The sequence below is a fragment of the Rhodanobacter sp. FW106-PBR-R2A-1-15 genome (assembly GCF_058789735.1).
In genome coordinates this window covers 1-56,663 of record NZ_JBYTEM010000030.1, presented here as the reverse complement: position 1 = coordinate 56,663, position 56,663 = coordinate 1, and the positions used below count along the sequence as shown (strand labels likewise).

The 56,663-nt window shown below is 66.3% G+C and carries 48 protein-coding genes, 1 tRNA gene and 2 pseudogenes (1 of these 51 running past the window's edge); 31 read left to right on the top strand and 20 right to left on the bottom strand.

Going from position 1 to position 56,663, the window contains the following annotated elements; all coding sequences use genetic code 11:
* On the top strand, positions 1–555 hold the 3' portion of the coding sequence (locus AC3WTD_RS14655; RefSeq protein WP_492614223.1) for a hypothetical protein. 36 nt of this gene lie to the left of the window's left edge; the window shows 555 of its 591 coding nt (coding positions 37–591); its start codon lies beyond the left edge, outside the window; it ends in the stop codon at positions 553–555.
* Between the two features lie 71 nt (positions 556–626).
* Here AC3WTD_RS14655 and fdxA read toward each other — a convergent pair whose 3' ends face one another.
* Together fdxA and AC3WTD_RS14645 are read right to left on the bottom strand one after the other, a co-directional pair.
* Positions 627–950, bottom strand: a complete 324-nt coding sequence (fdxA, locus tag AC3WTD_RS14650) for a ferredoxin FdxA (protein ID WP_027493918.1) — start codon at positions 948–950, stop codon at positions 627–629.
* 246 nt (positions 951–1,196) lie between these two features.
* A tRNA-Glu gene (locus tag AC3WTD_RS14645) sits at positions 1,197–1,272 on the bottom strand.
* Between the two features lie 192 nt (positions 1,273–1,464).
* Between AC3WTD_RS14645 and pcnB the strand changes: the two genes are divergently transcribed.
* From pcnB to panD, 5 genes are all read left to right on the top strand, one after another.
* Positions 1,465–2,811 (top strand): polynucleotide adenylyltransferase PcnB, encoded by a 1,347-nt coding sequence (gene pcnB, locus AC3WTD_RS14640; RefSeq protein ID WP_027493917.1) that lies wholly within the window; start codon positions 1,465–1,467, stop codon positions 2,809–2,811.
* On the top strand, positions 2,808–3,287 hold the full coding sequence (folK, locus tag AC3WTD_RS14635; protein WP_235642309.1) for a 2-amino-4-hydroxy-6-hydroxymethyldihydropteridine diphosphokinase: 480 nt from the start codon (positions 2,808–2,810) through the stop codon (positions 3,285–3,287). Before pcnB ends, folK begins: the two co-directional genes overlap by 4 nt.
* Positions 3,288–3,339: 52 nt before the next feature.
* Positions 3,340–4,170 carry a 3-methyl-2-oxobutanoate hydroxymethyltransferase gene (gene panB / locus AC3WTD_RS14630; RefSeq protein ID WP_492614222.1) on the top strand — a complete coding sequence of 277 codons (831 nt, stop codon included), beginning with the start codon at positions 3,340–3,342 and terminating at the stop codon, positions 4,168–4,170.
* 18 nt (positions 4,171–4,188) lie between these two features.
* Complete coding sequence (gene panC, locus AC3WTD_RS14625; RefSeq protein ID WP_492614221.1) at positions 4,189–5,034, top strand: pantoate--beta-alanine ligase; 846 nt, start codon at positions 4,189–4,191, stop codon at positions 5,032–5,034.
* A 99-nt stretch (positions 5,035–5,133) separates the two neighbouring features.
* Positions 5,134–5,526, top strand: a complete 393-nt coding sequence (gene panD, locus AC3WTD_RS14620) for an aspartate 1-decarboxylase (protein ID WP_027493914.1) — start codon at positions 5,134–5,136, stop codon at positions 5,524–5,526.
* 4 nt (positions 5,527–5,530) lie between these two features.
* On the opposite strand, the gene queG is transcribed toward panD, so the two are convergent.
* A complete protein-coding gene (gene queG / locus AC3WTD_RS14615; RefSeq protein ID WP_492614220.1) occupies positions 5,531–6,628 on the bottom strand; it encodes a tRNA epoxyqueuosine(34) reductase QueG in 1,098 nt (365 codons plus the stop codon).
* 15 nt (positions 6,629–6,643) lie between these two features.
* Between queG and AC3WTD_RS14610 the strand changes: the two genes are divergently transcribed.
* The 5 genes from AC3WTD_RS14610 (at position 6,644) to AC3WTD_RS14590 (ending at position 13,104) form a co-directional block, all read left to right on the top strand.
* Complete coding sequence (locus AC3WTD_RS14610; protein ID WP_492614219.1) at positions 6,644–8,143, top strand: NAD(P)H-hydrate dehydratase; 1,500 nt, start codon at positions 6,644–6,646, stop codon at positions 8,141–8,143.
* Complete coding sequence (gene tsaE, locus AC3WTD_RS14605; protein ID WP_235642305.1) at positions 8,136–8,615, top strand: tRNA (adenosine(37)-N6)-threonylcarbamoyltransferase complex ATPase subunit type 1 TsaE; 480 nt, start codon at positions 8,136–8,138, stop codon at positions 8,613–8,615. The genes AC3WTD_RS14610 and tsaE overlap by 8 nt, the downstream gene beginning before the upstream one ends.
* 164 nt (positions 8,616–8,779) lie before the next feature.
* Positions 8,780–10,291, top strand: a complete 1,512-nt coding sequence (locus AC3WTD_RS14600) for an N-acetylmuramoyl-L-alanine amidase (RefSeq protein WP_027493911.1) — start codon at positions 8,780–8,782, stop codon at positions 10,289–10,291.
* Positions 10,292–10,340: 49 nt separating this feature from the next.
* Entirely contained in the window at positions 10,341–12,167 is a 1,827-nt protein-coding gene (gene mutL, locus AC3WTD_RS14595; RefSeq protein WP_492614218.1) for a DNA mismatch repair endonuclease MutL, read from the top strand.
* A 31-nt stretch (positions 12,168–12,198) separates the two neighbouring features.
* Complete coding sequence (locus AC3WTD_RS14590; protein ID WP_027493909.1) at positions 12,199–13,104, top strand: DUF1684 domain-containing protein; 906 nt, start codon at positions 12,199–12,201, stop codon at positions 13,102–13,104.
* Positions 13,105–13,144: 40 nt separating this feature from the next.
* Here the strand turns inward: AC3WTD_RS14590 and AC3WTD_RS14585 are convergent, their stop codons facing one another.
* Complete coding sequence (locus tag AC3WTD_RS14585) at positions 13,145–13,927, bottom strand: enoyl-CoA hydratase/isomerase family protein (RefSeq protein ID WP_027493908.1); 783 nt, start codon at positions 13,925–13,927, stop codon at positions 13,145–13,147.
* A gap of 154 nt (positions 13,928–14,081) precedes the next feature.
* Here AC3WTD_RS14585 and bamJ point away from each other — a divergent pair, with 154 nt between their 5' ends.
* From bamJ to AC3WTD_RS14570, 3 genes and pseudogenes are all read left to right on the top strand, one after another.
* Entirely contained in the window at positions 14,082–14,816 is a 735-nt protein-coding gene (gene bamJ, locus AC3WTD_RS14580) for a BamJ family beta-barrel-assembly machinery protein (protein WP_492614217.1), read from the top strand.
* Positions 14,817–14,842: 26 nt separating this feature from the next.
* A pseudogene (locus AC3WTD_RS14575) lies at positions 14,843–15,624 on the top strand (NUDIX hydrolase).
* Complete coding sequence (locus tag AC3WTD_RS14570; protein WP_492614216.1) at positions 15,621–16,475, top strand: sulfurtransferase; 855 nt, start codon at positions 15,621–15,623, stop codon at positions 16,473–16,475. The pseudogene AC3WTD_RS14575 and the gene AC3WTD_RS14570 overlap by 4 nt, the downstream one beginning before the upstream one ends.
* A gap of 102 nt (positions 16,476–16,577) precedes the next feature.
* Here AC3WTD_RS14570 and AC3WTD_RS14565 read toward each other — a convergent pair whose 3' ends face one another.
* From AC3WTD_RS14565 to uvrA, 4 genes are all read right to left on the bottom strand, one after another.
* The gene (locus AC3WTD_RS14565) at positions 16,578–17,336 is read right to left on the bottom strand and encodes an enoyl-CoA hydratase/isomerase family protein (protein ID WP_492614215.1); all 759 of its coding nucleotides are present in this window, start codon (positions 17,334–17,336) and stop codon (positions 16,578–16,580) included.
* 18 nt (positions 17,337–17,354) lie between these two features.
* A complete protein-coding gene (locus AC3WTD_RS14560; RefSeq protein ID WP_492614214.1) occupies positions 17,355–18,818 on the bottom strand; it encodes a DUF4139 domain-containing protein in 1,464 nt (487 codons plus the stop codon).
* 167 nt (positions 18,819–18,985) lie between these two features.
* Positions 18,986–19,438, bottom strand: a complete 453-nt coding sequence (locus tag AC3WTD_RS14555) for an acyl-CoA thioesterase (RefSeq protein WP_492614213.1) — start codon at positions 19,436–19,438, stop codon at positions 18,986–18,988.
* Positions 19,435–22,368, bottom strand: a complete 2,934-nt coding sequence (uvrA, locus tag AC3WTD_RS14550) for an excinuclease ABC subunit UvrA (RefSeq protein ID WP_492614212.1) — start codon at positions 22,366–22,368, stop codon at positions 19,435–19,437. Before uvrA ends, AC3WTD_RS14555 begins: the two co-directional genes overlap by 4 nt.
* Positions 22,369–22,517: 149 nt before the next feature.
* On the opposite strand from uvrA, the gene AC3WTD_RS14545 reads away from it, so the two are divergent.
* From AC3WTD_RS14545 to AC3WTD_RS14520, 6 genes are all read left to right on the top strand, one after another.
* Positions 22,518–23,141 carry a DUF2059 domain-containing protein gene (locus AC3WTD_RS14545; RefSeq protein ID WP_492614211.1) on the top strand — a complete coding sequence of 208 codons (624 nt, stop codon included), beginning with the start codon at positions 22,518–22,520 and terminating at the stop codon, positions 23,139–23,141.
* A gap of 110 nt (positions 23,142–23,251) precedes the next feature.
* Positions 23,252–23,566 carry a 50S ribosomal protein L21 gene (rplU, locus tag AC3WTD_RS14540; RefSeq protein WP_068095677.1) on the top strand — a complete coding sequence of 105 codons (315 nt, stop codon included), beginning with the start codon at positions 23,252–23,254 and terminating at the stop codon, positions 23,564–23,566.
* A gap of 20 nt (positions 23,567–23,586) precedes the next feature.
* Positions 23,587–23,844 carry a 50S ribosomal protein L27 gene (gene rpmA, locus AC3WTD_RS14535; protein WP_492614210.1) on the top strand — a complete coding sequence of 86 codons (258 nt, stop codon included), beginning with the start codon at positions 23,587–23,589 and terminating at the stop codon, positions 23,842–23,844.
* A 176-nt stretch (positions 23,845–24,020) separates the two neighbouring features.
* Positions 24,021–25,100: an Obg family GTPase CgtA gene (gene cgtA / locus AC3WTD_RS14530; RefSeq protein WP_492614209.1), complete on the top strand. Its 1,080-nt coding sequence runs from the start codon at positions 24,021–24,023 to the stop codon at positions 25,098–25,100.
* A 177-nt stretch (positions 25,101–25,277) separates the two neighbouring features.
* Positions 25,278–25,604, top strand: a complete 327-nt coding sequence (locus tag AC3WTD_RS14525; RefSeq protein WP_027491315.1) for a cupredoxin domain-containing protein — start codon at positions 25,278–25,280, stop codon at positions 25,602–25,604.
* A gap of 4 nt (positions 25,605–25,608) precedes the next feature.
* Positions 25,609–26,451, top strand: coding sequence for an FTR1 family iron permease (locus AC3WTD_RS14520; RefSeq protein ID WP_492614208.1), 843 nt, complete (start codon positions 25,609–25,611; stop codon positions 26,449–26,451).
* Between the two features lie 108 nt (positions 26,452–26,559).
* On the opposite strand, the gene AC3WTD_RS14515 is transcribed toward AC3WTD_RS14520, so the two are convergent.
* The 3 genes from AC3WTD_RS14515 to AC3WTD_RS14505 all read right to left on the bottom strand — a co-directional run bounded on the left by AC3WTD_RS14515 (position 26,560) and on the right by AC3WTD_RS14505 (position 30,046).
* Positions 26,560–28,167: a carboxyl transferase domain-containing protein gene (locus AC3WTD_RS14515; protein WP_027491317.1), complete on the bottom strand. Its 1,608-nt coding sequence runs from the start codon at positions 28,165–28,167 to the stop codon at positions 26,560–26,562.
* Positions 28,168–28,320: 153 nt separating this feature from the next.
* Positions 28,321–28,698, bottom strand: a complete 378-nt coding sequence (locus AC3WTD_RS14510; RefSeq protein ID WP_492614207.1) for a hypothetical protein — start codon at positions 28,696–28,698, stop codon at positions 28,321–28,323.
* A 163-nt stretch (positions 28,699–28,861) separates the two neighbouring features.
* Positions 28,862–30,046 (bottom strand): acetyl-CoA C-acyltransferase, encoded by a 1,185-nt coding sequence (locus AC3WTD_RS14505; protein WP_027491319.1) that lies wholly within the window; start codon positions 30,044–30,046, stop codon positions 28,862–28,864.
* 227 nt (positions 30,047–30,273) lie between these two features.
* Here AC3WTD_RS14505 and AC3WTD_RS14500 point away from each other — a divergent pair, with 227 nt between their 5' ends.
* On the top strand, positions 30,274–33,132 hold the full coding sequence (locus AC3WTD_RS14500) for a S8 family serine peptidase (RefSeq protein ID WP_492614206.1): 2,859 nt from the start codon (positions 30,274–30,276) through the stop codon (positions 33,130–33,132).
* A 254-nt stretch (positions 33,133–33,386) separates the two neighbouring features.
* Here the strand turns inward: AC3WTD_RS14500 and AC3WTD_RS14495 are convergent, their stop codons facing one another.
* From AC3WTD_RS14495 to AC3WTD_RS14480, 4 genes are all read right to left on the bottom strand, one after another.
* Positions 33,387–34,544, bottom strand: coding sequence for an isovaleryl-CoA dehydrogenase (locus tag AC3WTD_RS14495; RefSeq protein ID WP_492614205.1), 1,158 nt, complete (start codon positions 34,542–34,544; stop codon positions 33,387–33,389).
* Positions 34,545–34,696: 152 nt separating this feature from the next.
* Positions 34,697–36,244 carry a phospholipase D family protein gene (locus AC3WTD_RS14490; protein WP_492614204.1) on the bottom strand — a complete coding sequence of 516 codons (1,548 nt, stop codon included), beginning with the start codon at positions 36,242–36,244 and terminating at the stop codon, positions 34,697–34,699.
* Positions 36,245–36,383: 139 nt separating this feature from the next.
* A complete protein-coding gene (locus AC3WTD_RS14485) occupies positions 36,384–37,487 on the bottom strand; it encodes a Glu/Leu/Phe/Val dehydrogenase dimerization domain-containing protein (protein WP_027491204.1) in 1,104 nt (367 codons plus the stop codon).
* A 218-nt stretch (positions 37,488–37,705) separates the two neighbouring features.
* Positions 37,706–38,503 carry a M48 family metallopeptidase gene (locus AC3WTD_RS14480; protein WP_492614203.1) on the bottom strand — a complete coding sequence of 266 codons (798 nt, stop codon included), beginning with the start codon at positions 38,501–38,503 and terminating at the stop codon, positions 37,706–37,708.
* 107 nt (positions 38,504–38,610) lie between these two features.
* Between AC3WTD_RS14480 and AC3WTD_RS14475 the strand changes: the two genes are divergently transcribed.
* The 4 genes from AC3WTD_RS14475 to AC3WTD_RS14460 all read left to right on the top strand — a co-directional run bounded on the left by AC3WTD_RS14475 (position 38,611) and on the right by AC3WTD_RS14460 (position 44,343).
* The gene (locus AC3WTD_RS14475) at positions 38,611–39,213 is read left to right on the top strand and encodes a TetR/AcrR family transcriptional regulator (protein WP_027491202.1); all 603 of its coding nucleotides are present in this window, start codon (positions 38,611–38,613) and stop codon (positions 39,211–39,213) included.
* A 10-nt stretch (positions 39,214–39,223) separates the two neighbouring features.
* The gene (locus tag AC3WTD_RS14470; RefSeq protein WP_492614202.1) at positions 39,224–40,126 is read left to right on the top strand and encodes an alpha/beta fold hydrolase; all 903 of its coding nucleotides are present in this window, start codon (positions 39,224–39,226) and stop codon (positions 40,124–40,126) included.
* Positions 40,127–40,357: 231 nt separating this feature from the next.
* Entirely contained in the window at positions 40,358–43,963 is a 3,606-nt protein-coding gene (locus tag AC3WTD_RS14465; RefSeq protein WP_492614201.1) for a methylmalonyl-CoA mutase family protein, read from the top strand.
* Positions 43,964–44,085: 122 nt separating this feature from the next.
* A complete protein-coding gene (locus AC3WTD_RS14460; RefSeq protein ID WP_492614200.1) occupies positions 44,086–44,343 on the top strand; it encodes a DUF2442 domain-containing protein in 258 nt (85 codons plus the stop codon).
* A 549-nt stretch (positions 44,344–44,892) separates the two neighbouring features.
* On the opposite strand, the gene AC3WTD_RS14455 is transcribed toward AC3WTD_RS14460, so the two are convergent.
* Positions 44,893–45,615, bottom strand: a complete 723-nt coding sequence (locus AC3WTD_RS14455; protein ID WP_492614199.1) for an FkbM family methyltransferase — start codon at positions 45,613–45,615, stop codon at positions 44,893–44,895.
* A gap of 283 nt (positions 45,616–45,898) precedes the next feature.
* Between AC3WTD_RS14455 and AC3WTD_RS14450 the strand changes: the two genes are divergently transcribed.
* The 3 genes and pseudogenes from AC3WTD_RS14450 to AC3WTD_RS14440 all read left to right on the top strand — a co-directional run.
* Positions 45,899–46,087, top strand: coding sequence for an acyltransferase family protein (locus tag AC3WTD_RS14450; protein WP_492614198.1), 189 nt, complete (start codon positions 45,899–45,901; stop codon positions 46,085–46,087).
* A gap of 106 nt (positions 46,088–46,193) precedes the next feature.
* Positions 46,194–46,892, top strand: coding sequence for a transposase (locus AC3WTD_RS14445; protein ID WP_492614197.1), 699 nt, complete (start codon positions 46,194–46,196; stop codon positions 46,890–46,892).
* Between the two features lie 24 nt (positions 46,893–46,916).
* Positions 46,917–47,483: pseudogene (locus tag AC3WTD_RS14440) on the top strand (IS3 family transposase); the annotation flags it as partial.
* A gap of 197 nt (positions 47,484–47,680) precedes the next feature.
* On the opposite strand, the gene AC3WTD_RS14435 reads toward AC3WTD_RS14440, so the two are convergent.
* The gene (locus AC3WTD_RS14435) at positions 47,681–47,956 is read right to left on the bottom strand and encodes a transposase (RefSeq protein ID WP_492614196.1); all 276 of its coding nucleotides are present in this window, start codon (positions 47,954–47,956) and stop codon (positions 47,681–47,683) included.
* Between the two features lie 458 nt (positions 47,957–48,414).
* Here AC3WTD_RS14435 and AC3WTD_RS14430 point away from each other — a divergent pair, with 458 nt between their 5' ends.
* Both AC3WTD_RS14430 and AC3WTD_RS14425 read left to right on the top strand, forming a co-directional pair.
* Positions 48,415–50,820 carry a TonB-dependent receptor plug domain-containing protein gene (locus AC3WTD_RS14430; protein WP_492614195.1) on the top strand — a complete coding sequence of 802 codons (2,406 nt, stop codon included), beginning with the start codon at positions 48,415–48,417 and terminating at the stop codon, positions 50,818–50,820.
* 100 nt (positions 50,821–50,920) lie between these two features.
* Positions 50,921–53,011, top strand: a complete 2,091-nt coding sequence (locus AC3WTD_RS14425; protein WP_492614194.1) for an Atxe2 family lasso peptide isopeptidase — start codon at positions 50,921–50,923, stop codon at positions 53,009–53,011.
* Here AC3WTD_RS14425 and AC3WTD_RS14420 read toward each other — a convergent pair.
* From AC3WTD_RS14420 to AC3WTD_RS14410, 3 genes are read right to left on the bottom strand one after another with little or no spacing between them, the layout of a single operon-like run.
* Positions 52,978–54,729: an asparagine synthase-related protein gene (locus AC3WTD_RS14420; protein ID WP_492614193.1), complete on the bottom strand. Its 1,752-nt coding sequence runs from the start codon at positions 54,727–54,729 to the stop codon at positions 52,978–52,980. The genes AC3WTD_RS14425 and AC3WTD_RS14420 overlap by 34 nt on opposite strands.
* Positions 54,729–55,409, bottom strand: coding sequence for a lasso peptide biosynthesis B2 protein (locus AC3WTD_RS14415; RefSeq protein WP_492614192.1), 681 nt, complete (start codon positions 55,407–55,409; stop codon positions 54,729–54,731). Before AC3WTD_RS14415 ends, AC3WTD_RS14420 begins: the two co-directional genes overlap by 1 nt.
* A gap of 54 nt (positions 55,410–55,463) precedes the next feature.
* A complete protein-coding gene (locus AC3WTD_RS14410; RefSeq protein ID WP_492614191.1) occupies positions 55,464–55,610 on the bottom strand; it encodes a benenodin family lasso peptide in 147 nt (48 codons plus the stop codon).
* A gap of 216 nt (positions 55,611–55,826) precedes the next feature.
* On the opposite strand from AC3WTD_RS14410, the gene AC3WTD_RS14405 reads away from it, so the two are divergent.
* The coding region (locus AC3WTD_RS14405) for a transposase family protein (RefSeq protein WP_492614190.1) at positions 55,827–56,663 on the top strand (837 nt) is incomplete at its 3' end.

Sequence of the window (56,663 nt, the reverse complement as noted above, 5' to 3'; positions counted from 1 at the left end):
GTCGCCCTCGCTGGCCTGCTGCTTTCCGGTTGCGGCGTGTTCCGCTCGCACAAGGCGTGGGACAAGGCCGTGCAGGAAGCTCCACTGGAGATCCCGCCGAGCCTCGACCGGCCGTCGACCAGCGAAGCGCTGGTGATCCCGTCGCCGGGCGCGAACCTGCCGACCGCCAACGGCGCCACTGCGCGGGTCAGTTCGGCCGGTGGCCAGATCAGTGACGGCTTCGTGCTGGCCGACAGCGTCGACAATGCCTACCGTCGGGTCGGCCAGGTGCTGGAGAGCGGCAGCCTGGGCGAGCTGGCCGGTCACGACGATGCCACGCACAGTTACACGCTGAATGTTTCCGACTCCATGGTACAGCCGAAGAAGAAGGGCTTCTTCGGTCGCCTGTTCGGGCGCGACAAGGGCGATTCCGCGGCCGCGCCGGGTGCCAACTCGCACCAGGTGCAGATCAGCATCAACGACGGCGGCACGGCGTCGAGCGAAGTACGTGCCGAAGGCAACGCCACGGCCGTGGGCAAGGTGATCGACGCGTTGAAATCGCGCCTGGGCGGCTGATCGCCAGGGCACAAGCCCCAAAAAGAACGCCGCCCCCGGGCGGCGTTCTTTTTGGGATGGACGGACGGGTTTCAGCGCTGCAGCAGCTTGAGCTTGTCCGGCCTGCCTTCCCAGTCCTTGGCGTCGGGCAGGGCATCCTTGCGTTCGGTGATCACCGGCCAGCTCTTGGCCAGCTCGGCATTCAGCGCCACGAATTCCTCCTGGCCGACCGGCACGTCGTCTTCCGGATAGATCGCATTGATCGGGCATTCCGGTTCGCACAGCGTGCAGTCGATGCACTCGTCGGGGTCGATTGCCAGGAAATTGGGGCCTTCATGGAAGGCATCGACCGGGCAGACCTCGACGCAGTCGGTGTACTTGCACTTGATGCAGTTGTCGATGACAACAAAAGTCATGAATTGGCCTGCTCTTCTCTCTCATGAGGACTGCGGCCATGGATGGCCGCTTCTGATCCGCGCCAGACGCAGGAGAGGTGTCGGCTGGTAGCCACCTCACCGACCACGGCGATCATGGATGATCGCACAGGCGATGAAGAGTGCGGCCAAGGATGGCCACTTTTGATCCGACCGATGACCTGATGTCTCGGGTCGTAGAGATCATCCTTCCCGATAAAGGCGATCATGGATGATCGCGCAAACAACTGGCGCTCCCTACGAGGTTCGAACTCGTGTTCCCGCCTTGAGAGGGCGGTGTCCTGGGCCACTAGACGAAGGGAGCGCTGACTTCCGAAGCGCGCTAGTATAGCGGAATTGTTTCGCCCGGCAATGCTTGGCAGCCATCGGCTTGCCCGGTCCGGGACAGGCCCGCCGGCGCAGATGTCCCGCGCCCTCAGCGGGACGGTTCGCGGTGTTGCACGCCGCGATATATTGCCACCCAAGGGCAGTTTCGCCCCGCAAGGATTCCGACCGCTTGAATCTCGAATCGAGGATCGACGCCACGCCGACGCTGCGGATCATTCCGCGCGACCAGCACATCATCTCGCGCAAGAACATCAGCAAGGCGGCGTTGCGCGTGCTGTACCGCCTCAACGAGGCCGGCTTTGCCGCCTACCTGGTCGGCGGCGCGGTGCGCGACCTGCTGCTGGGGCTGCGGCCGAAGGACTTCGACGTGGCCACCGACGCCACGCCGGACGAGGTGAAGAAGCTGTTCCGCAACTGCCGCCTGATCGGCCGCCGCTTCCGGCTGGCGCACGTGGTGTTTGGCCCGGAGATCATCGAGGTGGCCACCTTCCGCGGCACCGGCGAGGAAGGCGGCGAGGGCGACCGCCACATCGTCGACGGTCGCATCGTGCGCGACAACATCTGGGGCACGATCGAGGAGGACGCGCTGCGCCGCGACTTCCGCGTCAACGCGATGTACTACGACATCAGCGACTTCTCGGTGCGTGATTACGTCGGCGGCATGCAGGATCTCGAAGATCGCGTGCTGCGCCTGATCGGAGACCCCGACACCCGCTACCACGAGGACCCGGTGCGCATGCTGCGCGCGGCGCGGCTGGCGGCCAAGCTCGGCATGCGCATCGACGCCGCGGCGGCGGCACCGTTCGAGACGCTGGGACCGCTGCTGGCTGACGCCGCACCGGCGCGGCTGTTCGACGAGTCGCTGAAGATGTTCCTGACCGGGCACGGGCTGAAGAGCTTCCGCGTGCTGGAGCAGTGCGGCCTGCTGAAATTCCTGTTCCCGGCCACCGCGCGCGCGCTGCGGCGCGGCGACGAGGCGCTGCGTGCGCTGGTCGAGCACGGCCTGGCGAACACCGACGCGCGGATCGCCGAGGGCAAGTCGGTGACCCCGGCGTTCCTGTTCGCGGTGCTGCTGTGGGGCGAGGTGCGCGACGTGGCGCACCAGCTGATCGACCGCGGCGTCGAAGGCAATGAGGCCTGGTCGCGCGCCGCGGCGCAGGTGGTCGGCGAACAGTGCCAGCGGGTGGCGATCCCGCGCCGGTTCACCTTCACCATGGAGGAGATCTGGTCGCTGCAGCCGCGCTTCGAGCAGGTCCAGCGCAAGCGGGTGTTCCGCCTGCTGGCGCACCCGCGCTTTCGCGCCGCGTTCGATTTCCTGCTGCTGCGCGGCGATGAGTCGCCGGCGATGCGCGAGCTGGGCCAGTGGTGGGCGCATGCACAGCAGCTGCCGCCGGACGTGCTGGCCGCCGCGCTGCCGGCCGGCGGCGGCGATCTCGTGGTGGCACCGGTGGTCGGCCGGCCGCCGCGCCCGCGACGCCGGCGGCGCCGGTCGGCCGACAGGTCGGGTTCCGTGTGACCCTGGCCTACGTCGCGCTGGGCAGCAACCTCGGCAACCCGCGGCAACAGTTGCTCGACGCCATGGACGCGCTGGCGAAGCTGCCCGGCACCCGCCTGCTGCAGCGTTCGCAGCTGTACCGTACGCCGCCGTGGGGCGTGCTGGAGCAGCCGCCCTTCGTCAACGCCGCGGTGGAACTGGATACCGCGCTGTCGCCGCACGATCTGCTGGAGGCCCTGCTGGCGATCGAGCAGCGCGCCGGCCGCGTGCGCGCCGGCCGCAACGGGCCGCGCACGCTGGATCTGGATCTGCTGCACGTCGACGGCGTGCGGCTCGACGACCCGCGGCTGACCCTGCCGCATCCGCGCATGGCTGAACGGGTGTTCGTGCTGTTGCCCTTGCGCGATATTGCGCCCACGCTGCAGCCGTCGGGCCAGGCCACGGTGGCGGAACTGCTTGCCCGCCTCGATCCGACCGGTTGTGAACGCGTGGCTTGAGCCGGCACGGTGGCACGCCGGATAATCGACGCCCCCCACTCCAGGAATTGCCGTGTACGTGCAGAACGCCAGTGTCCCCGACCGCAAGCCGGTGACCGTGCCGGGCCTGCTTGCGATGAAGGCGCAGGGACGGCGCATCGTGATGCTCACCGCCTACGACGCCAGTTTCGCCTGGCAGCTGGAGGCCGCCGGCATCGACATCGCCCTGGTCGGCGATTCGCTCGGCATGGTGATCCAGGGACATGCCAGCACGCTGCCGGTGACGCTGGAGCACATGGTCTACCACACCGCCGCGGTGGCGCGCGGGCTGTCGGCGACGATGCTGGTGGCCGACCTGCCGTTCATGGCCGACCGCGACGTGGCGCACGCACTGGAAGCCGGCGCACGACTGGTCGGCGAGGCCGGCGCTGCGATGGTGAAGATCGAAGGTGCCGCGCCGCACGTGCTGGAAGCGATTGCGGCGCTCACCGCGCGCGCGATCCCGGTTTGCGCGCATCTCGGGCTTACCCCGCAGTCGGTGCACAAGTTCGGCGGTTTCAGGATCCAGGGCCGCGAACAGGCGGCCGCCGACCGCGTGCTGGCCGAGGCGCTGGCGGTGCAGGCGGCCGGGGCCGACCTGCTGGTGATGGAAGGCGTGCCGGTCGAGCTGGGCCAGCGGGTGACCGCGGCGCTGAAGATCCCGGTGATCGGCATCGGCGCCGGCCCGCACTGCGACGGCCAGGTGCTGGTGATCCACGACCTGCTCGGCATCACCCCAGGCAAGCGGCCGAAGTTCAGCAAGGATTTCCTGGCCGGGCGCGGTTCGGTCGGCGCGGCGATCGCCGCCTACGCCGAGGACGTGCGCAGCGGCGCCTTCCCGGCCCCCGAGCATTGCTTCAACTGACCTGAGCGAGCCTGCCCCATGCAGACCGTACAAGACGTCCCGGCACTGCGTGCCGCGATCCGTGGCTGGCGCGCGCAGGGTCAGACGGTGGGCTTCGTGCCGACCATGGGCAACCTGCATGCGGGCCACCAGTCGCTGATCAAGCTGGCGCGCGCGCGCGCCGAGCGGGTGGTGGCCAGCGTGTTCGTCAACCCCACCCAGTTCGGCCCGAACGAGGATTACGACCGCTACCCGCGCACCCTGGTGCAGGATCAGGCTTCGTTGGCCGAGCAGGGCTGCGACCTGCTGTTTGCGCCGGACGTGGCCACGATGTATCCGTTCGGCCCCGCACACAGCGTCAGCATGCGCGTGCCGCAGATCACCGACACGCTGGAGGGCGCGTACCGCCCCGGGCACTTCGACGGCATGGTCACCGTGGTGTGCAAGCTGTTCAACCTGGTGCAGCCGGACGTGGCGGTGTTCGGGCAGAAGGATTTCCAGCAGCTGAAGGTGGTCGAGCGGATGGTGCGCGACCTGGGGCTGCCGGTGAAGGTGGTGGCCGCGCCGATCCTGCGCACCGACGACGGGCTGGCGCTGAGCTCGCGCAACCAGTACCTGGCCCCCCAGGAGCGCGCACGTGCGCCGCTGCTCCACGACACCCTGCAGAAGATGCGCGAGCTGCTGGCGCAGGGCCATCCGTGGCAGGCGATCGAGCAGACCGCCGCCGCACGCCTCGAGCGTGCCGGCTTCGTTCCCGACTACGTGGTGATCCGCCGTGCCGAGGATCTGGCCGAACCGGCGGAGGGCGAGCGCGAAGGGCTGCTGGCGCTGGTCGCGGCCCGCCTAGGCAACACCCGGCTGATCGATAACTTGCGCTTCGACTGAGTCGGCCGCATATCGGGTCCGCGGCGCCGATGTTGCGGCGCAGCGCCATCGGTTCGATAATCGCCGACTTTGCAGGCTGTCCCTGCGGGAAAGAACGTCATGCACCTGAACATGTTCAAGGCCAAGATCCACCGCGCCACGGTGACCCACGCCGAGCTGGACTACGAAGGCTCGATCGCGATCGACGGTCTGCTGCTGGATGCCGCGGGCATCCGCGAGTACGAGCAGATCCACGCCTGGAACGTCAACAGCGGCCAGCGCTTCGTCACCTACGCGCTGCGCGCCGAGGAAGGCTCGGGCATCATCTCGGTCAACGGCAGCGCTGCGCGCAGCGCCCAGGTTGGCGACATCATGATCATCGCGGCCTTTGCCCAGTTGAGCGAGGCGGAGCTGGAGACGTTCCAGCCGACCTGCGTGTACATCGCCGCCGGCGAAGGCAACCGCATCAGCCACACCAATCGATCGATCCCGAAGCAGATGGCCGCCGCCTGATCGTTCAGCCGCGCTGCTTCGCCAGCGCCCACGCCACGTGCTCGCGCACGATCGCCGACGAGTGATCGGCGCGGGCTTCGAGCGCCTCGATCGCCGCAGCCGACTTCGGTGCGTTGCCCAGCGCCACCGCGATGTTGCGCAGCCAGCCTTCGTAGCCGGTGCGGCGGATCGCCATGCCTTCGGTGCGCTTGAGGAATTCGCCCTCGCTCCACGCGAACAACTCGACCAGCTTCGCGCCGTCCAGGCTGTGCCGCGGCGCGAAGTCCGGCTCGGTGGCGACCTGCGCGAACTTGTTCCACGGGCAGACCAGCTGGCAGTCGTCGCAACCGAAGATGCGGTTGCCCATCGGCGTGCGCAGCTCTTCGGGAATGCTGCCCTTCAGCTCGATCGTGAGGTACGAGATGCAGCGTTTGGCGTCGAGCTGGTATGGCCCGGCGATCGCCTGGGTCGGGCACACCTCGATGCAGCGCGTGCACGTGCCGCAGTGCGCGCTGGCCGGTTCGTCCAGCGGCAGCGGCAGGTCGGTGTACAGCTCGCCGAGGAAGAAGTACGAGCCGGCATGGCGGTTGATCAGCACGGTGTGCTTGCCGATCCAGCCCAGCCCCGCGTTGCGCGCCAGCGCCTTCTCCAGCACCGGCGCGGAATCGACGTAGGCGCGATAGCCGAAGTCGCCGACCACGCCGTGGATGCGCTCGGCCAGCTTCTGCAGGCGGCCACGCATCAGCTTGTGGTAGTCGCGCCCCAGCGCGTAGCGCGACACGTAGCCGGCCTCGGCATCGCCCAGCACGTCCCAGGCGTTCGCGGTACCGGGCGGGATGTAGTCCATGCGTACCGAGATCACGCGCTGCGTGCCTGGTTCCAGCTCGGCCGGGCGGGTGCGTCTGGTGCCGTGGCGGGCCATGTATTCCATCTCGCCGTGATGGCCGCCGTCGAGCCAGCGCTGCAGATGCTGTTCGTCTTCGCCGAGGTCGATGTCACTGATGGCGGCATCGGCAAAGCCCAGCTCGATCGCCCAGCGCTTGATGTCGCGGGCGAGCGTGGCGTAGTCGGGTGAGGCGGATGAAGCGGGGTCAGGCATCCGCCTATTGTAGAGGCGGTGCATGCCTATAATCCGCGCATGCCCGCCCACCCGTACAGCCGCAATCTGCATACCGTCGAACAGTTGCGCGTGATGGAGCGCGCGGCGCTGGCGGCGCTGGGCATTTCCGGCCCCGGGCTGATGCGCCGTGCGGCCAGCACCGCGCTGAACAGCCTGCGCCGGCATTGGCCGCAACTGCAGCACATCTGCATCCACTGCGGCCCCGGCAACAACGGCGGTGACGGTTTCCTGCTCGGCGTGCTGGCGCGCGAGGCCGGGTTGCGGGTCGAGCTGGTGACGTTGACGGCTGCTTCGCACGGCGACGCTGCGGCGGCGCGTGCGGCGTGGGAGTCGGCTGGCGGGCGAGTGCGGTTGTGGGATGTGCACAGCGAGTTGCCCGACGCCGAGCTGCACGTCGATGCGCTGTACGGCATCGGCCTCAATCGCGCGCCGGAACTGGCAGCGGCGCGGCTGATCGAGGCGATCAACGACAGCGGCCACCCGGTGCTGGCGCTAGACGTGCCCAGCGGGCTCGATGCGGATACCGGCAACTGTCCCGGCGCGGCGATTCGCGCGGACGTCACGGTGACCTTCATCGCCGGCAAGCGCGGGCTGCATACCGGGCGTGCGGCCGACCAGGCCGGTGCGCTCGAGCTGGCCACCCTGGGCGTGCCGGACAGCGTGTACGTCGATGCGCTGCCCGATGCGCAGCTGCTGATCGCCGAGGCGTTGCCGCTGCGTGCCCGCTACGCGAACAAGGGCAACTACGGCCACGTGCTGGTGATCGGCGGCGAGCACGGCATGGCCGGCGCGGCGCGCCTGGCCGGCGAGTCGGCGCTGCGTGCCGGCGCCGGCCTGGTCAGCGTGGCGACCCGGGCCGGACATGTGTCGGCACTGAACGCCGCACGGCCGGAGCTGATGGCGCACGGCGTCGACGGGCCACAGGCGCTGCTGCCGCTACTCGAACGGGCCAGCGTGCTGGCGCTGGGGCCGGGCCTGGGGCAGGCCGCCTGGGGCCATGCGCTGTGGCTCACCGCGCTGGATGCGGGCAAACCGCTGGTGCTCGATGCCGATGGGCTGAACCTGCTGGCGCGCGAGCCGCGCCGCTTCGGCGCACCGACGGTGCTGACGCCGCATCCCGGCGAGGCGGCGCGACTGCTCGGGGTGGCCGCCGCCAGCGTGGAGCGGGACCGTTTCGCCGCCGCGCGCGAACTGGCGCGGCGCCACGATGCGGTCGTCGTGCTGAAGGGCGCCGGCAGCCTGATCGCCGATCCGGATGGACGTCTGGACGTCTGTCCGTGGGGCAACCCTGGCATGGCCTCGGGCGGCATGGGCGACCTGCTCACCGGCATCGTGGCGGGCCTGCTGGCGCAGGGTTGCAGCGCATGGCAGGCCGCCTGCCTTGGCACGGGCCTGCATGCGCGGGCCGGCGATCGCGCCGCGCAGCAGGGCGAGCGCGGCCTGCTGGCCAGCGACCTGCTGGCTCATCTGCGGGCACTCGGCAACGGCATGACGGGCTATGAGCGTGAGCATGATTGAGCCAACCGATACCGACCTGGCCTGCGCGTTGCCGGACGAGGCGGCCACGGCATCGCTGGCTGCGCGTCTGGCCGGCGTGCTGGAGGAGGGCATGGTGGTGTACCTGCACGGCCCACTGGGCGCCGGCAAGACCAGCTTCGCGCGCGCGCTGCTGACCGCGCTGGGGGTGGGCGAGCGGGTCAAGAGCCCCACCTACAGCCTGATCGAGGGTTATGCGACGCGGGACCGCCCGGCCTGGCACCTGGATCTGTACCGGATCGCCGGCCCCGGCGAGCTGGAGTGGCTGGGCCTCGATGCGTTGGCCGAGCCGAGCGCGCTGGTGCTGGTGGAGTGGCCCGAACGTGGCGCCGGCGCCCTGCCGGCGGCGGACCTCGAAGTGCGCCTGGGCTACGCCGGCCAAGGTCGCCACGCGTCGCTGCGTGCGCTGACCGCACGCGGCAAACGGTGGCTGGCGCGGCTGGCCAAGTACTGATTTCCTTTGAGAATTGCTGGCTTGGCGATTGTGGCGAGCAGCTGTCCGGCGGGCGCGGTTTGCGGTCCATAACTTGATACGACCTGATGAAAGGTCTGCAGGTCATGGATATTCAAGGGAAAACTATCTTGCATTCGGCGCCTGGCTGCGTTTCAATGCGGCCCATGCGGGCCAACCTGAACAAGCTGGGTGGATTCGTCGCCGCCGCGATCCTGGCGGCCGCGCCGCTGTGCGCGGCCCAGGCGGCGGATCTGAAGGCTGCGCGGGTCTGGGCCGGCCCCGAATACACCCGCGTGGTGCTGGATGCCACCGGCCCGCTGCATTACACGATCAGCCAGAAGGACGGCCAGGTCGTGGTCGACCTGAGCGAAAGCCGGGTAGCTCACGGGTTTTCCGATCCGGCCGCGCAGGGTCTGTACCGGGGCATGAGCCATACCCGTATCGGCGACAACCTGCAGCTGACCGCCAGGGTTGCTCCGGCCAGCCGGCTGAAAACCTTCGAGCTGAAGCCGGCCAGCGGTTCGAACTACCGCCTGGTGCTGGACCTGTATCCCGCCCGCGAGGGTACCGATACTGGTGTGGCCAGCGCGCCCGCGGCCACGCCCAAGGCCGCTCCGGCGAAGGTCATCGCGGCGCCCGCGCCATCGCAGTACAGCAACCCCACGCACAGCCGCCGGGTCGCGGCCGAGCATGCGGCGGCCCTGCTCAACGGCCAGCGCCAGGTGGTGGTGGCGATCGACGCCGGCCACGGCGGCAAGGACCCCGGTTCGCACGGCCCCGGCGGCACGCTGGAGAAGAACGTCACCCTGGCGGTGGCGCGCGAACTGGCGGCGCAGATCAATCGCCAGCCCGGCATGAAGGCGGTACTGACCCGCAGCAGCGACTTCTTCATCCCGCTGGCGCAGCGTTACCGGATCGCCCGCGAGCACAATGCGGACCTGTTCGTGTCGATCCATGCCGATGCCTTCACCCGCGACGACGCCAGGGGCTCGTCGGTGTGGGTGCTGTCGCCGCGCGGCAAAACCAGCGAGGCGGCGCGCTGGCTGGCCGACCGCGAGAACCGCGCCGACCTGATCGGCGGCACCACGCTGGATGACAAGGATGACAGCCTGGCCAAGGTGCTGCTGGACATGCAGCAGGGCTGGGCGATGCAGGCCAGCGACGTGGTCGCCGGCAACGTGCTGAAGGCGTTGTCCCAGCTCGGGCCGCCCCACCGCGGCTATGTCGAGCGCGCGAACTTCGTGGTGCTGCGCTCGCCCGACGTGCCGTCGATCCTGGTCGAGACCGCGTTCATCAGCAATCCGGCCGAGGAGCGCAAGCTGCGCGACCCGACACACCAGAAGCGGCTGGCCGAAGCGGTGATGGGCGGCGTGCGGAATTATTTCGAATCCACGCCGCCGCCCGGCACCTGGTTCGCGGCCGAGGCGGCGCGCCGCAATGGCGTGCAGCTGGCGTCCGCTGCCGGGTCCGGCGACGGCGAGGCGGTGGCGTCGGCCGATCGGTCTGCGCCTCGCGCGCAGGCGGCTGCGCACGACGTGCACAAGGTCGGGCGCGGCGAGAGCCTGAGCAGCATCGCCAAGCAGTATGGCGTGAGCGTAGGCGCGCTGAAAAACGCGAACCAGATCAACAGCAACACGGTCCGCGCCGGCACCACGCTGACCATTCCCGCCGGCTGATCCCGGCGCCGTCGGCGGCCTGGCGGACGTTCGCTGCTAAAGTTCGCGGATGACCGTCATCCGCCCGCTTCCCCCCGAGCTCATCAACCAGATCGCCGCCGGCGAGGTGATCGAGCGCCCGTCCTCGGTGGTCAAGGAGCTGGTCGAGAACAGCCTCGACGCCGGCGCCGCGCGCGTCGAGGTGGAGATCGAGGCCGGCGGCGCGCGGCTGATCCGCGTGCGCGACGACGGCGACGGCATCCATGCCGACGAACTGCCGCTGGCGGTCGCCTCGCATGCGACCAGCAAGATCGGCAGCTTCGACGACCTGGAACACGTCGCCAGCATGGGCTTCCGCGGCGAGGCATTGGCTTCGGTGTCGTCGGTGGCGCGCTTTGCATTGACCTCGCGTGCACGCGGCCAGGACGCCGCGTTCCGCATCGAGGTGGACGGCGGCAGGCTGCAGACGGCGCGCCCGGCGCAGCATCCGCAGGGCACCAGCGTCGAGGTGCGCGACCTGTTCTACAACGTGCCGGCGCGCAAGAAGTTCATGCGCGCCGAGCGCACCGAGTTCGCGCACATCGACGACCTGCTGAAATCGCTGGCGCTGGCGCGAAGCACGGTGGAATTCCGGCTCAGCCACAACGGCAAGCCGGTGCGCATCTGGAAGGCGGCGCGCGATGAGCAGGCGCAGTTGCAGCGGGTGGCCGAGGTGCTGGGCGAGGATTTCCCCGCGCAGAGCCTGCGCATCGACCACGCCGCGGCGGGCCTGCACCTGTCCGGCTGGGTCGGCCTGCCCACCGCGTCGCGGGCGCAGGCCGATGCGCAGTATTTCTACGTCAACGGCCGGCTGGTGCGCGACCGCATCGTCGCCCACGCGGTGCGCCAGGCCTACGCCGACGTGCTGTTCCACGGCCGCTACGCCGCCTTCGTGCTGTACCTGGAACTCGATCCGGCGGGGGTCGACGTGAACGTGCACCCGGCCAAGCACGAGGTGCGCTTCCGCGAGCAGCGGCTGGTGCACGATTTTCTGTTTCGCACCCTGCACGAGGTGCTGGCGCAGACGCGCGCGGGGCAGGTGGCGTCGTCCGCGCAGGCGGAGGACGGCCATCTGCCCCTGGCTGCCACCAGTGCCTCGGCGCCGCCCGCCACGCCGGTCGTCGCCGCGTCGTCGGCATGGCTCGGCCGCGCCGGGCAGAGCCGGCTGGCGCTGGGCGTGCGCGATGCGCCGCTGGCCGACTACGCCGCGCTGCTGGGTGAGTCGCCGCGCGCGGCGGCGGGCGTGCCGATGCCGGCAGCCGACGACGCCGAATCGCCGCCGCTGGGCTATGCCATCGCGCAGCTGAAGAACATCTATGTGCTGGCCGAAAATGCGCAAGGCCTGGTGCTGGTCGACATGCACGCGGCGCACGAGCGGATCACCTACGAGAAGCTGAAGTCCGGCCGCGCCTGCAGCAACTTGCGCTCGCAGCTGCTGCTGGTGCCGCTGTCGATCGCGGTCAGCGCGAAGGAAGCGGCGGCCGCCGAGGAGCATGCCGAGGCCTTGGCCGAGTGGGGCCTTGAGTTGTCGCGCAGCGGCCCGGCGACGATTGTGGTGCGACGTATCCCCGCGCTGCTGGAAGGCGCCGACGTGGCCCAGCTCAGCCGCGACGTGCTATCCGAACTGGCTCAGCACGGCAGCTCGCGCCGTCTGCAGGAACTGGAGAACGAACTGCTCTCCACCATGGCCTGCCATGGCTCGGTGCGTGCAGGACGCCGCCTGACGCTTCCGGAGATGAACGCGCTGCTGCGCGAGATGGAGGCGACCGAACGCTCCGGACAATGCAATCATGGACGTCCGACCTGGGTCCAGCTGGGCCTGGCCGAACTCGACAAATTGTTCATGCGCGGCCGTTGACGCGTCAAAAAGTTTCTGGGGGGAGATGTTGATGATACGTACCAGTCTGTTTGTTGCCGCCGCCATCCTGGGAGTCACCACCGTGCAAGCCACCGACATCGACAGTTACAAGCACAGCATCGAGCAGTGGCAGGCCGGTCGCGTCGCGCGGCTGACCGCGCCGGACGGCTGGCTGAGCCTGGTCGGGCTGGAATGGCTGAAGCAGGGCGCGAACCGCGTCGGCAGCGCCGCCGGCAACGACATCGTGCTGGGCGTCGGACCCGCGCATCTGGGCGTGGTCACGCTGGAGCGCGATGGCAGCATGCGCATCGCGCTGGACCAGCACAGCGGGGCCACGATCGACGGCAAGGCCGTTGCCGAAGCGCCGCTGGTGGACGACGCGCACGTTGCCGGCGACGCCGCCCCGACGCGGGTGGCATTCGGCAGCGCGAGCTTCTACGTAATCGACCGCGACGGCCGCAAGGGGCTGCGGGTGAAAGATACGGAAGCACCGTCGCGCAAGCACTTCGCTGGCGTCGACGCGTTTGCGATCGACCCGTCGTGGCGGATCGAGGCGACCTGGGTGCCGGCGCCGCCCGGCGAAACACTGGAGATGGGCACGGTCATCGGCACCATCGACAGGTACCCGGTGCCGGGCAAGCTCGAGTTCAGCCGCGACGGCAAGCATTTCGAGATCCTGCCGGTGATCGAGGAAGCGGGTGCCGCGCAGTACTTCATCGTGTTCGCCGATCGCACCAGCGGCAAGGAAACCTATGGTGCCGCGCGCTTCCTGTACATCGACCCGCCGCAGGACGGCAAGGTCGTGCTGGATTTCAACAAGGCCTACAACCCGCCGTGCGCGTTCACGTCGTTCGCCACCTGTCCGCTGGCGCCGCCGGAAAACCGGCTGGACCTGCGCGTGACCGCCGGCGAGAAGAAGTACGCCGGCGCGCATTGACCGTCGGCGGCGGGCGCCGTTCCCCGATTGCCGGAAGCGGTCAGGCGCCTTTGAACACCGCCTTGCGCTTTTCCAGGAACGCGCCGGTGCCTTCACGCATGTCCGCGGTGGAGAACACCAGCGCGAAACCCTGTGTCTCGAATTCCAGGCCCTGGTCGATGGCGTTCTCGCCACCTTGCAGCACCGCATCGAGGATGCCGGCGGCAGCCAGCGGCGCGGCGGCGGCGAGCTGGTCGGCCAGCGTGTTCACGGTTTCGTCCAGCGCCTCGGGCGCCACCACGCGATTGACGATGCCCAGCTCGTACGCACGCTGCGCACCGATCGGCGCGCCGGTCAGGCACAGCTCCAGCGCGGCGCCGCGGCCGGCCAGGCGCAGCAGGCGCTGGGTGCCGCCGAAGCCGGGGATCAGGCCGAGGTTGATCTCCGGCTGGCCGAGCTTCGCCTTCTCGCTGGCCACGCGCAGGTGGCAGGCCATCGCCAGCTCCATGCCGCCACCCAGTGCGAAGCCCTGGATGCGCGCGATCACCGGCTTGCCGAGCCGCTCGATCGACGCCATCAGGCGCTGCCCGGCGCGCGAGAAGCCTCGCGCCTGCACCGGCGTGTAACCGCTCATCTCGGCGATGTCGGCACCGGCGACAAACGCCTTCTCGCCGGCGCCGGTCAGCACCACCACGCGCACCGCGTCGTCCTGCGCGGCTTGCGCGAACACCAGGCTCAGCTCGTTGAGCGTGTCGCGGTTCAGCGCGTTGAGCTTGTCTGGTCGGTTGACCACGATGGTGCGGACGGCGCCGCGGTTGCTGATTTCCAGATTGCGATAGGCCATGGATCGGCTCCTGATGGGTGCAGGTCCGCGATGGTAGCAGCGGGAACCTTTGCCGCCGCAGGGTTTCTCAAGCCACGAGCGCCGTCGCTGCACGAATCGCGCGAACCGCTTAGGATGATTCATCAGGATCGACTGTCCGATAGGGAAAGGCCCGGTGGAGAAAGGCATCACACATCTGCATTGCGGGTTGCTCGGCGCAGCGCTGTTGCTGGGCGGTGCGGCCCATGCGCAGAGTGCCGCGTCGTCGCTGGCGACCAAGCCGGACAAGGCCAAGCTGTCGTACGCGATCGGCTACCAGATCGGCAGCCAGTTCGCCGACGGCAAGCCCGACGTGGAGATCCCGGTGCTGGTGCAGGCGATCCAGGATGCCTACGCCAAACGCCGTCCCAGCGTGTCGCTGCAAGACATGCACCAGCAGCTGCAGCGGCTCGACCAGCAGATGCATGCCGATGCGCTGGGCGAGTTCAAGCGGGTCGCCGCCGCCAACGCGCGCAAGAGCGTGCAGTACATGGCGCAGAACCGGCAGCGCCCCGGCGTCGTGCAGCTGCCGTCGGGCATCCAGTACGCGGTGCTCAGCGCGGGCAGCGGCGCGGTCAGCCCCACGGTAACCAGCACGGTCACCGTGAACTACCGCGGCATGCTGGTGGACGGTACCGAATTCGACAGCACCTGGGCGCACGGCGCGCCGGTCAGCTTCACCGTCGACAAGGTGATCCGCGGCTGGCAGGACGTGATCCCGCGCATGCACGTGGGCGATCGCTGGAAGGTGGTGATCCCGCCGCAACTGGCGTACGGCGAAACTGGCGCGCTGCCGCGGATCGGCCCGAACGAGGCATTGGTGTTCGAGATCGAACTGCTCGCGATCAAGCCTGATTCCGGCCAGCCGTAGCTGCCTCGGTGGTAGCATGGCGGGGCATGTCGAACGCCGCCGATTCTGCCGCCATCTCTCCCTTGACGCCCTGCATCGGCATCTGTCGCCTGGATGCGCACGGTTACTGCGTCGGCTGTCGCCGCACCGGCGAGGAAATCGGGCGCTGGCGCGGCATGAGCGACGCCGAACGGCTGCGCCTGATGCGCGACGTGCTGCCGCTGCGACCGTCGCCATGATCGACGAACTGGTGGCCGCCCTGCGGCCCTTGTCGGCGCCGCCGACCGGGCCGGGGTGGAACCACGCCGACATGACCGAGCTGCTCGGCAGCAGCCTGCGCCTGCCGGCTGCGGTGCTGGTGGGTTTTCGCGAAGGCGTGCAGCCGCGGCTGGTGCTCACCGTGCGTACCGACCACCTGCAGGCGCACGCTGGCCAGGTGGCGTTTCCCGGCGGGCGCAGCGACCCCGGCGACGGCGACGCGCTGGCCACCGCGTTGCGCGAGAGCGAGGAAGAGATCGGTCTCGATCGCGCGCTGGTGACGCCGCTGGGCTATCTCGACCGCTTCGAGACGATCAGCGGCTACTGCATCACGCCGGTGGTGGCGCGGATCGCCGCCGAAGCCCGGCTGTATCCGGCGCCGGACGAGGTGGCCGAGGTGTTCGAGGTGCCGCTGGCGTTCCTGCTGGAGCCGGCGAACCTGCGTCGCTATACGATGGATTTCCGCGGCCATTCGCGGCCGATGGTGGAATTCGTCCACGGCGGCCACCGCATCTGGGGCGCCACCGCCGCGATGCTGTACAACCTGCTCGAGAGGATGGGACGGACATGACACTGAAGACCACCCTGATCGACGTCGCCGCGCTGGCCGCGTTGCCGGCAAACGAGGTGCTGGTCGTCGATTGCCGCGTCGACCTGGCCGACCGCACGCAGGGCGAACGCGCCTACCTCGCCGGGCACATTCCCGGCGCCGTGTTCGCCGATCTGGAACGCGACCTGTCCGACATGTCGCGTGTGCCCGAGGGGCTGGGCCGGCATCCGCTGCCGTCGTCGGCGGCGTTCGGCGCCGCGCTCGGCCGCTGGGGCTGGACGCCGGGGCTGCAGGTGGTGTGCTACGACGCCGGGCCGGGCGCGCTGGCGGCCGCCCGCCTGTGGTGGCTGCTGCGGTTGGCCGGCGTACGTGCAGCGGCCGTGCTCGATGGCGGCTTTGCGGCTTGGCAGGCGGCCGGGCAATCGCTGGAAACGGCCGTTCATCCACGCGCGTCGACCGAGGTGACGCTGACCTACGATGCGCGACAGGTGATCGTCGATCACGCCGCCCTGCATGCCGCGCCCGCGCCGCTGCTGATCGACGCCCGCGCCGCCGCGCGCTACCGCGGCGACCTCGAGCCGCTGGACCGCGCCGCCGGCCACGTGCCGGGTGCACGCAACCGGCCCTACCTCGACAACCTGCTCGCCGACGGCCACTTCAAGCCGCCGGCGCGGCTGCGTGAGGAATTCGCCGCGATACTGGGCGACATGACACCCGGCCAGGTGGTGCACATGTGCGGCTCCGGCGTCACTGCCTGCTACAACCTGCTGGCGATGGAACACGCCGGCCTCGCCGGCTCGCGGCTGTACGCACCCTCGTGGAGCGGCTGGGTCAGCGACCCGTCGCGACCGGTGGCGACGGGGAACCCGTAGGAGCCCGCTTACGGGCGATGCTTTGAAGGCCGGGATTCGGGATTCGGGATTCGGGATTCGAAAGAGCATCGCCCACAAGCGGGCTCCTACGGCGCGGCGGTTTTATTTCTTGCTCTTGAGTCGCGCCACCAACGCCTGCAGCACCGCCTGCGTCTGCGGATGGAAGAACGCCTCGACGAAATCGTCCAGCGGCAGCGCGTCCGGGTCGGCGTAGGCGGCGGCGAGGTCGGCGCGGGCCAGTGCGCGGGTGGTCAGCATGGCATGCGAGGGCAGCGCCAGCAGGTCGCCCAGCCAGCGGATTGCGCGGGTCGCGACCTGGTCGACGCCGGTGAGTTCGTCGACGAAGCCGCAGGCCAGTGCCTCGGCGGACTCGAGCATCGCGCCGACCACCAGCAGCCGCTCGGCACGATAGGTGCCGACCACGCGGCGCAGCGCGAGCTGGATCGCCTCGGGCACGATCAACCCGACCTGCACCTCGTTGAGGCCGATCCGGTACGGCCCTTCGGCCATCACGCGGTAGTCGCAGAACAGCGCCAGCACCGCACCGCCGGCCGGGCTGTGGCCGGTGACCGCGGCCACCAGCGGCATCGGTGCGCGCGCCAGCCTGCCGCACAGCGCGAAGAACTCGCGCCAGTACTCGCGCACGCCGGCGCGATCGCGCTGGATCAGCGCCGGCACGTCGACGCCGGCGGAAAACAACCCCGGCGCACCGGACAGCACGATACCGCGCACGCCGTCCCGCACGGCTTCGTCGAGGGCGGCGTGCAGCGCGCGCAGCAGATCCAGGTTCAGCGCGTTGACCGGCGGGCGGGCAAGCTGGATCTCGCGGATGCCGTTGTCGTGGTTGGTCAGGTTGAGCATGGGAACTCCAGTCGGTAGTTATTGCGGTTGTTCGTCGGCGGTCCACTGGTAGCGCACCGCGTAATCCAGTACGGCCTTGCCGCTGGCCGGCACGTCGACGCGGAATTCCAGCGTGTCCGGTGTCTGCGCGCTCGGCTTGCTGCTGGAGGAGACCAGCGTCCACTGGCGCCAGCGGCCGGGATGCTCGCGCACGGTCACCGTGCGCGCGCTGTCGTCGGCGTTGGTGAGGGTGATGCGGAACGCCTCGTCCAGTGTGCGGCCGGCCTTGTCGACGTGGAAGGCGGTACGCTCGCGCGTCGCGCGCAGGTCGAACGCGGTGCCCAGGGTGATGGTGGCGTCGCCGCCTTTCGGGGTGTCCTCGATGCGGCCTTCGCCGATGAACTGCGGCGTGCCGTTCCTGTCGGCGCTGAGCACGCGTAGGTAGCCGGCCGGCAGGCTGTCGAATGCTTTCAATTTCAGCGTGCTGACGATGGCGTTGCCGCCGCCGGGGTTGAAGTCGCGCTCCAGGATCGGCCGTGGCGGCAGGTAGCGGTTACCGTTCTCGTACAGTGCGGTGCGCTCGCAGTCCAGCGTGTGGTCGGCGTACAGCGGCACCTGGCTGACGCTGGCGTCGGGCAGCTCGACCGTGCCAGGCAGGGTGTAGCTGCGGTAGTCGCCGAGGCTGTCCTGCTGCGGCAAACCGCCGGCGACCATGTCCTGCGGCCCGTAGCCGCGCGCCATCGACACCATCGGCCGCGGTGCCGAAGCCTTGGCCATGTTTGGCTGGCCGGCGATCAGGGTGAGCTGTGCATCGTGCCAGTCGCGGCCGCTGCGGTTGGCGATGCTGGCGCGCGACTCGAACCGCATGCGGCAGGCCGCGCCGGGCTGCAGCGTGGCCACGTACGCGGCGCGCCAGCCGAGGCCGGAGGTGGGGTAGCTGAGCACCGCGCGGGTCTGGCCGCTGCGCGCGGCGTCCACGCGCAGGCTGAGGCTGGAGCCGAGCGGGAAGTCGCCTTGGGCACTGCGCACGGCGGCGTAGTCGCGCACCAGCGTGGTACCGTTGGCGCCGTGCACCAGCAGGCCGTTGCCCGCACGCAGCAGGGTGCCGCTGGCCAGCGCTTCGCCGCTGCTGCCGAGCACGCTCACCTCGCGCCCGAGCAGGCCGCTCAGCGCCGCGTCCGCACCTTGCGCCAGCAGCAGGCGCTGCGAGATCACCTTGGCGTTGCCGTCGGGAAAGCCCAGCGCCAGCGCCTCGGCGTCGAGCGCGTTCGGCAGGTCGCCAATCACCACGTCGTGGGTACCGGCGACGAGGCTCAGCGAACGCTGCTCGCGCACCACCGCATAGCCTTCGTCGACCTCGCCGTCGCCATGGCTGGCGTACAGCGCGGGGCTGTCACTGCGGTACAGGGTGAGTGCCGTGGTATCAGCGGCGCGTGCCGTCGATGCGCCGGCGAGCGCGGCGAGACAGGCGAGGGCCAAGGCGGGGCGATGTGCTGTCGTCATCAGGCGCATTCCATCGTGGGAACCGGACCGCCATCATAGCGACGGCAACTGCTCGCCGTGCACCGATGACGGCACCGCCGTATGGTGATGTCGGTCCGGGCCGGAGCCAGCGGCATGGCGCTGGAGCTGGAGCTGGAACCCAAGCGGCTCCCGGGAATGTGGGCGGGTTATCCCACGGCGCTGCGGATCGCCTCGGGCACCGGCACCGGCTTGCCGCTGGCCGGGTCCGTCCACACCATCACCACGTGGCCGTCGCAGTACAGCTGGTCGGGGCGTTCGGCATCGATTACCCGGTGCGCGATCGTCATCGAGCTGTTGCCCATGCGCTCGCAGAACAGCTGCACCTGCAGTTGCGCGGGCCAGGCGATGGGGTGGCGGTAGTTGACCTGGCTGGCGGCCATCACCGGCATCGCATGCTCGTCGAACCACGGCCCGGGCACGTGGCTCAGCCACTGCAGCCGCGCCTCTTCCAGGTAGGTGAGGTAGCTGGAGTTGTTGACGTGGTTGAACGCGTCGAGGTCACGCCAGCGCACGCTGAGCGAGGCGACGTGCAGCAGCTGGCCGGCCTCGGCATTCGGTTCGCCCGCGCCGGCGGTGGCGGCGGTCTTGGTGGGGCTCATGACGATTTCTTCCTGCCGCGCATCGGCTTGTACTTGTCGGCTGAGGCAATGTGCTTGGTGGCCGCCTTGATCCGCGTGACGGCGTCCGGCTTCTTCGGCTTGGCGGGCCTCAGGTGCGGCGCAAGGAAATGGCCGGTGTGCGATTCGGCAGTGGCGGCCACGGTCTCCGGCGTACCGGCAACCAGGATGCGGCCGCCGCCGGCGCCGCCCTCGGGGCCGAGGTCGACGACCCAGTCGGCGGTCTTGATCACGTCCAGGTTGTGCTCGATCACCACCACGGTGTTGCCCTGGTCGACCAGCTGGTGCAGCACGTCGAGCAACTGCTCGATGTCGTGGAAGTGCAAGCCGGTGGTGGGCTCGTCGAGGATGTACAAGGTGTTGCCGGTGTCGCGCTTGGACAGCTCCTTGGACAGCTTCACGCGCTGCGCCTCGCCGCCGGACAGCGTGGTCGCGCTCTGCCCCAGCTTGATGTAATCGAGGCCGACGGCGCGCAGCGTGTCGAGCTTGCGCGCGATGGTCGGCACGTTCTCGAACAGCTTCAGCGCGTCCTCCACCGTCATGTCGAGCACGTCGGCAATGGTGTGGCCCTTGTACAGGACTTCCAGCGTCTCGCGGTTGTAGCGCTTGCCGTGGCAGACGTCGCAGGGCACGTAGACGTCGGGCAGGAAGTGCATCTCCACCTTGAGCATGCCGTCGCCCTCGCACGCCTCGCAGCGGCCGCCGCGTACGTTGAAGCTGAAGCGCCCCGGCGTGTAGCCGCGTGCGCGCGCTTCCGGCACCTGCGCGAACATTTCACGCAACGGGGTGAACAGGCCGGTGTAGGTGGCCGGATTGGAGCGTGGCGTGCGGCCGATCGGCGACTGGTCGATGTCGACCACCTTGTCGAACAGCTGCAGGCCTTGCACCGATTGGTACGGAGCTGCTTGCGTACCGGCGCCGTTGAGTTCGGCGGCAGCGAGCCGGAACAGGGTGTCGTTGACCAGCGTCGACTTGCCTGAGCCGGACACGCCGGTGACGCAGGTGAACAGCCCGGCGGGAATCGCCAGGTCGACGTTCTTCAGGTTGTTGCCGCTGGCGCCGTTCAGGCGCAGCCACGAGTCGTCGTCGATCGGCTGGCGACGCTCCTTCGGCACCTCGATCGCGCGCACGCCGGAGAGGAACTGGCCGGTGACCGAGCGCGGCGAGTCGAGCATGTCCTGCACCGTGCCCTGCGCCACGACCTCGCCGCCGTGCACGCCGGCGCCGGGGCCGATGTCGAGCACGTGGTCGGCCATGCGGATCGCCTCCTCGTCGTGCTCGACCACGATCACCGTGTTGCCGAGGTCGCGCAGGCGGGTCAGCGTGCCGAGCAGGCGCTCGTTGTCGCGCTGGTGCAGGCCGATCGACGGCTCGTCCAGCACGTACATCACGCCGACCAGGCCGGCGCCGATCTGCGAGGCGAGGCGGATGCGCTGCGCCTCGCCGCCGGAGAGCGAGTCGGCCTGGCGGTCCAGGGTGAGGTAGTTCAGGCCCACGTCATTGAGGAAGGTAAGCCGCTCGCGGATCTCCTTGACGATCTTCACCGCGATCTCGCCGCGCCAGCCGGTGAGTTTCAGTTCCTCGAAGAACGCCAGTGCGTCGTCGATCGAGCGGTGGGTGAGCGCGGGCAGCGCGTGGTCGGCGACGAACACGTTGCGCGCCGAGCGGTTCAGCCGCTGACCTTCGCAGGCAGGACAGGGCTGGTCGCTGATGTACTTGGCCAGTTCCTCACGCACGGCGGCGGACTCGGTTTCCTTGTAGCGCCGCTCCAGGTTCGGCAGGATGCCCTCGAATGCATGCTCGCGGGTGACCTTGCCGCCGCGCTCGGTGATGTAGCGGAACGCGATCCGGTCCTTGCCGCTGCCGTACAGGATGGCCTTCTGGACGTCTGCAGGGAGCTTGTTCCAGGGCGTGTCCACGTCGAAGCCGTAGTGCGCGGCCAGCGACAGGATCAGCTGGAAGTAGTGCGCGTTGCGCCGGTCCCAGCCGCGCACCGCGCCGCTGGCCAGCGACAGCTCCGGGTGGCCGACCACGCGCGCCGGGTCGAACACCTGGGTCACGCCCAGGCCGTCGCAGGCCGGGCAGGCGCCGATCGGCGAATTGAACGAGAACAGCCGCGGCTCCAGCTCCGGCAGCGAGTAGTCGCAGACCGGGCAGGAGTAGCGCGAGGACAGCATCTGTTCGGGCGCGCCTGGCACGTCCATGTTGGCCAGGATCACCAGTCCGTCGCCCAGGCGCAGCGCGGTCTCGAACGATTCGGCCAGGCGCTGCTTGATGTCCTCGCGCGGGCGGAAGCGATCCACCACCACCTCGATCGTGTGCTTGATGCGCAGCCCCAGCGGCGGTACCGCATCCAGGTCGTACACCGCGCCGTCGACGCGGGTGCGCACGAAGCCCTGCGCACGCAGCTGCTCGAACACCTGCACGTGCTCGCCCTTGCGCTCGCGGATCACTGGCGCCAGCAGCATGTAGCGCTGCTCCGGATCCAGCGCCAGGGTGGCGTCGACCATCTGACTCACCGTCTGCGCCTCCAGCGGCGTGCCGTGGTCGGGGCAGCGCGGCGTGCCGACGCGGGCGTACAGCAGGCGCAGGTAGTCGTACACCTCGGTGATGGTGCCGACGGTGGAGCGCGGGTTGTGCGAGGTGGATTTTTGCTCGATCGAGATCGCCGGCGACAGGCCTTCGATGTGGTCGACGTCGGGCTTCTCCATCATCGACAGGAACTGCCGTGCGTAGGACGACAGTGATTCCACGTAGCGGCGCTGGCCCTCGGCGTAGATGGTGTCGAAGGCCAGCGAGGATTTGCCGGAACCGGACAGGCCGGTGATGACGATCAACTGGTCGCGGGGTAGGTCGAGGTCGATGTTCTTGAGGTTGTGCGTGCGTGCGCCGCGGATGCGAATGGTGTCCATGGACGCCGGATATGGGGGGGAACGCGCACTATACCAACCTGGGCAGGTCAGTTATTGCCGCTTCAGCCGGAAAGTTCCGATCGGGCGCGACGTATGGCCTAATGCACGGTTTCGCGGCCGCGTGGTCGCTCAGTCGGAGACCACCGCCCATGCACACCTGGATCCGGATCGGCGCCCTGTTGTGGCTGCTCGTCTTCTGCGGGGGCGCCGCTGCGGTGGCGCCCAGCGAGCAGCAGGTGCGCGACCTGTTCAAGGTGATGCGGGTGGAGCAGACCCTCGGCCAGATGAACACGCAGATGGCGGCGCAGATGCGGCAGAAACTTCCCTGCGTGCCGGCGGAGTACTGGCAGGGGTTCGTCGATGGCGACGGCGCCACCGCCGTGGCGCAGCGCATGGTGCCGGTGTTCCAGCGCCATTTCAGCGGCGAGGAAATCGAAGGATTGCTCAAGTTCTACCGCTCGCCGCTGGGCCAGAAGGTGCTGACCGAAATGCCGGCGGCCATGGCCGAGGCGACCCAGGTGGGCCAGCAATGGGGGCAGGAGCGCACCCGCACGATGCTGCAGGAGTTGCAGAAGAAGGGCAGCCTCGACGCGCAGGGGCGCTGTCCGGCCGCGCCGGAGGCTGCCGAGAGCGAGACCAAGCCGGCGACCCGGCCGGTGAAGAAGCACGTCCGGCACAAGCCCGTTCACCATCACAAACCGGCAGCCAAGCCCAAGTCCAGGCCGGCGGCGGTGCCGGCTCCGGCAAAGTCTGCGGCGTCGGCCCAGTCCTAGCCGACTGGTCAGGAATTGACCAGCAGCCCGTGGTCTCGTTATACTCCCGCGTTCGTTCCGGCCAGTTCGGGGCGAAATACCCAAGAGAATAACGACAGAAGGGCATTTCCATGAGTTATGCAGTCATCAAGACCGGTGGCAAGCAGTACCGTGTGCAGCAGGGCGACGTGCTGCGCGTGGAGCTGTTGACCGCCGATGAAGGCGCCACCGTGAGCTTCGACCAGGTACTGCTGGTCGGTTCCGGCGAGTCGGTCACCGTCGGTGCGCCGGTCGTCGCGGGCGCCACCGTCAGCGCCACCGTGCGCAAGCACGGCCGCGCCGACAAGATCCGCATCATCAAGTTCCGCCGCCGCAAGCACTACAAGCGTCAGCAGGGCCATCGTCAGCATTTCACCGAAATCGAGATCACGGGCATCAACGCCTGATTCAGCCGGAGTAGAAAGTCATGGCACACAAGAAGGCAGGTGGTTCCACCCGCAATGGTCGCGATTCGAACCCGAAGTACCTCGGCGTGAAGATCTACGGTGGCCAGGCCATTGAGGCCGGCAACATCATCGTGCGCCAGCGCGGCACCCAGTTCCACCCGGGTACCGGCGTGGGCCTCGGCCGTGACCACACGCTGTTCGCGCTGGTCGACGGCAAGGTCGAATTCAAGGTCAGCGGCGCCAAGAACCGCCGCTTCGTCAGCGTCGTGCAAGGCTGATTCCACCCGACGCGGCAGCAAAGGCCCCGCTCCGGCGGGGCTTTTGTTTTTTGCCCGGGATTCGGGATTGGGGATTCGGGATTCGTAAAAGCCGAAACGCCCCGCCTCCCGTACCATGTCGGCGACAAGCCGCTCTCCCGAATCCCGTATCTCGAATCCCAAATCCCGGCTCTCCAATGAAATTCGTCGACGAAGCGCAAATCCGAGTCCAGGCCGGTGACGGCGGCAATGGCTGCATCAGCTTCCGCCGCGAGAAGTTCATTCCCTTCGGCGGCCCCGACGGCGGCGACGGCGGCAGCGGCGGCTCGGTGTGGCTGGTCGCCGATGAAGGCCTGAACACCCTGATCGACTTTCGCCACCAGCGCAGCTTCAAGGCACAGCGCGGCGAGAACGGCATGGGTAGCCAGATGTACGGCAAGGGCGGCGAGGACACCACGATCCGCGTGCCGGTGGGGACGATGGTCACCAATGTCGACACCGACGAGGTGATCGGTGACCTCACCGCCCACGGCCAGCGCATGCTGGTGGCGCAGGGCGGCAAGGGCGGGCTGGGCAACATCCACTTCAAGAGCTCGGTGAACCGGGCACCGCGCAAGGCCACACCGGGCACGCCGGGCGACGTGCGCGAGCTGAAGCTGGAGTTGCGCCTGCTGGCCGACGTCGGCCTGCTCGGCTTTCCCAACGCCGGCAAGTCCACCTTCATCCGCGCGGTATCGGCGGCGACGCCGCGGGTGGCGGACTACCCGTTCACCACACTGCATCCGAACCTGGGCGTGGTCAGCCTGGGCACCGACCAGAGCTTTGTGATCGCCGACATCCCCGGCCTGATCGAGGGTGCTGCCGAAGGTGCCGGGCTGGGCATCCAGTTCCTGCGCCACGTGGCGCGCACCAGCCTGCTGCTGCACATCGTCGACATCGCGCCGATCGACGGTTCCGACGTGGCCGGACAGGTGCGCGCGATCGAGCAGGAGCTGCAGAAATTCAATCCGGAACTGCTGGAGCGCCCGCGCTGGCTGGTGCTGAACAAGGCCGACGTGCTGCCAGCGGATGAGCGCCAAACCGTGGCGGAGAAGATCATCGCCGAGCTGGGCTGGACCCAGCCGTGGTTCCTGGTTTCGGCGATCGCGCGCGAGGGCACCATGGCAGTGTGTCAGCAGGTGCAGCGCTTCTTCGAGTCGCTGCGCGAAGCCAGCGTGGAACGCATCAACATGCTGCCGAACGACGTGCGCCTGCGCGGCGAGGCACCGCAAGGCTGAGCCCGCCGCCGGCGGCACGCCGCCATGCCGTCAGATCCAGTCGGAGCGGTTTTTGCCTGTCTCGCCATGGTGTGGCTTGGTTGACCGCCCACTTGGCGTCATGCCGGGCGATGGAGTACCATGCACCAATGAATGATAATGACTATCAATCAGTCATCCTCGATATGGGAGCTTTGCATGCAGCGCCTGTTGCCGTTCGTGTTCGCCATGTCGCTGCCGCTGCTGGCTAGCGCGGCGGATGTTCCCAGCTACACGCTGACCCTGAAGGACCACCGCTACCAGCCGAGCGAACTGCGCATTCCGGCGGATACCCGGGTCAGGCTGGATCTGGTCAACCAGGACGCCTCGCCGGAGGAGTTCGAAAGCGACGACTTTCCCGCGGAGAAGATCGTGATGCCGAACAGCCGCACCAGCTTGTTCATCGGCCCGCTCAAGCGCGGGCACTATCGCTTCTATGGCGACTTCCACCAGCCCACCGCGCAGGGCACGTTGGTGGTGGAGTAGCGCCATGGGAGCCGTAGCCTTGCTGGTGTTTCGTGAAGTGCTGGAGGCGGCGCTGATCGTCAGCGTGGTGGCGGCTGCCACCCGCGGCGTGATGCGGCGTGGCTGGTTCATCGGCGGCGGGATCGCGCTGGGAGTGTTCGGTGCCGTACTGGTGGCGCTGTCGGCCGACCTGCTGGCCTCGGCATTCAGCGGTGCCGGGCAGGAACTGTTCAATGCCATCGTGCTGCTGGCCGCGGTGTTGATGATCGGCTGGCACGTGCTGTGGATGTCCAGCCATGGCCGCGAACTGAGCCGGCAGATGCGCGAGCTGGGCAGCGCGGTGCACAGTGGCGCCAGTTCGCTGGGGCTGCTGCTGGCGGTGGTGGCGCTGGCGGTGCTACGCGAGGGCTCCGAGGTGGTGCTGTTCCTGTACGGCATGCGCGCCGGCGGTGCCGGTCACCTGTGGACCGGCCTGGCGATCGGTACGGCGGCTGGTGCGGCGCTGGGGTTCGCGCTGTACGCGGGCCTGCTGCGCATCCCGATGCGGCACTTCTTCGGCGTCACCAACGGCATGCTGGTGCTGCTGGCGGCGGGACTGGCCTCGACGGCCGCGCGCTACCTGATCCAGGCCGACCTGTTGCCGGCCTGGGGCAACCAGCTGTGGGACAGCTCGTGGCTGCTCGGCAATGGCTCGGTACCGGGCCAGACCGCCCACATCCTGGTCGGTTACGACGCGCAGCCGGCCGGCATGCAGCTGGTGTTCTACGGGCTGACCCTGGTCTTGCTGTGGATGGGTGCGCGATTCGCCAAGCGCCAACCCTCAACCCAGACCGCGGACGGCAGGGCGATCACGCATCCGGTCGGCTGACGAGACGGCCGCGCGAGGCTCATCCCGCTGCGCCGCCGTTCCGCCGGCGCGGCTGCCACGAATCATTGCCGTGCATCCCCGCGGGATCGTTGCGTACGGAGCGGACGCTCACATGCGGAACACGCCGTAGCGCTGCGGCTCGATCGGCGCGTTGAGCGAGGCGGAGATCGCCAGGCCGAGCACGCGGCGGGTGTCCACCGGGTCGATGATGCCGTCGTCCCACAGCCGTGCGCTGGCGTAGTAGGGGTGGCCCTGGCGCTCGTATTGCTCGCGGATAGGCGCCTTGAAGGCAGCCTCCTCGGCCGCCGACCACTCGCCGCCGCGCGCCTCGATGCCGTCGCGCTTCACCGTGGCCAGTACGCTGGCGGCCTGCTCACCACCCATCACCGAGATGCGCGCGTTCGGCCACATCCACAGGAAGCGGGCGCCGTAGGCGCGGCCGCACATGGCATAGTTGCCGGCGCCGAAGCTGCCGCCGATCACCACAGTGAACTTCGGCACGTGCGAGCAGGCCACGGCGGTGACCATCTTGGCGCCGTCCTTGGCGATACCCGCCTGTTCGTACTTTCTGCCGACCATGAAGCCGGTGATGTTCTGCAGGAACACCAGTGGCACGTTGCGCTGGTTGCACAGCTCGATGAAGTGCGCGCCCTTCAGTGCGCTTTCGGCGAACAGGATGCCGTTGTTGGCGACGATACCCACCGGGTAGCCGTGAATGTGCGCGAAGCCGCACACCAGGGTCTTGCCGTAGCGCGCCTTGAACTCGTGGAACTCGGAGCCATCGACGACGCGCGCGATCACCTCGCGGATGTCGAACGGGCGGCGGGTGTCCTGCGGGATCACGCCGTAGAGTTCCTCGGCCGGATATTTCGGCTCGACCGGTGCGCGCAGCGCCAGCGGCATGCCCTTCCTGCGGTTCAGGTGACCGACGATGTCGCGTGCGATCGACAGCGCGTGCGCGTCGTTCTCGGCGTAGTGGTCGGCCACGCCGGAGACAGACGTATGGACGTCCGCGCCGCCCAGCGTCTCGGCATCCACCACCTCGCCGGTGGCGGCCTTCACCAGCGGCGGTCCACCGAGGAAGATGGTGCCCTGCTCGCGCACGATGATCGTTTCGTCGCTCATCGCCGGCACGTAGGCGCCACCGGCGGTGCAGCTGCCCATCACCACGGCGATCTGCGGGATGTTGAGCGCGGACATCCGCGCCTGGTTGTAGAAGATCCGCCCGAAATGTTCCTTGTCCGGGAACACCTCGTCCTGCAGCGGCAGGAAGGCGCCGCCGGAGTCGACCAGGTAGATGCAGGGCAGGTTGTTTTCCAGCGCCACTTCCTGCGCGCGCAGGTGTTTCTTCACCGTCATCGGGAAGTAGGTGCCGCCCTTGACCGTGGCATCGTTGGCGACCACCACCACCTCGATGCCGTTGACCCGGCCGATGCCGGTGATGATGCCGGCGGCGGGCGCGGCGTCGTCGTACATGCCGTGCGCGGCCAGCGGCGAGAGTTCCAGGAATGGCGAACCGGGATCGAGCAGGGCGCGGATGCGCTCGCGCGGCAGCAACTTGCCGCGGGCAACGTGCTTTTCGCGCGCCTTCGCTCCGCCACCTTCCGCGCTGCGCGTCAGTTCGCGCTGCAAATCGTCCGCCACGGCGCGCAATTGCCTGCTGCTGGCCTGGAACTCGGCAGAACGCGGATCAATCTGCGATGCAATGACGCTCATGGATGCGGGCTCACGGAGTGGTTGCCATCAAGGCCGAACCACGAATGATAGCGGGCGCGGGCCGGCGACCAAAATCACGGATGGAGTGGCAAATCGTCGACGAAAAAAAACGGCCGCGCAAGGCGGCCGTTTTTTCAGGAAACCAGAGAAGGATCAATGCCCCTTCACGGCGTCCTTGGCCTTGTCGGCCGCGTCCTTGGCGGCGCCGGCGGCGTCCTTGGCAGCGTCGGCAGCCTTGGCGGCGGCGTCGACTGCAGTAGCAGCCGGAGCGGCAGCCGTGGTGGCCGGAGCTGCCGCTGGAGCTGCGGCCGGAGCGGCAGCGGTGGAGGCCGGGGCAGCAGCCGGGGCCTCAGCAGCAGCCGGAGCCGCCGCCGCTGCCGGAGCCTCGGCAGCCTTCTGCGCGGTATCAGCAGCCTGCTGCGCGGTGTCAGCCGACTTCTGAGCGTCTTGCGCGGAATCCTGCGCGCCGTTGCTGCATGCCGCCAACAGCGCGACGAGCGCGGCGGCGAGTAGGGTACGCGTAAACTTCATGGTGGATCTCCTTTGCCGTGGAATGCCATTTGGCCGTGTATTAATAGCGCTTTCGCGGTGACCGCGCCACATCTTTATGTGTGGAGCTTCAGTGCGTATTAAAAACTGATTTATCCGGCCGTCATCTGAATATCATGCGTCGGTCATGGCGATGCGCTGCGTATCAGCCAATGCATTCCACCGCGATCGCCGTCGCCTCGCCGCCGCCGATGCACAGTGAGGCGACACCGCGCTTGAGGCCGCGTGTTTTCAGCGCGTTCAGCAGGGTCACCACCAGCCGCGCGCCGCTGGCGCCGATCGGGTGCCCGAGCGCGCAGGCGCCGCCGTTGACGTTGAGCTTGTCGTGCGGGATGCCGAGCTCCTTCATCGGGGCCATCGCGACCACGGCGAACGCCTCGTTGATCTCGAACAGGTCGACATCGCCAACCTTCCAGCCGGCCTTGTCCAATACCTTCTGGATCGCACTGACCGGCGCGGTGGTGAACCACTCCGGTTCCTGCGAGTGGGTGGCGTGCGCCACGATGCGCGCCAGCGGTTTCAGGCCGCGCTTGTTCGCATCGTCGGCCGACAGCAGCACCACCGCGGCGGCGCCGTCGGAGATACTGGACGAGCTGGCGGCGGTGATCGTGCCGTTCTCCTTGCGGAAGGCGGGCTTCAGCGAGGGAACCTTGGCCACGTCGGAACGACCGGGCTGCTCGTCGGTGTCGACCACCACGTCGCCCTTGCGGCCGCTCACCGTCACCGGCACGATTTCGCCGGCGAAGCCGCCATTCTGCTGTGCCGCCTTGGCCCGGTTGACCGACTCGATGGCGAACGCATCCTGCTGCTCGCGGGTGAAGTGGTACTTGTCGGCGCACAGTTCGCCGAACAAGCCCATCGACTTGCCGTCGTAGGGGTTGGTCAGGCCGTCCCAGGCCATGTGGTCGACCAGTTGGCCGTCGCCGTAGCGGATGCCGGTGCGCGCCTGCACCATGTGCGGGGCGTTGGTCATCGACTCCATGCCGCCGGCGACCACCACGGCCGCCGAGCCGGCCCTGATCAGGTCATGACCCAGCATGATCGCCTTCATGCCCGAGCCGCACACCTTGTTGATCGTGGTGCAGCCGGTGCTGGTCGGCAGACCGGCACCGAGCGAGGCCTGGCGCGCCGGCGCCTGGCCCAGGTTGGCGGGCAACACGCAGCCCATGATCACCTCGCTGACGTCGGCGGGAGCCACGCCCGACTGCTCCAGCGCCGCGCGAATCGCGGTGGCACCGAGCTTCGGGGTAGGCACGCCGGTGAACTGGCCGAGGAAGGAGCCGATGGCGGTGCGCTTGGCACCGACGATGACGACGTTGACATCCGACATGGAGAACTCCGCTTGCAAGACTTGAGGGGCGCGAACGCCTGACAGACAACTGACCAATTATCGCAGCCTGCTGCAAAACTCGGCAAACAACCGCAAGTCCTTGCGGTGTCTGGATTTGCATCCGGTTTCATTGGATTTTCGTTGTGCCAAGATGCGCATGGGGGCAAGCGGCGGCATATCCATCACGCCGTTGCTGCATGAGATCGGACTGTGGTCAAGGGGGATGAATGAAAGTGCTCGACTCGGGTTGGCGGCGTCGCGAAATGGCCCTGCTGGTGGCCATGGCACTTGGGCTGAGTGCCTGCGGCGGGGGCGGCGGCAGCAAGCCCACGCCGCCGCCAGCGGTGCCGACATCCCCGCCGCCGGCGCCACCACCGTCACCGCCTCCCAGTGCCCAGCCACCGTTGGATGCCCAGCTCTCAATTACCCGGGCTAGCGGCGCGCAAAGCCTAGGCTACACCGGCGTCGGCGTGACCATCGGCGTGGTCGACAGCGGCATCATGCGCAGCAATCCCACCGTGGCCGGGCGAGTCACGCAGGAATTGATCTACGTCGACCCCACGGTCAACAAGACGGCCATCGACGATGTGGTCGGCCACGGCACCTGGGTGTCGGAGATCGCCGCAGGCACGGGGTTCGCCAAATTCCCCGGCGGCATCGCGCCCAGGGCCAGCCTGGTCTCGGCACGCATCATCAGCGACGTGACGCCGAAGGACGACGGCTCCGGCCAGGGCAACGCGGTGACCGCCGCCGACGCGGCCTTCTTCGCACAGACACTCAACCCGGCCCTGATCAATGCCGGCGTGCAGGTGATGAACAATTCCTGGGGCGGCATCTACTGGGACACCACCAACGCCTCGATCAACCAGGCCTTTGGCCAAGCCTACCAGCCGTTCGTGGTGCAGCATGGCGGCCTGGTGGTGTTCGCGGCGGGTAACGAATCACGCACCAGTCCCAGCGACATCGCCAGCCTGCCCACGGTGGCACCGGGTCTGGGGCTGGACAAGGGCTGGCTGGTCGCGGTGGCGCTGGACAGCAACCATCCCACCCAGCTGGCGAGCTACTCCAACGCCTGCGGGCGGACCATGAACTACTGCCTGGCCGCGCCGGGCGACGTGATCGTGCTGGACAAGGACACCACGGCCAGCACCACCAACCCCTCCTACTGGGTTGTCAGCGGTACCTCGTTCGCGGCACCGCAGGTGTCGGGCGCGGCAGCGCTGGTGTGGCAGGCTTTTCCGTATTTCAGCAACGACCTGGTGCGCCAGACCCTGCTCGGCACCGCGCGCGATCTCGGTGCGCCCGGTCCCGACCCCACGTTCGGCTACGGAGCCCTGGACGTGTTCGCGGCAGTCCAGGGGCCGGCAAGGTTCGACTGGGGCGACGTCACGGTGAATTTCAGCGGTACCTCGACCTGGGGCAATCCGATCTCCGGTGCCGGCGGGTTGATCAAGCAGGGGCCGGGCCGGCTCAACCTCTGGGGCGGCGAAAGCAGCTATACCGGCCTCACCCAGGTGCAGGGCGGCACGCTCGCCGTGGCGGGGTTGCACAGCCCGGTGGAGATTGGCGCGGCGGGCACGCTGATGTCCGCTTCCACGCAACTGAATCCCACCGGCTTCTCGGTCTACAACAACGTGACCAACGCCGGTGTGCTGGTGGTGAGCCAGGGCGACGTCCATCTGAGTGGCAACTATCTGCAGCAGGGCAGCGGACGAATGGCGGTGTCGCTGGGTTCGCAACTGTACGTGAACGGTACGGCCACCTTGTCCGGCGGCGACCTTTACGTGTACGGCGCCAATGCCAATTACACCCTCAACTCGCATACGACGGTGCTGACGGCCAACGCTGGCCTCACGGGCACCTTCTCGGCGCTGAACATGGCTCCCGGCGTGGCGCTGACCGCGACGCTGAGCTACGACGCCAGCAATGCCTGGCTCAACGTGCAGCAGGTAAACCTGAGCCAGATCCAGGGCCTGCCGTACACCGCCGCCAGCTTCGGCGCCGCGCTGCGCACGCAGAGCGCGTTCCAGCAGATCAACAGCCAGTTGCAGGGCGTCGCCAGCGGAACATCGGTCGGCACGGGCTTTGTCGAGGGTGCCGCGAACCTGCAACATGCCGTTTCCACCGAGGTCATGCAGCGTTCGCTGGAAAGCCTTTCCGGCCAGTTGCATGCGGCCAGCGCGGCGATGACCTTCGAGGCGATTGACGCCGGTACGCGGGCGCTGTCCGACCGTTTCGACCGCCTGCTCGATGCGCCGCAGGCCGGTGCCTGGACGCAGAGCCTTGGCTATCACGGTGGCATGTCGCGCAGCGGCTATGGGCACGTCGGCTACGACCTCAGCGGTGCGCTGGTCGGGCAGGACCTGCGCGTCGGTAGCAACGGCGTCGCGGGCTATGCGCTGAGCCAGAGCCGGAGCCTGGGGCGGCTGGCCGAAAGTGCGGACCAGGGCCGCAGCCATGCGCTGGAAGGCATGCTGTATGGCGGCATGGTCCACGGATCGTGGTACGCCATGGGCCGCTTCGGCATCGGCAGTTATCGGGAAACCATGCGTCGCCAATTGCAACTGGGCGACCAGTTCGCCGGGGTCGCCAGCGACGTCCATGGCCGCTACGGCGTGGCCTATGGCGAAAGCGGTTACCGCTTCACCCTGGGCCGCACGCAGCTCACCCCGTACATGAACCTGCAGTACGCGCAGATCCGGCGCGATGGTTTCAACGAGCTGGGCGCCTACGGCTTTGGCCTGAAATCGGCGGCGCAGAGTACGGCGCGCTGGCAGGCCGGCGCGGGTCTGCGTGTCACCCGCGAATGGGCGCTGCCCGGTGGCGGCAGCCTCGCCATGCAGGGACGCATGCTGTGGCAGCAGTCGTTCGGCCTGCGCGGCGAGGCATTCGATGCCAGCTTCAGCGGGGTCAACCAGTTCGCCCCGGTGGGGGGCATCGGCCTGTCACGTTACGGCGGCATGCTCGGCACCACGCTGGACTGGAAGATGACGCCGCGCGCCAGCCTGCAGTTCGGCTACGACCGTTACCTGGGCCAGGGCCGGCAGGCGCAGATGGCCAGCGCCAGTTTCAGCTGGGCGTTCTGAGCAGATCGGTGCACACAAACGAAAGGCCCGCCTGGTGCGGGCCTTTCCTTATCCGATGTGGGGAAATCATGCCTTGCCATGGAACAGCTCGCGGCCGATCAGCATGCGGCGGAATTCGGTTCGATGTGCCGGCGCCGATGCCTTTGTCGGCGCATGTTGCTCATGCCTTGCCATGGAACAGCTCGCGGCCGATCAGCATGCGGCGGAACTCGGTTCGATGTGCCGGCGCCGATGCCTTTGTCGGCGCATGTTGCTTATGCCTTGCCATGGAACAGCTCGCGGCCGATCAGCATGCGGCGGATCTCGTTGGTGCCCGCGCCGATCTCGTACAGCTTGGCGTCGCGCAGTAGGCGGCCGGCGGGGAACTCGTTGATGTAGCCGTTGCCGCCCAGCGACTGGATCGCCTCCAGCGCCACCTTCACCGCGTTGACCGAGGCGTTGAGCAGGCAGGCGGCCGGGTCGATGCGCGACTTCACGCCGCTGTCGAACTGCTGCGCCACCATGTAGGCGAAGCCGCGCGAGCTCTGCAGCGCGGTGTACATGTCGGCGACCTTGGCCTGCATGATCTCGAAGGTGCCGATCGGCGCGTTGAACTGCTTGCGCTCGCGCACGTAGGGCAGGGTGATGTCGAGCGCCGCCTGCATCAGGCCGATCGGGCCGCCGGACAGCACCAGCCGTTCGGTGTCCAGCCCGCTCATCAGCACGCGCACGCCTTCGTTGACCTCGCCCACGATGTTCTCGGCCGGGATCTCGCAGTTGTCGAATACCAGCTCGCAGGTGTTGGAGCCGCGCATGCCGAGCTTGTCCAGTTTCTGCGCGGTGGAGAAACCCTTCATGCCCTTCTCGACGATGAAGGCGGTCATGCAGCGGCTGCCGGCCGGGCGCGGCGCGGTGCGCATGTAGACCAGCAGCACGTCGGCATCCGGCCCATTGGTGATCCACATCTTGTTGCCGTTGGCCACCCACACGTCGCCGCGCGGCTCGGCCTTGCAGCTCATCGAGCCGACTACGTCGGAACCGGCGCCGGGCTCGCTCATCGCCAGCGCACCGACGTGTTCGCCGCTGCATAGTTTCGGCAGGTACTTGCGGCGCTGCACTTCGTTGCCGTTGTGGAAAATGTTGTTGAGGCACAGGTTGGAGTGCGCGCCGTAGGACAGGCCGACCGAGCCGGACGCGCGCGAAATTTCCTCCATCGCCACCATGTGCGCCAGGAAGCCCATGCCGCTGCCGCCGTAGGTCTCCGGGACGGTCACCCCGAGCAGGCCCATCTCGCCGAACTTGCGCCACAGGTCGGCGGGGAACAGGTTGTCGCGGTCGATGCGGTCGGCGCGCGGGGCGATTTCCTTTTCCGCGAACGCATGCACGGACTCGCGCAGCAGGTCGATGTCTTCTCCGAGCGGAAACGGACGCATGGCGGACTCCTTGAATGCAGACCGGCGATTTTAGCGCACGCGGCAATCCTTGGCCTGTGTGTAGGAGCGCACCTTGTCCGCAAGGGACTTCCTTCGGTCGTGCGCGATGCTCTTCGTCACGTGACGGAAAGCATCGCGCACGGGGTGCGCTCTTACAGTTGCGACTCGATCGGCAGCCAGCTGATCGCGCGGGTGACCGTGCGCAGCCACCAGCCGGCGTCGGGCTCGTGTTCGAGCACCTCGGGCGGCTGCACGCTGCGGTCCAGCCACTGCGGCGAGCCGTCCGCGCCGCGGCGCAGCTGGTAGCTCAGCGCCGGTGCGGCCAACCGCAGATATTCCTGGCGCAGGTCGTGGGCCAGGGCGTCGTCGTCGAACAGCACGCCCATCTCGGTGTTGAGGTTGGCCGAGCGCGGGTCGAGGTTGAACGAGCCGACGAAGCCGCGCGCGCCGTCGATCACGAATGCCTTGGTGTGCAGGCTGGCGCCGCTGCTGCCGAACAGGCCGTGGGTGGCGACCGGGCCATGGCGGCGGATCTCGAACAGGCTCACGCCACCGTTCAGCAACTGCCGGCGATAGCGCTCGTAGCCGCTGTGCACGGCCGGCACGTCGTTCGCGGCCAGCGAGTTGGTGATCACGCCGACATGGGTGCCGTCGCGCGCCAGGCCGAGCAGGGTCGCCGCGCCTTGCCTGCCGGGAACGAAGTAGGGCGAAATCAGCAGCACTTCGCTGTGCACGTCATCCAGGTGGGCGACCAGCCGCGGCTGCAGCCAGCCGCGGCGATCGGCGGTTGTCGTCTTCAGCGGCGGGTCGGACGCCACCACGATGTTCGTGCTCCAGTGCGGCGACAGGTCGTGGTTGGCCAGGCGCTGCACCGAGGGCGAGGCGGCGACCCGGTCCAGGTAGACCTGCGCGGCGGCGTCGGTGCACTCGCTGGCGAGCGCCGCCACCAGAGCGTGCAGGCTTTCCGGCGTCTGCGGGTTCAGCGCCTCGATCGGCACGGCGGCGCTGGAGTTCCAGAAATCGTCGAAGATCGCGCTGGCGTCGGCCACCGCCGGGCCGAGCAGCAGCATGTCCAGATCACGGAAATTCACGCTGCGGTTGGCGTCGAAGTATTCGTCGCCGATGTTGCGTCCGCCGACCAGTGCGACCCGACCGTCGGCGATCCACGCCTTGTTGTGCATGCGATGGTTGACGCTGAAGAAGCGGTGCACCATCTCCAGCAATCGCCACACGCCGCTGCGGTTGCGGAACGGGTTGTACAGCCGCACCTCGATGTTCGGGTGCGCGTCCAGCGCCAGCAGCGCCGGGTCCAGTCCCTTGGTGTTGATGTCGTCGAGCAACAGGCGCACACGCACGCCGCGCTCGGCCGCGGCGTACACCTCGCGCGCCAGCAGATGGCCGACCAGATCGTCGTGCCATATGTAGTACTGCAGGTCGAGGCTGCGCCCGGCCAGGCGCGCGGACGCCGCGCGCGCAGCGAACGCGTCCAGTCCGTCGGACAGCAAGGTCGCCGCCGTCTCCCCCGGGTGTCTGGCAAGGTACGGGGTCAGCTCGCGGTCGATCGGGGTCTGTGTGGGCTGCGGCGGCAACGCGGTGCTGGGCACGCCGGTGGCGCGCGGGGTCAGGTGGTCGGCCAGCAGCAACCCGCTGATCACCAGCAGCACCAGCGCGAACAAGCCCCATCCCAGCCAGATCATCATCCTGCGCACCTCTGGCACCCCTCCCGCAGCTGATTATTCGATTAATGCCCCGCACAAGCAAAGGCCCGCCGCACGGGTGGCGGCAGGCCTTCATGGAACCAGGCAGGCCGGAAGCCGGCAATGCCCGCAACGGTGTGGCTTACTGGCCGCGCATGCGGCCCTGGAAGCGGGTGCCGCCGTTGCCCATGTGCGACAGCTTCAGCTTGCCGATCGCGCTGATGCGCTCCTCGGCCAGGCGGTCGGCCGCCTTGTAGGTCGGGATGTTCTCGGTCTTGGATATCTCAAAGATGCGGCCCAGGTTGTAGTAGATGGTGCGCATCATGCGCATCGCGCGCTCGCGGTTGTAGCCGTCGATCTCCAGCGACACGTTCATCACGCCGCCGGCGTTCACCGCGTAGTCCGGTGAGTACAGCACGCCGCGGCGGTTCAATTCGTCGCCGATCGCGTCGGTGGCCAGCTGGTTGTTGGCGGGGCCGCAGATGATCTTGGCCTTGATGCGGTCGATGGTCTGCTCGTTGAGCGTGCCGCCCAGCGCGCACGGCGAGTACACGTCGGCGTCGACGTCGTAGATCTCGTCCAGGCCCACCGCCTCGCAGCCCAGCTCGTCCACGCAGCGCTGCACCGCTTCCTTGTTGATGTCGGTGACGAACACCTTGGCGCCCTGTTCGCGCAGCAGCTTGATGAACTCGCCGCCGACGTGGCCGGCGCCCTGCACGGCGTAGCTGTACTTGCCCACGTCCTCGTTGCCGTGCTTGAACTGCAGCGCGGCCATCAGGCCCTGCAGCGAGCCGTAGGCGGTGAACGGCGACGGGTCGCCCGAGCCGCCGTGCACCTGGTGCACGCCGGTGACGTACTCGGTTTCGCGGAACACGTATTCCATGTCGTTGACGTCGATGCCGACGTCCTCGGCGGTGATGTAGCGGCCGTTCAACGAGTTGACGAAACGGCCGAATGCGCGGAACAGCGCCTCGGACTTGTCCTTGCTCGGGTCGCCGATGATCACCGCCTTGCCGCCGCCCAGGTTCAGGCCGGCCACGGCGTTCTTGAAGGTCATGCCGCGCGACAGGCGCAGCACGTCGTTCACCGCCTCCTGCTCGGTCTTGTACGGCCACATGCGCAGACCACCGAGCGCGGGGCCCAGCACCGTGTTGTGGATCGCGATGATGGCCTTCAGGCCGGCGTCCTTGTTGTGGCAGAAGACGACTTCTTCGTGACCCGTGTTGGCGATGGTTTCAAAGATCATTGGAACGATGACTCCATTGATTTGCGGTGCCGATGGCATCTACAGAGGCGGCGGGGAGCGAATGGGACCCTGCCTGGGGGTGTGAAAACGCCTGAAACTCATCGCCCCGAGCGGAGTCGGGGCGATGAATCAAAGCGAGAAGTTTAGTACGTCGTCCCCGCAGGCGGTGGTGCGACGCAGCAAGCCGCAGGCGCAGGAGTGCGGCGCAGGCTCGTCATCTACATCCGGCAGTTCGGCGCGTGGCCGCTGGCGCGCGCCTGCTGGTACACCGGCAGCAGTAGCTGCGCCTGCCGATCCAGCGCCTGCGCGCGGTTGCCGGAAGAAGGGTGGGTGGACAGGAACGCTGGCGGCTTGCTGCCGCCCTGTGCACCCATCTTGCCCCACAACGCTGCCGCGGCGCGTGGATCGAAACCGGCCTGCGCCATGTAGCGCTGGCCCAGCGTATCCGCCTCGCTTTCCTGGGTGCGCGAGAACGGCAGCAGGATGCCCACCTCCGCGCCCACGCCGAGCAGGGCCGCGGCGTTGCCGGCGTCGCTGCCGCGCGAGCCGGCATAGATGGTGCCGGCGGCCACCGCCGCCTGCGCCGCCATGTTGTCGGACACGCGCTCGGCGCCATGGCGCGATACCACGTGCGACAACTCGTGGCCCAGCACCACCGCCAGCTGGTCCTGGTTGGTGGCGATCTTGAACATGCCGCGGTTCACGCCGATGCGGCCGCCGGGCAGGGCGAACGCGTTGGCCGTGTCGTCGCCGATGATCTGCACTTCCCACTGCTGGGTGTTCCATGGCGGCGGCAGCACTGCGATCAGCGCGTTGGACACGCAGGTGGCATAGGCGCGCTCGCGCGGGGCGTCGACGAACTTGCCCTGCTTGCGCATGTCGTTGAACGCGCTCAGGCCCATCTGGCTCATCTGGCTGTCCGACACCATCATCAGCTGCGAGCGGCCGGTCGGCGAGGTGACGCAGGCGGCCAGCAGGGCGGTGGCCAGCGGGATGGTCAGGTTGCGGAATTTCATGGGGATCCTCCTTGGCGTGCAGTGGCAAAGCATACCCGCAAGGTTTGCCGAGGCCGCGTGAGCTTGCGTTTGATATGGAACGAACGATCGTGCTATTTTTCGTGACCATGAAGACGGCAACCCTTCCGGGCAAGCGTGCGGCCACCCGCGACACCATCCTCGACCACGCCTACGCGCTGGCCCGCCGCGACGGGCTGGAGGGCCTGTCGATCGGCGGCCTGGCGGGCGACGTGGGCATGTCCAAGAGTGGCGTGTTCGCCCATTTCGGCTCGCGCGAAGACCTGCAGCTGGCCGTACTCGATACCGGCCGCCAGCGTTTCGTGGCCCAGGTGCTGCTGCCGGCGCTACAGCAGCCCAAGGGCCTGCCGCGGTTGCGCGCGATCGTTGCGAACTGGTTCGAATGGAGCCGCGAGCACCAGCGCGGCTGTGTGCTGCTGTCCGCCGTGAGCGAGTACGACGGCCGCGACGGCGCGCTGCACGATGGCGTGGTGCGGCAGCAGGCCGGCTGGCGCGACGAGCTGCAAAAGGCGATCACGCAGGCGGTCGGGCTGGGCGAACTGCGCGCCGATACCGACGTCGCCCAGCTCGCTTTCGAGATCTATGCGCTGATGCTCGGCCTGCACCACGACGCCGGGCTGTTCGGCTTCGATGAAGCCGGCCAGCGCACCCGGGCGGCGTTCGAGCGCCTGTGGCGCAGCTGGCAAACCTGAGGCAACGCCCATGTCCACCGTCATCGATCGACTCAAGCTCGCCACCGTGCGCACCGGCTTCGTGCTGGGCGGCCGGCTCGCGCCGCAGCGCACGGTAAACCGTGCCGCGCGCCTGTTCGCCACCCCGTTCGCCAGCAGCCGCAGCCGTGCACGGGCCGCCCGGGGCGACGCGGAGATGCAGCGCGGCCAGCTGCAGGTCAACGGCGAAACCATCGCCACCTACGTCTGGGGCGATCCGTCGACCCAGCCCTACGCGCTGCTGGCGCACGGCTGGTCCAGTTTCGGCCTGCGCTTCCTGCCGTGGGTGGCGCGGCTGCGTGCGCTGGGTTTTGCGGTGGTCACCTTCGACCAGCCCGGCCACGGCCACAGCAGCGGCAAGCTGTGCACGCTGCCGGAATTCATCGCCACGATCCGCGCCGTCGGTATGCATTACGGCAACGCCGCGCTGGCGATCGGCCATTCGCTCAGCGGCGCGGCGCTCACCCTCGCACAGGATGAGGCCTGGCATGCCGAGCGGCTGATCCTGGTGGCGCCAGCCGCCGACATGAAGGCGGCGGCGCGGCGCTTCTTCCGCTTCGTGCACCTGGCAGGCTACCTGCGCCCGCCGTTCTATGCATGGCTGCACCGGCGCACCGGCGTGCACATCGACGAGCTGCGGGTGGATCGCCGGCTGCCGGCGCTGGGCCAGCCCGCGTTGATCGTGCACGATCTGGACGACGAGGACGTGCCGTGGGCCGAAGGTGAACGCTACGCCCGGTTCTGGCCCGGCGCGCGCCTGTATACCACGCAGGGCCTGGGCCATCGCCGCGTGCTGGACGCGCCCGAAGTGATCGACGCCGCGCTCGCCTTCATGCGCGGCGAGCCGGTGGGCGAGCGCGTGGTGGGCAGCCCGGACCTCGCGCTCTGCATGTGACATCCCTTCTCCTTTGGGAGAAGGTGCCCGGAGGGCGGATGAGGGTGCGCGCGGAGCGAAGTGCCGAATCCTGCGCGGTCTTCAACTTCGGTGCCCCCCGTACCCTCACCCCAGCCCCCTCACCGCAAAGGGACTCCCTACGGTCGCCAAAGGGAGAGGGGGCCAATTCCGCGTGACTGCCGTCGATCCACTAGAATTGACTGGTTCAAGCACACGATGTCCGGAGTTGCCATGAGTTCCCCCGCCAAGCATGTCCCCGCCAGCGCCCCGCAGACGGAAACCACCCCACTGCGTTTCGTCACCGCGGCCAGCCTGTTCGATGGCCACGACGCGGCGATCAACATCATGCGACGGATCATCCAGTCGCAGGGCGCGGAGGTGGTCCACCTCGGCCACAACCGCTCGGTTGAGGATGTGGTGCGCGCCGCGCTGCAGGAAGACGCTGATGCGATCGCCCTGTCGTCCTACCAGGGCGGCCACGTCGAGTACTTCAAGTACATGGTCGACATGCTGCGCGAGCGCGGCGCCGGCCACGTGCGCGTGTTCGGCGGCGGCGGCGGCACCATCACGCCGGAGGAGATCCACGAACTGGAAGCCTACGGCGTGGAACGCATCTACCACCCCAACGACGGCATGCACATGGGCCTCGTGCACATGATCGAGGACGTGATGCAACGCGCCAGGAATGCCGCCGCGCAGCGTGCCAGTTCCGAGACCAACGCACTGCCCAAGGTCGACATCGACGACGAGATCTCGGTCGGGCACATGCTCTCGGCCATCGAGGAAGGCAAGCTCCGCGACGGCGAGCTCGAACACCAGCGCAAGCAGTGGAAGCTGGCCGGCAGGCACACACCCGTGCTCGGCCTCACCGGCACCGGCGGCGCCGGCAAGTCGTCGGTGGTCGACGAACTGCTGCTGCGCTTCCTGCACGCGTTCCCGCACATGCGCATCGCCGTGCTCGCGGTCGATCCGACGCGTCGCCGTTCCGGCGGCGCGCTGCTGGGCGACCGCATCCGCATGAACGCGTTGCGCAGTCACCACGTCTACATGCGCTCGATGGCCACCCGCCGCCAGCACGCCGCCACCAGCGTGGTGCTGCATGACTGCATCGACTTCCTGAAGAGCCAGCCGTACGACCTCGTCATCGTCGAAACCGCCGGCATCGGCCAGAGCGATTCGGAGATCGCCGACCTGGTCGACTTCCCGGTCTACGTGATGACCAGCGACTACGGCGCGGCCAGCCAGCTGGAGAAGATCGACATGATCGACTTCGCCGACCTGGTGGTGCTGAACAAATTCGACAAGCGCGGCGCCGAAGACGCGCTGCGCGACGTGCGCAAGCAGTGGAAGCGCAACCACACCGCGTTCAAGGTGGCCGACCAGGACGTGCCGGTCTACCCGACCATCGCCAGCCAGTTCAATGACCCGGGCGTGACCTGGATGTTCAGCAACCTGTGCCGGCTGCTGCGCGAGAAGCTGCACCTGCCCGCAGAGAAGTGGACGCCGCAGCTCGACACTACCCTGAAAGAACCGCGCGCCACCGTGCTGATCCCCGGCAGTCGCGTGCGCTACCTTGCCGAGATCGCCGAGCAGGGCCGCGCCATCAACAAGGGCATCGAGACCCAGGCCGAATACGCCAGCAAGGCGCAGCACTACTACGAGTCGCTGAAGGAACTGGATGACGACAAGCTGCCGCGCCCGCTGGAGCCGTACCGCAACGCCGACTTGCAGCCTGCTTCGCCTCCCTCTCCCTCTGGGAGAGGAACCGAGGGTGAAGGTACGGTCGGAGCGAGCAGCTCCACGCAAGCCCTGAACCCTCACCCCCAACCCCTCTCACCCGCAAGGGGACTCCCTGACGGTCGCCGAGGGGAGAGGGGAGAAGGTGTGGACCGCAGCCTCCTGCTCCTGCGCCAGCGCTACAACGCCGCGCTGAAGGAAATCACCCACGAAGCCATCCGCCAGCTGCGCGAATGGCCCGCGCTGTTCGCCTCGGTCACCGCCGACGTCAACGAATACAAGGTGCGCGACAAGGTCATCCGTGTCGACAACTATCGCGAGTCGCTGAGCCACCAGAAGATCCCGAAGGTGGCGCCGCCGAAGTCGAAGGACTGGGGCGAACTGGTCACCTTCCTCGGCAAGGAAAACCTGCCCGGCCACTACCCATACACCGGCGGCGTCTACCCGTACCGTCGCAGCGGCGAAGACCCCACCCGCATGTTCGCCGGCGAAGGCACGCCCGAGCGCACCAACCGCCGCTTCCATTACCTCAGCCAGGGCGGCGCCGCCACGCGCCTGTCCACCGCGTTCGACTCGGTCACCCTGTACGGCGAAGACCCCGCGCCGCGCCCGGACATCTACGGCAAGATTGGCAACTCCGGCGTCAACATCGCCACGCTGGACGACATGAAGAAGCTGTACTCCGGCTTCGACCTGAGCGCGCCAAGCACGTCCGTCTCCATGACCATCAACGGCCCCGCGCCGATGATCCTGGCGATGTTCATGAACACCGCGATCGACCAGAACGTGGAGAAGTACCTCAGGGAAGACCCCGCGCGCTGGGCCGCGGCGGAAACGAAGATCGCCGCGATGTACCCGAACGGCCGTCCGCAGTATTCCGGCGACTTGCCCAAGGGTAACGATAGCCTGGGGCTGGGCCTGCTCGGCGTCACCGGCGACCAGTTGGTGGATGCCGGGACCTACGCGCGGATCAAGGCCGAGACGCTATCCAGCGTGCGCGGCACCGTGCAGGCCGACATCCTGAAGGAAGACCAGGCGCAGAACACCTGCATCTTCTCCACCGAATTCGCGCTGCGCATGATGGGCGACATCCAGCAGTACTTCGTCGACCACAAGGTGCGCAACTTCTACTCGGTATCCATCAGCGGTTATCACATCGCCGAAGCCGGCGCCAACCCGATCAGCCAGCTCGCCTTCACCTTGAGCAACGGCTTCACCATCGTCGAGTACTACCTCGCCCGCGGCATGAAGGTGGACGACTTCGCGCCCAATCTCAGCTTCTTCTTCTCCAACGGCATGGACCCGGAATACACCGTCATCGGCCGCGTCGCCCGCCGCATCTGGGCCCGCGCCATGCGCGAGCGCTACGGTGCCAGCAGCCGCAGCCAGATGATGAAGTACCACATCCAGACCTCCGGCCGCTCGCTACACGCGCAGGAAATCCAGTTCAATGACATCCGCACCACGCTGCAGGCGCTGTACGCGCTGTTCGACAACTGCAACAGCCTGCACACCAACGCCTACGACGAAGCCATTACCACGCCGACGGAAGAAAGCGTGCGCCGCGCGGTGGCGATCCAGATGATCATCAACAAGGAACTCGGCCTCAACTTCAACGAGAACCCGTGGCAGGGCAGCTATGTGGTCGATACCCTCACCGACCTGGTCGAGGAAGCGGTGTACAAGGAGTTCGAGGCGATCAGCGAGCGCGGCGGGGTGCTCGGCGCGATGGACACCATGTATCAGCGTGGGAAGATTCAGGAAGAATCGATGTATTACGAGCAGAAAAAGCATGATGGGTCGCTGCCGTTGATCGGCGTGAATACCTTCCTGCCGAAGGATCATGGCGGGGAGATTGCTACCGAGATCGAGTTGATCCGCTCGACACCCGAGGAGAAGGGGGCGCAAATTGGCAACGTGAAGACGTATGGTGATTCACGGAATGCGTTGGCGCCGGAGAGTTTGCGGACCTTGCAGAACACGGCCAGGGAGCGGAAGAATGTGTTTGAGCAGTTGATGGAGGCGGTGAAGTACAACTCGTTGGGGCAGATTAGCCATGCTCTCTACGAAGTCGGTGGCGAATACCGCCGCAATATGTGACACGTCCTCCGAGGTGCTGGTTTGGCTCGTCATCCCGGCGAAAGCCGGGATCCAGCGCCTCTGAGTCACAGAGTGCAAAGGTACTGGCACAGCAACCCTGAGCCGTACCCTTGGAGTCGGTCATGATCAAATTGACCGCTGTCGAACTGAGAGCCGACTACCAACTCACGTTGAGCTTCTCCGATGGCGCGGCCGGCGTATTCGACTTTAAACCCTTCGTGGATACCGACACACCGTTGACCGCGCCATTGCGCGATTCGGCGTTCTTTGCGCAGCACGACATTAAGCTGGGTGCGTTGGCCTGGCCCAACGGACTCGATTTCAGTGCCGAGTCGTTGCATCACCGGCTGCAGGATATGGGAAAATTGGTGCGCGGCTAAGTCGTTTCTGGCTCGCGACTTGCGTGTCTGACGTACGGGAAGCAACATGGCTGATGTACGAGAATACTTCACCTTGTTCGACCGCACGGACATGCTCGATGAACTCCTCGCCCAAGCCTCCGACGATGCCCTCTGAACGTGTAGCCGAGCCGCTGGTTGGGGCTATGTCGCGTCGGTTACGCTGCCGGGAAAAGGGGGATCTTTCCGACTGGGTGGAGTTGATGGAGGCGGGGGAGGCGTTGTGCCCGGTTTGGCCGGAGAGGGACAAGAAGCTGAATCAGGGTGACTGGCGGCTGTAAGTGAACCTGACCCCGTTTTGGCCGGAATCTTTTTGAATCGCGCAGCGTGAAACCCAGCGGTACCACCGCCTACAACAACTACCCCAACTTCGCGATCCTGCCGCGCTCCTTGACGCACTGACGTGCCGCCCTCCCCTACGCTGCGCCCCCTGCTTGCCACAGCCGGAGATTTGCACGCATGCCCGGACCCCCTTTCCCAACCTCGCTCTGGCGCGAGGGAAAGGCGGCCGTATCCAGCCACCGGTTCGGATCACAACTGCCTGGCCCGCGCAAACGCGACATCCACATAAAGAAGTGGACCGCCTCTTGCCTGCTGGGTAAGTACGGGAAAATCAATCAAGCGAAAACCATTGTCTTTCATGAATGCCCCGATCTCGATCAAATCCGGCTCTCCTTCCTGCCGTTTCGATATGGCTACCTCCATGAGAACGACATCGGTCTGTTCCAGTACCTTCACGGCGCCACGCAACACCTCGAGTTCGAAGCCCTCCGTATCGATTTTCACGAAAAACGGAGCCGGCTGCTCACGATAGGCATCCAGTGGGACGACGTGTATCTCGCCAGACTTTTCGGATGCTCCCCACCGCTGATCGGTATCTGCGTTCGGTGGCAAGAACGACGACCCTGTAGGACTGCTCAACAAGCGATAAATCGGCAGGTGTTGCTCCTTGCTGCCGACCCCTACCAGATGGTACTCGGCGTCAATGCGCCCACAGATCTCGCGCAGCACCGGCTCAAACTCCGTTTGCGGCTCGATCAACACGAAATGGGCTTGCGGAAACGCCGCATAAAGCCAGGGCGTACCGTTTCCCACCCCTATATCAAACACGGTTCGCGGTCGTACTCCTGCTTCCACCATGCGACGGAGAAAGCTGGAGTACCCTGAGGGGGGAGAGCCAACAATCTTTAGCTCATAACCGAAGCGCGCGATAATGCGCTCAACGGCCAGGCGTGACATCTGTCTGATGCCCATCGATCCACCTCATGACGTCTCGCCCGATTTTCCTGCTTGGCACGTCTGGTGCTTGTGCGCCACGCGTGATGCGACGATGATGCATTAGCACAACTCTACCAGAATATGTAAGCCTGGTTATGGAACGCTGGATTGTCTGGTGCGCCTTGGTGCTTGTCCACGGTCGGATCCGTTTCGTACAACTCGGCTCTCACCCGCAACGTTATGTAGCGCTCCGCGTGGATGACACTTCTGACTGAATGCACCGACTGCAATTCGACACTCTCTCCGCAAAGGACTGTCGATGGCCATCCGAGACATCTTCAACCGCGCGCACCCAAAGGGGTTCTATCGGCCGGACATCGATGGCATGCGTGCGCTGGCGGTATTGGCGGTAGTTGCCTATCACTATTCGCCAGCGAACTTCCCGGGTGGTTTCATAGGCGTCGACATCTTCTTCGTCATCAGTGGTTACCTGATTACAGAATCATAGAAAAGGTGTCAGGGACAATGCCTGATGGCGGGTGGGTGGTTTGGACGATGGGTGGGGGCGGTTTGGGCTGACAGCGGTCGGCTGGTGGAGCGGCGATGCTGTGGGTATGGCTCGGCAACCTCGCTTTGATCTTCCCGGCATTCCGCAGCATGTGGTGCAGCGGGGCAACAATCGATTGCCATGCTTTCTGGATGATCTTGACCGCCAGCGCTACCTGCAATGCCTGCGGCAGGCGTTGGGGCGGTTTGGTTGCAGGCTGCATGCCTATGTGTTGATGAGCAATCACGTGCACTTGTTGCTGACGCCGGGTGAAGAGGTGGCCTTGTCGCGCTTGATGCATACCTTCTCGCGGAACTATGCCGGGCTGTTCAATGGTCGCCACGGTCGCACGGGCACGTTGTGGGAGGGGCGCTACAAGGCGTGCCTGGTGGACTCGGGATCGTACTTCCTGGCATGTAGCCGCTACATCGAGCTCAATCCGGTGCGGGCCTGGATGGTCGCTCGGCCGGCCGACTATCCGTGGTCGAGCTACGGCGCTCATGCGGGCGAGCGGGAAGATCCTCTGCTTGTGGCGCATCCCGAATATCTTGCGCTCGGTACCGACTCCGCCGCTCGCGCTGTGGCGTACCGTGCCTTGTTCGAGGATGCACTGCCCACTGAGCTGGTGGCCGAGATTCGCGACTACCTGCAGCAACAGAAGGTGCTGGGCACGGATCGATTCCGCGCATGGGTCGAGGCAAGGACAGGGCGTTTCGCCACGGTTCGGGCACTCGGCAGACCACCGCGGCGGCCACATTGTCCCTGACACCTTTCCCGCCTTTCCCGTGAACTGTATCAGGAAGCGAAGCTGCAGGTGCGACGTCGTAAGCGCAAGAAGGTGTCTGTTGCCGAGCGGCAGCCGCTGGTTCGACCCAAGGCAGCCAACGAGGCCTGGTCGATGGACTTCGTGTTCGACCGCACCGCCGAGGGACGCGTCATCAAGTGCCTGACGGTGGTCGATGACGCCACTCACGAGGCAGTGGTTATCGAGGTTGAGCGGGTGATCTCCGGTCTGGGCGTGACGCGCGTGATGGATCGCCTGGCGCTCAGCCGTGGCCTGCCGCGGGTGATTCGCAGCGACAACGGCAAGGAGTTCTGCGGCAAGGCGATGGTCATCTGGGCGCACGCGCGTGGCGTGCAGTTGCGCCTGATCGAACCGGGCAAGCCAAACCAGAACGCGTACATCGAATCCTTCAACGGCCGGCTGCGAGACGAATGCCTCGACGAGCACTGGTTCCCGAGCCTCCTGCACGCCCGGGCCGAGATCGAACGCTGGCGGCGGGAGTACAACGAGGAACGACCGAAGAAGGCGCTGGGCGGACTGACACCCGCCGCCTATGCGAAACAGTTAAAGTGACCCCGGACTCTAAACCGCACCGCTACTCAAAGCGGGGGGACGTCGCCCTGACACGTGTCTTTGGCCTCCTGGCATACACGCCTTGGGCGCGCAGGCAAGCCCGCAGCACCCAGAATGATTTCATCAAGACAGCAAGCAGCTGACCACCTCCGGCAGCGAACTGCCCACTGGGCAGTTGATTGGCGAAGCTGGTCAGCTTACTTGCCGGAACTGGTCAGCTCTGTTGGCAATGAATGGTCAAGTCGGTGGCAATACGCAGTTCCGACGACATCCGGCGTAACCAGCAGGTGGAAGTGGTTGTCCATCAGAACGAACGCGTGCAGCACAATGCCATGATCGCGGCAAGCTCTGCGGAGCAGGCGCCTGAAATGGTAGCGGTCGTCCGCATCGAGAAAGATCGTGCCCCTGTTGATGCCGCGCTGCGTGACATGCGCCGGGACACCTGGCAGTTCCAGACGCGGCAGTCCTGGCATGGCAGTGGCTGCTGAGACATATGCTGTCACTGTGCTGCAGCGGATCGGTCAGAGCTGTCGGCCGATATGCCCGTCGCCGGTAGGCTTGCCCTTGATTGGCCACGTCCCTTTTTTCCGATAGCTATTCCGTGCCTCGCGTAGGCGACGGCCGTAGATGGTTGCCGGGCACTTCTCGGTCATAAGCGCATATCAGTTTCGATATACAGCAGCTTCCCGACGGGGGCTTGACATCGATGCTACGTAAAACGTAGTGTTAACAATGCTACGTTTACCGTAGCAATGGGCTTTCGCTGGCGGTTCGGTGCAAATGCAATCCAGCCGGAGCCAGTGAGGGGGTGAAGACAGAGACATGGCGGCTTAGCTGGCGGCAGGTTTGTATGCGCTGAGAAGCGCGATCCGAGCCCGTGATCAAGCAGCGACCGGCAAGGCGTCAATCAGGGGAAAGCAAAGGACGCAGCATGAAGACACGCACGCTACGCAACGCCATTTCCATCGCCTTGCTCGTGGCCGGGACCGGCACCTGCGAGTGGGCCATGGCCCAGGACACCACGACAGACACGGCCACGCAGGGTAGGGCGCAGGTGACCAACGCGCCGGCCAAGACGCAACCGAAAAAAAAGACCGACAAGTCCGCGGCCCCAGCAGCCACCAACCTGCAGACCGTGACCGTCACCGGAACCCGCATCCGCGGCGGCACCACGCCATCACCGGTCATCACGATCAGCAGCGAGCAGATCCGGCAGGAAGGCTTCACCGATCTCGGCGAAGTCATCCGCAGCGTGCCGCAGAATTTCTCGGGTGGGCAGAATCCTGGCGTCATCACAGCGACAGGCTCAGGAAATACCTACAACCAAAACGCAACGGGGGGATCCAGCCTCAATCTGCGAGGAATCGGCGCAGATGCCACGCTGACGCTATTGAATGGTCGACGTCTTCCCAATAGCGGCTTCGGCCAGGCGGTAGACATCAGCGCTATCCCGGTGGCGGCGGTGGACCGCATTGACATCGTTGCCGACGGTGCATCAGCCATCTACGGCTCCGATGCGGTTGCCGGCGTCGGCAACGTGGTGCTCAAGCGCGACTTTGACGGAGTGACTGTCGGTGCTCGCTACGGCGGGGCAACGGACGGTGGGCTGACGACGAGGGAATACACCGCGGTTGCCGGCACAACCTGGGCGAGTGGTGGGCTGATAGCGACGTACAAGGACACCACCGTGGACCCGATTCGCGCGGGCCAACGTAACTACACGGCGTACATGAATGAGCCGTTCGTCCTCTACCCTGGAAGTGACCTCCACAGCGGCTTGCTCAGTGTCCATCAGGCCTTGAGCGATCGTGTCGAGCTTCAGATGGATGCTTTCAGGACGGAACGAAACCAGACCTGGTACCAGAACTATGGCAGGTTCTACTACGAGAACTACTCGGATACCACCACGACATCGGTGGCGCCGAACATCGAGTTTGCCCTTCCCGGCGACTGGACAGGGTCTGTTGGGGCGGCATGGGGCAGGGACCGAAACATCAACAGGACACGGATGGTGACGGTAGGGACGGGGGCGTCGACCCTTGCGCTTCACTCCTGCTACTGCAACGAGGGTAAGTCGTTCGAGGTGGGAGCAGAAGGCCCTTTGTTCACGCTGCCTGGCGATGACGCACGACTGGCTGTGGGGGCGGGAACCCGAACAAATCGGTATGAAAACCACTCGCTTCTCAGAGGCTCGCGCGAGAGCGGACAACAGAGAAGTCGCCATGTCTATGGGGAGCTGAATCTGCCATTTGTTGGCCCGGACATGGATGTCGCCGGGGTCCGGAGGCTCGAGTTCTCTGCCGCGTTGCGCAGGGAAAACTACGACAGCTTCGGCAGTGTCACGACGCCAAAGCTTGGGGTGATATACGGCCCGGACCAGGATTTCACCCTCAAGGTGTCCTGGGGAAAATCGTTCAAGGCACCCATGCTGAGCCAATTGTACGCAAACCGAATTGCGGGTCTTTGGAAAGCCAGTGCGGTGGGCGGGACAGGGTATCCATCCGACGCCACCGTGCTGATGGCGTTCGGCGGGAACCCGAAGCTCAAGCCGGAGCGCGCAAATACTCTGACGACCTCCCTGGCCTTTCATCCGGCAGCGTTGCTCGCGCTTGAGGCAGAGTTGACATGGTTCCGCATCAACTATGACCAACGCGTGGTGCAGCCGCTTCCGGTGTACAGCCAGAGCCTGAGCAATCCTGCGCTCGCCGACTTCATCCGGTACTCACCGAGTGCCGAAGATCTGGCAGCAGTCCTGGCCACCTACTCCCAGGCTTTCTACAACTTCTCCGGCGCTGGTTACGACCCCAACAAGGTGGTCGCCATTGCATATGCTCAGTATGCCAATGCAGCGCGGCAGCATATTGATGGCGTCGATCTGACCGGAGCGTACCGGATGGACTTGGGCGCTGGGAATCTCACGCTTCGCGGGTCGGCAAGCTGGCTGGATAGCTGGCAGAAAAACACGGCGAATCAGCCGCCATTCGATCTGTCAGGCTCCATCTTCTACCCCGCGAAGGTCAATGCCCGTTTGGGCGCCGTTTGGGGCAGTGGGGGCTTTACCGCCTCGATATTTGCGAGATATGTCGGTGGCGTGACCGGTCGCACCTCGGGCAAGAAGACATCTTCATTCACGACCTTCGACGCGACAATCCGTTACGCCTTCGGAGGGCTTCGTGGCCCGTGGACGGGGCTGGAACTCTCCTTTACTGGCCAGAATCTGCTCAACAGGGCACCTCCTCTGTATACGCCGGTCGCGATGACCGACGTCCCCTACGATTCCACGAACTATTCGGCGATCGGAAGGTTCTTGAGCGTCGGCCTGTCCAAGCATTGGTGAGGCTGTCGACATGACCTGTGGTGCAGGATCGACAGAAGTCGAGGCTGGTGCATGGTTGGGGCCATCCAAAGATCGCATCAGAAGGCGCGCGCGATGGTTATTGCTGCTGCTGGTTGCAACGCTACTCTCGTTCGCGGTTGCCGCCCAACCTATGCACATCTCGCCGAAACAATTGCTGGAGGTCGCAGACATCGTTGGCCCTGTCGTCTCGCCTGACGGAAAGAACGTGGCTTTCCGGCTGGAGAGGGCATCGGCCGAGCGCAACCGCTATGACACCCTTTGGTACATCCAGCGCCTGGATGGGGCCGGGCCACCGCAGCGTGCCGCGGATGGCGGAGCGCCGCTTCGCGACTATTCGACCGGACTTTCGATTCCCACAAACCCGGTCTGGACACACGATGGCCGCGCCATCCTCTACCGCGCGCTTGTCGAGGGGAAAGTCGAGGTATGGCGTGCCGCAGCGGATGGCTCGGGTGCTGCCCCCATTACGTCCGGCCCGGCGGATGTCCGGGACTTCGAGTTGAGCAGGGATGGAGCAGTCCTGAGGTACAGCGTGGGGGCGACGCGGGAGGAGATCGATGCTGCGGAACAGGCGGAGTACGACAGTGGCGTGCACACCGATGACACCATCTTCATCGGGGCTGGATTGTTCCGCTCGAGCCAGGTGCAGGGACGGCCGACCACCCAGCGCTTCGTTGGGAAGTGGTTTGAACCGAGTCCGTTGCTGAGCAAGGTGGCAAGCCGGTGGAAAGAAGTCGACCTCGACACATTGCAGGAACGGGATGTTGATCAATCAGGGACATCAGAGCGGGCTGCCACGATCAAGGAAATGCTGAAGCGCCTGAAGCCATGGAAATGGGCACTGAATCCAAACGACGGCCGTGTCGCTCTCTTGACAAGGGTAGGAGATTCGGCAGGACGATTTACCAAACCGGACGTCGAACTCTCCGTGCTGCCGGACGCGAAGTCTCGCCAATCGGTGAAATGCCTGGATCCCTCGTGCACGGGCAAGAACATTACGGGGATCGAATGGCGCCCGGAGAGTGATGAAGTGCTGTTCACCATCACCGATCGGCACGAGGGGAGGGGGCAGTCGATCTATTGGTGGGACGTTAAGCAGGGCAAGGTCGAATTGGTCGTTCGATCTCGTGGATTGCTCGGAGGAGACAGCACGCAACAGCGTTTCCAGGACGTCCCTTGCGGTGTCTCTGCTGCTGTACTGGCGTGCGTTACCGCGGAAGCCGACCGTCCGCCGCGCCTTGAGGCGATCGATATCGATACGGGTCAAAGAACGGTGCTGTTCGATCCGAATGCGGCGCTGGCGTCGGATATGGCGGCGACGGAGCACGTTGAGCTCCTCCAATGGCAAGGTAAGCATGGAGAGGAGTACTCCGGCTGGCTGTTTGCAACACCAGGAGCAGCTCGGGCTCCATTGTTCGTGATGTACTACAGCTGCGAGGGGTTTTTGCGTGGTGGCGTCGGGGACGAATGGCCGTTGGCAACACTGGCTGACTATGGAATTTCTGCACTGTGTATCAACGGAAATCCTGGCTATATCGATGTCGCCAGGTATTACGACCAAGGCCTCTCAGCAGTTGAGGGCGCGGTGGACATGCTTGCCAAACGCGGCCGCATTGATCCCGCCAGAGTTGGTATGGGTGGCCTGAGCTACGGAAGCGAGGTGACGATGTGGACACTCATGCGATCTCGCCTGCTGTCAGCAGCCTCGATCTCGTCGCCGTCCCTTACTCCGAACTGGTATCTGTTCAACAGCCTAAGAAAGGGCTTTCGCGACGTAGTAAGGCAGAACTGGCAACTCGGATCGCCTGAAGAGAGCCCGAGGCGATGGAGGATGATGTCGCCGGTGTTCAACCTGGACGAGGTCGAAGCCCCCGTCCTGTTCCAGATGCCGGAGCAGGAGTACCTGATGGCGGTGGAATACACGCTTCCCCTGATCCGGAACGGGAGGGCGGACATGTATGTTTTTCCTGACGAGCCGCATATCAAGTTCCAGCCAAGGCACAAGCTGGCCGTTTACGAGCGAAACGTCGATTGGTTCAGATTCTGGTTGCAGGGATACGAAGATCCGAATCCCATGAAGCTGCCTCAGTACGCACGTTGGCGCGTGATGAAATCGACGATAAATGCTGGTGGTGCTTACGGGCGACGGGGCGAGGGGAAGGTGCCCTGATGGCGTATCCAGTTCTCGACCATGCAAAGATCGAATACCCGTGTGTTCAACGGGCTCTCCGGCCGGTGGACGGATCCAGCCTCGCGTCGGAGTTCGTCCATATCAAGGAGTCCTCGTGATGCGAGTGCGCCGCCCGCCAGGAAGCGCAGCATGCTGTCCCTCTTCCTCTCGTAGATGGCAGCGTAGTACCTGGTGTAGGAGCCTTTGCTTCTGCGATTCAAAACGCTGCTGGGAAGTGCATCGGAGAACGCCGCTCGTGCGACGGATCTGTTCCGGCCGCCAGTGATCCACATCCATGTCGGTACGCTTAGACATGCTTCCATCACAGGTTGCGAGAGAAGCGGATAACGCATCGGCCAGCGGGCACTGCGTGCGATCCCGTCGCGGAACGACTGTGTTCCAACCAGGTCGGATATCCGCTCCTGGTCCCCGGGAAGCGCGTTTTCCGGTGTATCAAACCACGGGTGCGCGTCGAACGGTGTACTGCATCTCGACTGGTCTAGTAGTTCGTAATTGGGTCTCCAATGTGGCTTGGCTCCGCGGATCAGCTTCCCGAGTGTCAATCGTCCGGCCCGTGTCAGGGTGCATTGATGCAGTGAGGACAGATCCAGGATGGCGGTGATCCCGGCGGAAATCCCTCTCTCCCTGAATGCATCCGCCGCAGGGGTCGCACCCTGCAAGTAGCAGAATATGGTGTCGCCCCCGGCACCGGAGAAGAGGCTGGTTGTGTCAAGGTCGCTCGCAAGTGCCGAAATCGCGGAATCGATGGGGTAATGAAGGATCCCCATTCCTGGCGAGGCTGAGTCTTGCGGTGGCGGAAAGCTGAACTTGGCATTCTCTAGGTCAATCTCCGCAGACAGCAGCTCGAACTGAAGATGATCTGTCACCTGCCTGGCGTATTGCCGTTCGTCCGTTCCTGGCACGGGCGCAACCATGGTGCAACAGGTAGTCTTCGCTTCGGCTTTGCGTAGGCAGGCGGCTACTATCGATGAGTCGAGTCCACCCGATAGCTCAAGCAGTACGGATCGATCCACTTCCGCCCATGCCCTCACGGCCAAGGAAATGGCGTCACGGATGCTGGCTGACGCTTCGGTGAGATCGGCGTGGCGTCGATCTGGCGCGACGAATGTCCATGGCGACCAGGCTGCTCTCGTGGAGGCGTGATTACCCTCGATGTCCAGCGAACAACCGGGCAGCAGCTCTCGGAGCCCCCGAAGGCCCGTGCGCTCCGACTTGAGGTATGTATACACCAGCGTATGTAGGACAAAATCCCAGTCCACCTCCCGGCTGCAAAGTCCAAGCTCGGTTACCAGCGAGACGCTGGACGTGACAAATCCGACACCTGAGTTGGCGGAGTAAAAGCATGGCATGCCGCCAGAAGGGTCCCGCAGGAACCTGATGGCATTCTCGTTCCCTCGTTTCGGCTCGACGACGACGTATTCACCCCAGAAGTTTTCCAGAAGGTACTTTTGGAGAGATGCATCAGTTCGATCCAAAGCCAGCTCTCCGACGACAGGCTGCCCATGCTTGGTGAACAGCCGGCCGATCAGAATCCCGTGGCCAGGAATGGCGAGTGTGGGCGTGTCGCCTGCGACGAATACCTGGAGGCCGTCCTGCGACAAACGGCATTGCATGTCGATAGTCTTCCAGGTCGCGGCATGGATTTGCGGGGTATTCCGGTTTTCGTCGATTGTAAGTGCGAGGAACTTGTAGCTCATCACCACACCAATATCTGCGTATGTGCGGCCGCGCTGGAGACCGTTTCGTTCAAAACGATGTGGTGAAACTGGACCCAGCAATGGGCTGAGAAGGGCGAGAGCATCACGCCAAACACGAGGTCTGCCGAAAGGTGGCGGTTTGCCAGGTATGTGACCAGCGACAGCGAGTCGAGGAGACATGTGGTTCCGAGGGGAACCCACTTTCGTGCGTAGCGGAATTGGTTGGCGGCTGCGACTGTGTTCGCTTCGATGAACTTGCAGCTGACTGTGTCTGTGGGGCCGCCCTTGTTTCTGCGATGGGCGGCCAAGTCATTCAGTAGCGGGTAAAGGCCCTTTCTTCGAAGGCGGCTTCTGATCTTGCAAACGATCGTGAAAACCTCGAGGTACACGCGAGCGGATACGCCATCGTCTTCCGTTTGATCCTCCATCGCACTGTGTGTCGTCGGCTTGGCAATCGACGCTTGGCATCTTCGATCGAGGTGTCCTGCGGGAAGCAGGATTTTGTGTCCGAGCAAGGCACGTAGGGACGAAGTGGATAAGTCACGTCCCTCGATATATGCGGTGAATGCATGCTCCAAAGTCGTCGGAAGCATGAAATAGCGATCGCCGCTTATGTCCAAGAAGATTGGGTAGCCGTCGACAACGCAGAACGATAGGCTATCGCGCAGTTGGTATTGCATAGGTGCTTTCCCCTGGCGCGGGAGATGGCGCGTCGGAACGACGCGCCCGGTTGATCACTCCTCGGCGATCGCACCGAAGGTCTGCTGGCCAGGACCGGCCAATTCAATCCCGACGCCGGGGCCCCGGGTCTCGACACTGGCGATGCCGAGTTCGATGACATCGTCCTGCGCGTTGCTGCGGATGTTCTCGTTCGTGTCCATCTCAGTCTCCTGCGGTTGCGTCATGGCAGTTCCATGACGAGGGCAGCGTAGGAGGCGGAGATTTTAATTATCAAGTAATTATTGCGTAATTAGAGCCGCTTGCAAAATTCCCCATTGCGGCCGAATTTTTCGCCAGCGGAGGTGGCGAAAAAAGTAGAGCGGGTGCCGCCATTGAAGGCATGATGGAGTTATCGAAGCGCCACCAACACCCGCCGAATGAATACTGCCGTACGTGATCGCCTGACGCAATTCCATCGTCACTTCCAGCACGAGTTGGTGCCCTTGGTCGAGGCGGATGTCGGACAGCGGCTGACGCCGGCGATGGAGGGCCTGCTGCGCATCTGGGAGCAGGTTGAAATCGAGCGGTTCGTGCCGTCGACGCGCGGGCGGGTGGGCCGGCCACGGCAGGAACGCATGGCGTTGGCACGGGCCTTCGTGGCCAAGGCGGTGCTGGGCCTGACTCAGACCTCGGACCTGGTGGAGCGCCTCAACGCCGATGCGCTGCTGCGTCGCTTGTGCGGATTCGATCCGCGTCGGCGCAAGCCGCTGAATGCCTCCTTGTTCTCGCGCGCGTTCGCGGCGTTTGCGGAGCAAGGCCTGGCGGCACGGGTGCATGAATGGCTGATCCGCCGCACGCTGGGCGGCGCCCTGGTCGGGCACGTGTCGCGCGATGCCACCGCCATCGAAGCACGCGAGCGCCCGCGCAAGACCGCAGCCGCGCCGTCGCCACCGCCGCGCAAGCGCGGTCGGCCACGCAAGGATGAAGTGCGTCCGGCCAAGGAGCCCACCCGCATCGAACGCCAGCATGCCGGCATGAGCCTGCCAGCTATGCTCGCCGACCTGCCTGCGGCATGCGACGTGGGCGCCAAGCGCAACAGCCAGGGCTTCGCGACCACCTGGATCGGCTACAAGCTGCATCTGGACGTGGCCGACGGCATGATTCCGATCAGCGCGGTACTTACCTCCGCCAGCGTGTACGACTCGCAAGTGGCGATCCCGCTGGCCACGATCACGATGCAGCGCGTGACCCACTTGTACGACCTGATGGACGCG

Coding starts and splice junctions, on each gene's coding strand:
- AC3WTD_RS14465 (WP_492614201.1), top strand. CDS start 40,358: ATGAGTTCCCCCGCCAAGCATGTCCCCGCCAGCGCCCCGCAGACGGAA.
- AC3WTD_RS14450 (WP_492614198.1), top strand. CDS start 45,899: ATGGCCATCCGAGACATCTTCAACCGCGCGCACCCAAAGGGGTTCTAT.
- rplU (WP_068095677.1), top strand. CDS start 23,252: ATGAGTTATGCAGTCATCAAGACCGGTGGCAAGCAGTACCGTGTGCAG.
- AC3WTD_RS14570 (WP_492614216.1), top strand. CDS start 15,621: ATGACACTGAAGACCACCCTGATCGACGTCGCCGCGCTGGCCGCGTTG.
- uvrA (WP_492614212.1), bottom strand. CDS start 22,368: ATGGACACCATTCGCATCCGCGGCGCACGCACGCACAACCTCAAGAAC.
- panC (WP_492614221.1), top strand. CDS start 4,189: ATGCAGACCGTACAAGACGTCCCGGCACTGCGTGCCGCGATCCGTGGC.
- AC3WTD_RS14600 (WP_027493911.1), top strand. CDS start 8,780: ATGCGGGCCAACCTGAACAAGCTGGGTGGATTCGTCGCCGCCGCGATC.
- AC3WTD_RS14515 (WP_027491317.1), bottom strand. CDS start 28,167: ATGAGCGTCATTGCATCGCAGATTGATCCGCGTTCTGCCGAGTTCCAG.
- AC3WTD_RS14410 (WP_492614191.1), bottom strand. CDS start 55,610: ATGGACACGAACGAGAACATCCGCAGCAACGCGCAGGACGATGTCATC.
- tsaE (WP_235642305.1), top strand. CDS start 8,136: ATGATTGAGCCAACCGATACCGACCTGGCCTGCGCGTTGCCGGACGAG.
- AC3WTD_RS14555 (WP_492614213.1), bottom strand. CDS start 19,438: ATGAGCCCCACCAAGACCGCCGCCACCGCCGGCGCGGGCGAACCGAAT.
- AC3WTD_RS14475 (WP_027491202.1), top strand. CDS start 38,611: ATGAAGACGGCAACCCTTCCGGGCAAGCGTGCGGCCACCCGCGACACC.
- queG (WP_492614220.1), bottom strand. CDS start 6,628: ATGCACCGCCTCTACAATAGGCGGATGCCTGACCCCGCTTCATCCGCC.
- AC3WTD_RS14505 (WP_027491319.1), bottom strand. CDS start 30,046: ATGTCGGATGTCAACGTCGTCATCGTCGGTGCCAAGCGCACCGCCATC.
- AC3WTD_RS14485 (WP_027491204.1), bottom strand. CDS start 37,487: ATGATCTTTGAAACCATCGCCAACACGGGTCACGAAGAAGTCGTCTTC.
- AC3WTD_RS14510 (WP_492614207.1), bottom strand. CDS start 28,698: ATGAAGTTTACGCGTACCCTACTCGCCGCCGCGCTCGTCGCGCTGTTG.
- AC3WTD_RS14525 (WP_027491315.1), top strand. CDS start 25,278: ATGCAGCGCCTGTTGCCGTTCGTGTTCGCCATGTCGCTGCCGCTGCTG.
- cgtA (WP_492614209.1), top strand. CDS start 24,021: ATGAAATTCGTCGACGAAGCGCAAATCCGAGTCCAGGCCGGTGACGGC.
- AC3WTD_RS14495 (WP_492614205.1), bottom strand. CDS start 34,544: ATGCGTCCGTTTCCGCTCGGAGAAGACATCGACCTGCTGCGCGAGTCC.
- rpmA (WP_492614210.1), top strand. CDS start 23,587: ATGGCACACAAGAAGGCAGGTGGTTCCACCCGCAATGGTCGCGATTCG.
- panD (WP_027493914.1), top strand. CDS start 5,134: ATGCACCTGAACATGTTCAAGGCCAAGATCCACCGCGCCACGGTGACC.
- AC3WTD_RS14590 (WP_027493909.1), top strand. CDS start 12,199: ATGATACGTACCAGTCTGTTTGTTGCCGCCGCCATCCTGGGAGTCACC.
- AC3WTD_RS14565 (WP_492614215.1), bottom strand. CDS start 17,336: ATGCTCAACCTGACCAACCACGACAACGGCATCCGCGAGATCCAGCTT.
- AC3WTD_RS14545 (WP_492614211.1), top strand. CDS start 22,518: ATGCACACCTGGATCCGGATCGGCGCCCTGTTGTGGCTGCTCGTCTTC.
- AC3WTD_RS14610 (WP_492614219.1), top strand. CDS start 6,644: ATGCCCGCCCACCCGTACAGCCGCAATCTGCATACCGTCGAACAGTTG.
- mutL (WP_492614218.1), top strand. CDS start 10,341: ATGACCGTCATCCGCCCGCTTCCCCCCGAGCTCATCAACCAGATCGCC.
- AC3WTD_RS14500 (WP_492614206.1), top strand. CDS start 30,274: ATGAAAGTGCTCGACTCGGGTTGGCGGCGTCGCGAAATGGCCCTGCTG.
- AC3WTD_RS14455 (WP_492614199.1), bottom strand. CDS start 45,615: ATGGGCATCAGACAGATGTCACGCCTGGCCGTTGAGCGCATTATCGCG.
- AC3WTD_RS14585 (WP_027493908.1), bottom strand. CDS start 13,927: ATGGCCTATCGCAATCTGGAAATCAGCAACCGCGGCGCCGTCCGCACC.
- AC3WTD_RS14430 (WP_492614195.1), top strand. CDS start 48,415: ATGAAGACACGCACGCTACGCAACGCCATTTCCATCGCCTTGCTCGTG.
- AC3WTD_RS14415 (WP_492614192.1), bottom strand. CDS start 55,409: ATGCAATACCAACTGCGCGATAGCCTATCGTTCTGCGTTGTCGACGGC.
- AC3WTD_RS14420 (WP_492614193.1), bottom strand. CDS start 54,729: ATGAGCTACAAGTTCCTCGCACTTACAATCGACGAAAACCGGAATACC.
- AC3WTD_RS14560 (WP_492614214.1), bottom strand. CDS start 18,818: ATGACGACAGCACATCGCCCCGCCTTGGCCCTCGCCTGTCTCGCCGCG.
- AC3WTD_RS14460 (WP_492614200.1), top strand. CDS start 44,086: ATGATCAAATTGACCGCTGTCGAACTGAGAGCCGACTACCAACTCACG.
- AC3WTD_RS14445 (WP_492614197.1), top strand. CDS start 46,194: ATGGCTCGGCAACCTCGCTTTGATCTTCCCGGCATTCCGCAGCATGTG.
- AC3WTD_RS14520 (WP_492614208.1), top strand. CDS start 25,609: ATGGGAGCCGTAGCCTTGCTGGTGTTTCGTGAAGTGCTGGAGGCGGCG.
- fdxA (WP_027493918.1), bottom strand. CDS start 950: ATGACTTTTGTTGTCATCGACAACTGCATCAAGTGCAAGTACACCGAC.
- AC3WTD_RS14490 (WP_492614204.1), bottom strand. CDS start 36,244: ATGATGATCTGGCTGGGATGGGGCTTGTTCGCGCTGGTGCTGCTGGTG.
- AC3WTD_RS14480 (WP_492614203.1), bottom strand. CDS start 38,503: ATGAAATTCCGCAACCTGACCATCCCGCTGGCCACCGCCCTGCTGGCC.
- AC3WTD_RS14470 (WP_492614202.1), top strand. CDS start 39,224: ATGTCCACCGTCATCGATCGACTCAAGCTCGCCACCGTGCGCACCGGC.
- AC3WTD_RS14435 (WP_492614196.1), bottom strand. CDS start 47,956: ATGCCAGGACTGCCGCGTCTGGAACTGCCAGGTGTCCCGGCGCATGTC.